Here is a 57,671-nt window from a genome sequence, read left to right as displayed (position 1 = left end):
GCCGGTAGCTTTATCGATCATCTCTTCCCTTGACGGTGCCAGCGCACCAAAGCAATGCGTAAAGATATCCCCTTTACGCAGGTGCGTCATTAAAAGTTCCTCCAGTGGCAGTGCAGGCTCGGCACCTCCAAAATCTACCATCACCGGAATATTGGCTTTCTTACCTGCTGCTACAGCATGATCTACAGGCGTCCACTCATGTCCTTCATAGTGCGCCACCTTGATGCCTACAATTATCTTTTTGTTGTTATTAGCCACCATTGCCAGCATTTTTGAGTTCATATCAGTAGTATCCTGCTCATATGCTCCCCCGCGCATGCCTTCGCCAACGATATTCAGCATGGCCAGTACGCGTGTTTTCGACTGGTCGATCACGTTTTGTTTAAACTTGGGGAAGCTTTTCCAGCCAGAGCTGCCTGCATCAACTACCGTGGTTACGCCCACACGAAAAGTAAATCCGTCGGGATTCAGCGCGTGAAAGCCATCGCTCAGATAATGGTCTGGAGTAGTGCCCTGGAAGTTATGCGAGTGCATATCGATTAGCCCCGGTGAAACATACAGTCCTTTTGCGTCTACTACCTGCGCTGCATCAGCTGTGCTGATATTTGCAGCCACTTTAGCGATTCTGCCATTCAGTATGGCTACATCCATCACCTTGTCGATATTGCTTTTGGGATCAATCACGTGGCCGCCTTTGATCACGATACTGTAATGCTGCGCCTGCACCGAAAAACCAAACATGCAAGCGGCTGTACAAAAAAGGAAAAACTTGTTCATTGTGTATAGTATTTATTTTTGTGTTTTATAGTTTATCCCACCACATCCTGGTTAGGAAATCATCGGGACCCTGGCGCGCAACTGCCGCCCGGTAATTCTCGCCATTCAGGTTCTGCTCAGTAATCGGATATTCCATCCTTCTGAAGATCTTGCCCCCCGTGGCGTTGCCTACATAATTATTTGGTACCAGCGCCGGATATCCGGTACGGCGGTAAGTAGCGAAAACCTCCTGCGAGTTGGGATAAACCCCTATCCAGAATTCGTTATAGATTTGCTCCAGCTGCGCGGCCATGGTACCGGAAACCGGCAGTTTGTGGTATCTGATATATGTATTGGCCTGGTCAGCACTGATGATGCCTGCCGGGCCGAATAATGCCCATTGCTGCATGGATGCCGTAATACCATTTTCATAGAGCGTACTGGCAGAGTTTGCGGTATACCAGCCCCTCAATGCAGCTTCGGCCAGCAGAAAGTTTGTTTCTGCATTGGTAAGCAGGAGATACGGGCTGTTTAACTGGAGGATCGTGCGCTGGTTAGGTTCAGAATAAGTGACAAAATCAGATGGCTTGGAGCCCAGCATCGCAGACATTCCCTTTTGAACGGCAGCAGAAGTATCTGCCCGTCCGTTTACATAAACTACCGACAGCACGGCGAGGCGCGGGTCTCGGTTGGCCTTCAGTGAATTGATAAACACATCCTGAAACTTGCCGCCTTCAGTATTGCTTGTTCCGTTGGCCTGGATATAATCCGAGTTGAGCATATTGAGTGCCAGCGGGTTCTTATTGATATCCTGACCGGTAACCACATATCCGTTTACTTTTGCTATGTCTGCATTGTCAAGAATTACACCGCCGGCGATTGCCTTTCTAGCCCATAGTTCGGCATTTGCCGGATCAACTTTAGTCATTCTCATCGCCAGGCGCAGCATCAGCGAATAGGCGAACTTTTTCCATGGGGCGATATTGCCACCATAGATCAGGTCAGCCTGTCCGAATGTAGTTTTTGACGCATCAAAAGCCGCGGCAGCTTCATCCAGTTCTTTAAGCAAGTCAAAGTAGATGCTCTGCTGGGTGTCGTAAACGGGTTTATAGATCGCATCCGTGTAGCCTTTGCCCGCTTCTGAATAGGGAATATCTCCGTACAGATCCGTCAGCCGGCTAAATATATAGGCTTTCCAGATCCTGGAGGCCGATAGCAGATTGCTCTGTGCCGGGTTATCTTTTACGGTGTTGATCACAGAAATGATCTCGTTGATTTCTTTGGGATAGGCATTGGTAAAGGCCAGATAACTTGCGCTGCGCTGGCTGAGCACATATTTTGCCCCAAAACCGGCAACATCATTAAAACTGGTGGTATACTGCATTGTTCCCTGTAACAGGATGAGTGTGTTTGCAGCACCGTCAAGCTGCGCTTTTGTAAAGGTAAATTCGGGATTAACTACCGGCGAGGCATTGGGATTGGTGTTCATCTCTTCAAATCCCTTATCGCAGGATGAGAACAGCAGGCAGAAAATGAGTGCAAGAATGAGTTGTGATTTAAGTCTGTTCATACCTCTTTCATTAAAATTTAACCATCAGATTTAAGCCCACAGTTCTTGTTCTTGGCAGGCCAATAGATTCAAATCCCTGACTTGAAGAATTGGTATAACTCTGCTCGGGATCAAAATTATCCGTTTGCTTGAAGAGCGTAAGCAGGTTACGTGCTACCAGCGATATGGAGGCCGACTGCAGTGCAGCGATCTTTTTTACCGGCAGCGCATAGGACAGGATCACCTGCCGCAGCTTTACAAACCCCGCATCGTATACAAACAGGTCTGTATATGATTTGTAGTTGTCATAGTAGGATTGTAGCCCGCTTACCGGGATAAACCTGCTGTACGCTGCACCGCTTTGAGTTACCCCGGTAACGGTAAGCCCCCCGTCCCTGCCGGGAAGTGTCATTTTGTTTAATCCCAGCCTGGTGGCGTAAACATCCATCAGGGAGAAGATCTTGTTGCCAAATTTGCCGTCGATCAGAATGCTCAGCGTAAATTCTTTATAATGAAAATCATTGGTAATACCCATCGTCCAGGGAGCTACCCCTTTGCCCAGCACCTCCAGCCCCGTAGCCACAGGCAAACCGGTGGTTGCGTTAAAAATTGTGTTGCCACTGGCATCTTTCGCCATTTTTGTGCCCACGATGGAACCGTACGATTGGCCTACGATATTATTCACATAAGCGTAGGTGTTTACTGATGAGGCCACCTGGATCTGGTTGAGCCCCTCGCTCAGTTTCTGCACCGTATTCTTGTTGTAGGATACATTGTAGCTCAGGTTCCAGGAGAAATCCCTGCTTTTGATGGGATTGCCGGTAAACATGGCTTCGATGCCCCTGTTATCCAGTTCGCCCACGTTGAGGATCACGTTGTTAAATCCCGTGGTTCCGCTAATGGCCGTATAAACGATATCGTTTGTAGTTTTGCGGTTGTACAGGGTAAGGTCTATTCCCAGCCTGTTGTTCAGCAATTTAACATCTACGCCGGCCTCGGTAGTGGTTGAGGTATAGGGCTGCAGGTTTTTATTGCTGATGGTGGTGCTGGTCACGTTTTGTATGGGCTGGCCCGAAGAGGGCTGACTGGTATATCCCAGATTGATCTGGTAGGGATCGGGAGCACCTCCCCCAACCTGTGCCCATGAGGCCCTCAATTTAGCAAAGCTGATCAGCCGGGGCAATTTGAAAGCATCAGACAATACCAAACTTCCGCCTACCGAAGGATAGAAAAGACTGTTATGCAGCGGGCTGAGGGTGGAGAACCAGTCCTGCCTGCCGGTTACGGTTAAAAAAGCATAGCCTCTGAAGCCAGCATCTGCCGAAGCAAATAAGGAATTAATGGCCGTGCGATTATTGGTTGGCACTGAAGCTATGGTAGAAAGATTTGTGGTACTGTAAAAATAGGGGATCGTAAAATTCCTTCCTGTGGTAGTAAGCAGGTTATATACAGACCTTTGCTGGTTGCCGCCCGCAAGTGCATTCAATGAAAAATCACTGCTGAGCTTACCACTGTAATTGACCGTAAGCAATCCGTTGGTTTCAGAGTTATCGGCCTTTAATGCCGCATACTGGCCATTTGGCGTGTATAATGTGCCGCTGGGCAGGATATACTCATAATCGTAGTTGTAAAAATCACGGCTTACGCTGGCTTTTGCAGACAGGTTCCTGATGATTTGAAACGTAAGGCCAGCCTGTCCGATAAAGCGGTTCTTGGTATCCTTTTGTTTGAATTTATTCACTACAAAATAGCCATTGGTGGCAATGGCGGCATCATTCCATGCCGTTTCATTCCCGTTGGCATCATAACCTGGTTTGAGCCAGTCAATATCAGTAGTGTTGGCCACTAACAGCGGGGTCCAGTTTGGATTGCCAAGCGCATCACCTGCCGTAGGCCTGTTATGCGCATTCTCTATATTATATTGGGCCAGTGCTTCGAAACTTATTCTTTTGCCCAGTTTGCCGTTTACGCTAAGATTGGCTGTTTTGCGGTTATAGGTGGTGTTGGGCAAAATACTTTTACTGTTGAGGTCGCTGCCCGAAAAACGGTAAGTGAGGTTGTCATTGCCACCCGTAAAGGCAAGCGTATTGGTAAATGATGTTCCTGTCTGGTAAAAATCCTGCACATTATCTTTCACTGCTGAATAAGGATGGGATAATCCGTCAGCAGCGATAAAGGCCGAGCCATCAATCCTTGCACCAAAAGAGCGGCGGCCACTGGCCAGTGCCTGGGCCTGGCTTGTGGGTTTTGTACCATCGGTGCCCTGACCGTATTCATACTGCCAGTTGGGCGTAACGATTACCCTGTCAACATTGAAAGTACTGTTATAATCTATTCCCACGCCCTTTTGCGCATGTCCTTTTTTTGTGGTAATCAGAATAACACCGTTTGCAGCCCTGGCGCCATAGAGGGCGGCGGCCGTTCCACCTTTTAAGACACTGATGGACTCGATATCATCAGGGTTAATACCACCGATGCCGTCTCCCCTGTCTACATTGCCAGTCCCGTCAGAACCACCATTTGAAGTGGCGCTTCCGCCGGGGGTACTGTTGTCCATCGGCATGCCGTTGATCACATAAAGCGGCTGATTACTGCCGTTGAGCGAGCCGTTCCCGCGGATGATCACCCGGCTTGATCCGCCGGGACCGGTAGATAAACCGGAAGCATTTACACCGGCAATTTTACCTGTAAGCGCGTTGGCTACATTATTTTCACGGGCCTGTGTAAGCTCATCTCCCTCTACTTCGCTCACGGCATAAGCCAGGGATTTCTTTTCTCTTCTGATGCCCAGGGCGGTAACCACAACTTCTGTCAGTTCCTGCGACTGCTCCTGGAGCACCACATCTGCGGCAGTCCTTCCGGCTACGGCAATTTCCTGCACCAGGTAGCCCATAAATGTAAAAATGAGTGTGCCGCTGCCATCTGGAATGGCAATGGTATATTTGCCCTCGGCATTGGTGCTGGATGCGGCAGGCCCTCCTTTAAGCCTTACACTTACCCCGGGAAGCGGCAATCCTTTGTGATCTGTTACCGTACCTTTAACCTGGGTTTGCTGCGCGGCCGGGATCACTGTTTTTACTGCCACAGGCTTATTTCGGTTTTTTACTGACTCGATGAGTATCAGGTTGTCGGTAAAAGTAAATTGCATATTTAATGGCTCAAGAATCGTCTTAAGCACCACTGAGAGTTTTTCGTCCTTAACATTGAGAGTCACTATATCAGACGATCTGAAAATATCAGAACCATAGGCAAAGTCTACCTTCGCCAGTTTATTAATCCTTTTTAAGACATCGGTCACAGGCATTTTGCTCACATTGAGCGAAATTTTGATATCAGGATCCTGTAACGGGGCACTTTCAGCCTTAGAATATAAATTCAAAAGAAGCAAAACAAGAGTAAATATAATACTAACCAGATTTTTACATGAATATCGGCGCGACAATATGTTATTTGTCATATATTTGAAGAAATTTGTTAATACTTCTCCGGTGAGTGGAGAAAATGAATTTTTTGAGCGAAAGCTTAATTAGTTGGATGTGGTGGGACACATCCAACTTTTTTTTTGTAAGGTTCCTTACTGCATAGGCATTCTTGGTAGTTAATCAATAGTTCCGGTTCAATCGAGTGGAGATCTATTATGTCTTGGCTTAGTATATAATATAGTCGTCTTTGGTTTGTTTATATGTGGTTTCTGTTAAGTGGGTAACTGCATTGAGGATCTCGATAAACGATTGTTTATTAAATGTGCCCGTAATCCTGCGCTGTTTTTTCTCTTTGTTCAGCACGCTTACGCTGATGCCAAACTTATTGCCAACCTTCAAAGCAATTTCTTCCAGTGTAGCATTATCAAAGGTTAGCTCTCCTTTGCTCCAGGCAATCATTTCGGCAGCATCTTTTAATGAATCTACGTCAAAATCGTCCTTATCGATGTTCATACTGGCACGTTGTTTAGGTAACAAAGTAACAAGTTTTTGCGAACTGGTATTTTTAACTGCTACTTTACCGCTAAGGACCGTTACAGACATTTTGGACATTTCCGGATAAGCCATCACATTAAATGAGGTACCCAAAACGCTGGTGACCACTTTGCCTGAATGTACCAGAAAAGATTTTGAGGGATTGTGCGCTACTTCAAAATATGCTTCTCCGTTCAGATAGACCTCGCGTTTGTTTGCGTCAAATGTTTCGGGATACAGCAATTCAGAGCCTGAGTTGAGCGTAACCTTAGTGCCATCGCTCAGATGTACAACCAGCATTTTCCCTGCTCCCGCTTTACCTGAAACATATTCTGTGTTCTGATCTTTTAAGTTCTTATTTGGGTTGAACCAAAATGCCAGGGCGCATACTCCGATGAGCATTGCTGCAACACTAAGCCAGATTCTTCTGTTGCTTCGTAATGGCGTTACTTCAGGATCTGAAGCAACCGATAAATCATAAATCCTTTGCCAGTCTACGTCGTGTTCTACAGTGGTATCCTGACGGTTCCAGAGATGCTCCATCTCAGTATCCAGATCAGCATCTTCCCGTTTGATCAGTTCAAGAAATTCTGCCACTTCAGCTTTATTAGCTTCGCCCGCTACATATTTACTAAAAAGTACAGAAATCCTATTTTTTACTTCCATTTTCTGGCTGATTTAAAGGAAAGACACACAAGGTGTCTGATCAGACTAATGGAAACAGAAAAAAAATAAAATTATTTAAAGAATGCCTGATAGGGGTAATAATAAGCGGTTAGGCACCGCAGATTTATAAATTTTTTAAAAGCAGAGCAGAAAGAAAACGGTCACGGCAGAGCTGATTCCATTTTTAATCAGAAAAGAACGCACAATGCCCATTGCAGTAAGATGATGATTTTTAACTGTGTTTTTTGAAAGTTTGAGCTGCGCAGCAATTTCGTCATAACTAAGCTCATCTTCCTTGCTCAACTTAAATACCAGCTTCCGTTGTGGTGAAAGTCCGTCTACAGCCTGGTTGATCAGTTTATTATAATCAAAAAGGTTAAGCTTAGTTTCTGCGCTATCGCCATCCTTTGCGGCAACCCTGATGAGCTCGCCAGACATCTTTTCATTATAAGCTACCTTGCGCAGGTGGTTTAATGAAAGATTTCTGGCAATTTTGAAAACGTAGCCGTCCAGGTTCTTGATTTCATGCAGATTTTCTCTTGCTACCCACAATTTAATAAAAATTTCCTGTGTAATCTCTTCAGCAACGTACTCCGACTTTGTTATGGCAAGTATATAGGCATAGATCCTACACTTGTAGTTAGTAAACATTTGGTTGAAGTCCTCTTTCATGGAATTTGTAAAAATTAATCTATAGCCGTAGGTTAAGTGTTTATAAAAATCGTTTAAGCATGCTCAAATTACAACTTATTGACAATATTTTCAATTAAATATGAGGAAATGTATAAATATTTTGAAAACGGCCTTCCAAGAAAAGAGCAAAAAGCTATATCATAGTATGATATTGTCCATTTATACACCTATTAATGGGCAATATCCGACAATCGTAACAATATCGTACAATGTGTATTTTTTTTATGATCTGGCTTTTTTATACGATTTAGATTGCGTTTTAGACAGTCTGAAGAATCAAAACAAAGAAATGCGATCTCTTTACAGGAGGATATTCTGCAGGTTTACTCATCCCTGAGACATTGTATTGGGTTCATCTTCGCAGGTTTTAACGCCTGAAGCCCTACGGTCAACCATGAAATGAACAAAGCAAGCAATCCGGCGCCTGCAAAATACCAAAGATGAAGATCAATCCTGTAAGCAAAGCTATTCAGCCAATACCTGGCCTGTACATAGCTTAAGGGAAGCGCGATCAGTACCGACAGTGCAACAGGCTTGATAAATTCGCCCGATAGTATATATATAATGCTCCATTCACTTGCGCCCAATACTTTCCTGATCCCTATTTCTTTGACCGACAGCGCGTTTTTTGAAATAACTCTGTAAGATTTCGAACAGTGCCTGTCCGGCTTTAAACATCAACATCTGTATATTATGGCTTGGCTTACAAGTGCGTTATTCTGTCCTCATATTTCTGGTACAGTTCTTCATTGGAATACCCATCAATATTCTGGCTGTGGTAAATAGGTAATTTAGCTCCTTTTGCAGAGGCTATTTTCATGGCTTCTGTGGTAATGGTATTTACCAGTAACATACCAGCGATTGAAGATGCAGGCCCAACCAGCTTGCCCTGTGCTTCCATCAAACCATCACCCGAGGGCACGTGGTTATCGATGACCAGATCTGCAACATCGCAAAGGCGTTTGCCGCTGGCATGGCGCGAGGGATAACTCTGCGATTGGGTAAGGGAGGTGATGGCAATCACTTTAAGCCCTTCTTTTTTTGCTCTCATAGCCATCTCAATAGGCATGGCATTTCTGCCGCCATTAGAGATGATGATCATGATGTCAGAAGAACTGATTTTATATTTGTCCCACAGGATATCGGCTAGCCCGCTTACCCGTTCTATCGCAGCACCTCTCCGCGCACCACTTGTAGCGAGTACTAAATCATCAAGGATCGTATTTACATTGGCAAGTCCACCGGCGCGGGTAAAAAGCTCCATTCCAATAATATGGGAGTGCCCTGAACCAAACGCGTGAATGATCTGATCGGCAATGATCACTTCAGAAACCCATTCAGCAGCTTTTTCGATATTTTTAGTTTCGGCTGCAGCTATAGTGTTGATAAGCTGGGTGACTTTTTCGAAGTATTCAAACATGAGATCTTTTTGATGCTAATATAGAAATTTATTGCTTCCTGCAAAAAGCATTATTCCGCACAAATTGCTCATTGAAGAAAGCAGTTTTTACAAATTTTGCTGTTTGTAAACAGCAATTTTAAGGATTATACTTTTGATTAAGCAGGAAAAACAAAACCCATAAACAGATCGAACACCTGGAAAAATCTTTCGTAGCAGCCGATGAAACTCAAACAGGCCACAAACACAAAATCCTGCTTTCGTTGTTTGGGTTTTTGTGCTGATAATATCACCGCATTAGGTTATTCCTTACACATTCTTATTATTTAAACTTTGATTGTGAAACAGCTGGCCCGGTAAAAACCAGATTCAGCAGATCATAAATTTAAAGTTTGAAAGATAAAAAATAAACTAGCTGGTAAGAAAATATTATTTTCAAATGTCCCTGCCGACGGGCATTTTAATCCCTTAACAGGACTGGCAAAGTACCTGCAGAATGAGGGTTGTGATGTACGCTGGTTTAGCTCATCCCTGTACGCTGATAAAATTAAAAAGCTGTCTATCCCGTATTATCCCCTGGTTAAGATGCCGGAAATCAACACTGCAAATATTGCGGAGATTGTGCCTGAAATCATGACCAATGATCCCGAAAAAAGGCTGGCGGCCTACAGGCTTTTATATGCCAAAGGATCTGTATTATACTTTGAAGATATCAAAGATATATACGATTCCTTTGCCTTCGATCTGATCATAGTTGATGGCCTTTATCCATCCATTCCCTTTATTAAGCATAAACTGAATATCCCGGTTGTATCAATAGGCGTTGTCCCGCTTGCAGAAGATTCAGTAGATACAGCGCCATATGGATATGCGTTGCCACCTGCCGAAAATGAGGAAACACGCGAGACCTATACTGCACTCTATCAAAAAGCCCCGGACAGATATAAAGCTGCCACAGCATACTTTGAGACGCTCTTTATTCAATATGATATTCCGTTTACAAGAACTACAATGGAAAATAGGCTGGTTAAAGAGTCAGATCTGTTTCTGCAGATTGACGCTCCGGAATTTGAATACAGCAGAAGCGACATTGGTAAAAATGTACATTTTGTAGGTGCATTGCTGCCATATGCTGTTGACCAGCATCAACAACCATGGTTTGACGAGCGTTTAAAAAAGTACGATAAAATTATACTTGTTACGCAGGTACGGTTGAAAGAGATTTAAGCAAGCTGATTGAACCAACACTCATTGCATTTGCAGACAGCGATGTGCTGGTTATTGTAACCACGGGAGGAAATGGGACACAGCAGCTCCGGGAGAAATATAATGCCGCAAACATAATTATTGAAGATTTTATTTCTTTTAAAGAGGTGATGAAGTACGCCAGCGTTTATGTGACAAATGGTGGCTACGGCGGCACAATGCTGAGCATAACCCAGCAACTGCCAATGCTTGCCGCAGGTTTGCATGAAGGTAAAAACGAGATTTGTGCCCGTATCGGATATTTTAAAATCGGTATTGACCTGAAGACGGAAACCCCTGCACCACATGCAATTTATCAGGGTGTAAGGGAGATCCTTAAAAATAAAGAATACAAAGAAAATGTAACCAGGCTTGCTGAAAAAATCAATAGCTATGATTCAAACAAGCTCTGTGCGGATTATATCGAAGAATTAATTGACTAAGGCATTGCGCAGGCCAATTTTAATCAAAATGCCAACCTGATATTATTTCAGTTTGATAAATCCCCGGGAATCTTTGGATAACTCCCGGGGATTTTTTTTTACAACATATATAAGCACTTATATAATTACTTATATATATTTGTTTTATGAATTATTACCAGTCCTTAGGATACTTAGTATTAGGCAGCAGGCTGAAACGCCTCAGTGAAATGTTTTTGTCTGAAGTGAACAAAGCGTACCGCGCTGAGGGCATCATATTTGAAACCACCTGGTTCCCGGTATTTTACCTGCTTTCAGAAAACAAATCCTTGTCGATACAGGAGCTCTGCGAGCAAATCGAAGTAAGTCACCCCGCTGCCAGTCAGCTGGTCACAAATTTAAAAAGCAAAGGACTGGTGCTCACCACAACAAGCCCTGACGATGCGCGCAAGCAACTCGTAAAGCTTAGCCCTGAGGGTAAAAAGCTTTTAAAGAAAATCATTCCGATGTGGGAGGCCATCCGCGAAACGATGGAAGACGTGGCTGGTGGCAAAGCTGCCGGAGATGCCTTTCTGGAAGAGCTGACAATCATCGAAAGCGCATTTAAGTCGGTGAATATCGCCGCAAAAATTAAAGAAAAACTTCAGGAACCAATTAAAAACACAAGTAATGTCTGATAAACGAGCAATGCCTGATACATTTAATTATGGAACCGGTCGCCTCAGCAGCGGTATCTGCCTGGCTATTGCCGCAGGCAAAATCAAAGCAAAGATTGATCCCGCAGCCGCAGCAAGAATACAATCCTCGTGGGAAGAAGTTCAGAAAATTGTGCACAGCCAGCAGCCCGTATACGGTATCAACACTGGTTTTGGCCCCTTGTGCGATACCCATATTTCGGAACATGACACTTCACAACTGCAGGTGAATATTCTGAAAAGCCACAGCGTAGGCGTAGGCAACCCGATCCCGCAGGAAATTGCGAAGATCATGATGATCACCAAGGTCCATGCCCTGGCACAGGGTTATTCAGGCATTGCAGCGCAAACACTGGAAAGGATCATATGGCATATCGATCACGATATCATTCCTGTGGTGCCTGAAAAGGGATCTGTAGGTGCATCGGGAGACCTTGCGCCCTTATCCCATTTGTTCCTCCCGCTGATTGGATTTGGAGAAGTTTATCAGCAGGGCGTTAAAGTGCCTGCCGCGGAAGTACTGGCTCAATATCATCTTAAACCTATCGTCTTAGGGCCAAAGGAAGGGCTGGCGCTGATCAATGGCACGCAGTTTATCCTGGCCTTTGCTGTAAAAGCAATTCAAAGGTTGAGTCATGCGCTGGACACGGCCGACCTGATCGGGGCCATGTCGCTCGAAGGCTTAACCGGATCTAAAAAACCATTTGACGTAAGGCTCCATGAACTGAGGCCTTTTAAAGGAAACCAGATTGTGGCACAGCGCCTGTCTGCATTGCTTGAAGGATCGGCTATCGGGGCATCCCACATTGGCTGCAACCGTGTGCAGGATCCCTACTCTATCCGCTGTATGCCACAAGTGCACGGCGCTTCAAGGAATGCCTGGCAGCACCTGAAAGAACTGACGGAGATTGAACTGAACTCGGTGACCGACAATCCGATTATCTTTAGCGCCGAAGACTCTATCAGCGGGGGGAATTTTCACGGCCAGCCGCTTGCTATGGCGCTGGATTATGTGACCGTTGCCGCAGCAGAACTGGGAAATATATCCGACAGGCGCTGTTACCTGATGAACGAAGGTAAATTCGGACTGCCGAAACTGCTCACCGCCAACGCAGGGCTCAACTCGGGGCTGATGATTCCGCAATATACTACCGCAGCACTGGTAACTGAAAACAAGACGCTTTGCTTTCCGGCAAGTGCCGACAGTGTGCCTACTTCTATGGGACAGGAAGACCATGTTTCTATGGGTTCTATCAGCGGAAGAAAACTGCACCAGGTTATTGATAACCTTGAATACATCCAGGCTATAGAACTTTTGTATGCCGCACAGGCGATCGAGTTCCGACGGCCGCTGGCTTCTGCTCCGGTAATTGAAGCCTGCCATCAGCTGGTACGTGAGCATGTGCCCATCATCAATGAAGACCGGATCTTTGCAGAAGACATCAATCAGCTCCACCGGCTCATCACCAGCGGTAAGTTCCTGGCTACCGCAGAGCAGACCGCTATACAGAACCAAATTAACCTGCATAAAAATGAAGAATTCAGCATTTTTTAATACATACGCTACACATCCTTTTTATAAGGCCCCAAGGGGGATGCAGCTCCACGCCAAAAGCTGGCAGACAGAAGCCGTTCTGCGGATGCTGCTAAACAACCTTGACGGACAGGTAGCAGAAAACCCGGAAGAACTGGTAGTTTACGGTGGAATCGGACAGGCCGCCCGCAATCCTGAGGCACTGAGGAAGATTATTGAGGTCCTGCTGGAGCTCGACGAACACCATTCTTTACTGGTACAGTCGGGAAAACCCGTAGGCATCATCAGAAGCCACCCCGAAGCGCCCCCCGTACTGATTGCCAATAGTAACCTGGTACCAGCATGGGCAAACTGGGAACATTTTAACGAGCTGCGCAGCAAAGGGCTGATGATGTACGGGCAGATGACCGCGGGCAGCTGGATCTATATCGGTACACAGGGAATCCTGCAGGGCACTTATGAGACCTTTGCAGAATGCGGCCGGCAGCATTTTGGCAATAACCTAAGGGGCAAACTGATTGTAAGCGCCGGTATTGGCGGCATGGGCGGCGCACAGCCATTGGCAGCAACCATGGCAGGGGCAATTTTCCTTGCTGCGGATGTGGACGCTTCGAGGATTCAAAAGAGAGTGGACACACACTATATTGACCGGATGGCTGAGTCGTATGAGGAAGCGATCAGCTGGATCACTGCAGCAAAAGAAAAGGGCGAAACGCTTTCGGTGGGGCTGGTAAGCGACGCTGGCGACCTTCTGAAACGCTTGATTAAAGATCAGCTGGTTCCGGATATACTGACAGACCAGACTTCTGCACACGATCCGCTGAACGGTTATATCCCTAACGGGCTCTCGCTTGCAGAAGCCGCAGCATTGCGGACAAGCAATCCTGAACTTTATAAGAGCAAATCGCTGGCCAGCATGGCGCGTCATGTGGGCTTTATGCTCGATCTTCAGCGAAAAGGTGCGGTAACGTTTGATTATGGAAATAACTTAAGGGAATTTGCCAGACAGGGAGGAGAAGCCAATGCTTTTGATTTCCCGGGCTTTACCCCTGCCTATATCCGTCCCTTATTTTGCGAGGGCAAAGGCCCTTTCAGATGGGTTGCCCTGTCCGGAGATCCTGAAGATATTTACACAACCGACCGCGCTTTGATAGAGGCCTTCCCCGAAAACACACACCTGATCAACTGGCTGCAAAAGGCTCAAGAGAAAATCAGTTTCCAGGGGCTTCCTGCACGCATTTGCTGGCTGGGCATGGGCGAACGCGAAAAAGCCGGCCTGTTGTTTAATGAACTGGTGGCCAGCGGAAAGGTAAAAGGGCCAATCGTGATTGGCCGCGATCATCTCGACTGTGGCTCTGTGGCTTCTCCCAACAGGGAAACCGAAGCCATGAAAGATGGCTCTGATGCCGTGTCAGACTGGCCGCTGCTGAACCTGATGGCCAATACCTCTGGCGGAGCCACCTGGGTATCTTTCCATCATGGAGGGGGCGTAGGAATGGGCTATTCACAGCATGCAGGTATGGTAGTACTGGCAGACGGAACGGAGAGGGCCGCCTCATGTATCCGCCGCGTATTGTACAACGACCCGGCAATGGGGATTTTCAGGCATACGGATGCCGGATATGAAAAGGCGGGAGAATGGGCAGAGAAATTTGGACTGTCCCTGCAATAGCATTTATGAAAACATGAGCTATTGTATATGAAATCGCCTGATCAATGTGAATGCAGCAAATTGGCTGACCTGAATAAACCAATGCTATGAAAAAATTAACCGGCCCCTTCAGCCAGATCCTTCCCCATGATGGTTTAGCCATGCATGGGGCAATTGAAGATTCTGCGCTGCGCATTATTGAAAATGGCGGCATCGTCATCGAAAATGGAATAATCCTGGAAACGGGCATTTTCAATGAGCTTTACGCAAAGTATCCGGGTATAACTGTAGAAGAAACCACTACTCAAAATGTACTTATTCCCGGGTTTATAGATTGCCATACCCATATCTGCTTCGCAGGACACAGAGCTAAAGATTATAGTCTGCGCATTCAGGGAAAATCCTATCTGGAAATCGCCAAAAGTGGCGGAGGCATCTGGGATTCCGTTACACAAACGCGTTTGGCGGATGAAGAATGCCTGACTGCACTCCTGCAAGGCAGGGTTGAACGCCATTTATCAGAAGGTGTTACCACGATTGAAGTAAAAAGCGGCTACGGACTGGACATCGCGAATGAACTGAAACAGCTCAGGGCTATTAAAAAGGTTTCAACATCCTCTGCGACCGACCTGGTTCCTACCTGTCTGGCTGCACATTTACCGCCAAAGGATTTCGATGGGCATGCAGTGGCCTATCTGGATCATCTTATCAGGGAACTGCTTCCGTTGATCAAAAAAGAGAACCTCACAAACCGTATAGATATCTTTATAGAAGAAGGTGCATTCAGCAGTAACGATGCCCGGAAATATCTGCAGGCTGCAAAAGTCATGGGTTTTGAGCTTACCGTACATGCCGACCAGTTCAGTACAGGCGGACTGGAAGTTGCCCTTGCATCAGGTGCTCTTTCTGCAGATCATCTGGAAGCTACTTCAGATAAGGAGATCCCTTTGCTTAAAAATGCGCCAACTGTTGCCGTGGTATTACCTGGCGCATCGCTGGGATTGGGAATGTCTTATGCTCCGGCACGCAGGTTTTTGGATAGTGGTGCCTGTTTAGCAATAGCGAGCGACTGGAACCCCGGATCCGCACCAATGGGCGATTTACTGATGCAGGCTGCCGTGATGAGCGCATCAGAAAAGCTGAGCACGGCAGAAGTATTTGCCGGACTGACTTTCAGGGCTGCAAAGGCGCTCGGATTAAATGACAGAGGAGTACTCAAGTCAGGGATGCTGGCGGATTTACAGGCTTACTCCTGTAATGATTACCGCGAGATCCTGTATCATCAGGGAAAGATGAAACCAGTGCATGTCTGGAAAAAAGGTATTCAGATTGCAGAGGTATAAACTGTGCATTTGATGATAAAAAGAAATTACACTCATGACGCTTTTACTAAATAGATAAATTTTGTAACTTATCCCTTGTTAACACCAGATGTATGACAGACGTTAACCCGGCTTTTTATAGCAACACCTTACATGGTACCTGGAAAGGCCGTAACGACGGCGGGGACCCTGCAGTACAACGCTGGCACCAGCGTATCAGCACAGTCAATCTGATGGAAGAACTGATACCTGTTGCACCTGCGGGAAGAAAAAGTGTAGCATTAATAGGCTTTGCCTGTGATGAAGGCGTAATGCGCAATGGCGGCCGCATAGGCGCTAAAGACGGGCCACTGTGTTTTCGTCAGGCCTGCGGAAACCTGCCCGTCCATTTTGATGATGATATGCTGCTGATAGATCTGGGGGATATCATCTGCGAAACAGAAGCAATGGAAGAAGCGCAGGCCGAGCTGGCCAACCTGGTGGAACTTGCATTGTATTACGGCTATCAGCCCCTGGTGATTGGCGGAGGCCACGAGGTTACTTACGGACATTACACCGGAATCAGCAAACATGTCGAAGAGAAGGACACTATAGGCATCATCAATTTTGATGCGCATTTTGACCTGCGCAACCCTGGCGACGGCTTAGCCAACTCAGGTACCGGCTTCTTCGAAATTGCTAAAGACTGTCGCGCAGATCACAAAGTATTTAAATATCTCGCCATTGGCATACAACAGAACAGCAATACAAGGCTGCTTTACAAAACTGCTGAAGAACTGGGCGCGGTATACATTCCGGCCGGTCATTTTTCCGTAACACATGCCCCGGAAGTACTTTCAATAATTGAGAACTTTATCCGGGAAAGTACATACGTTTATCTCACGATTGACCTCGATGTATTTGCATCTTCGGCAGCGCCAGGTGTGAGTGCTCCTGCATACTCCGGGCTTTTTCCCGATCCTTTCTTTTTCAAATGCCTGCAGTTGATTACCTCCAGTAAGAAGGTCATCAGTATGGATATCGCAGAGTATAATCCGTTATATGATCCTGAACATGTTACAGCCAAACTCGCGGCAGCCCTGGCATTTCACATGATCAGCGATCAGATCTAATTTGAGATCAGCTGTAATTTTTGATTTGATGCATCCTCTGACCTGTTCGGGTTTGGCAACAGTTGGCGAGGGAGATCAGATACAGGCCTGGATCAATGCAGGATTGATATCAGGTTGTTAACATTAATGTTCAGCAACCGGCAGCAGAAAACAGAAACGGCTTCCTTCGCCTGTTTCACTTTCTACCCAGATCTTTCCATTTTCAGCTTCTATAAAATCTTTGGAAATCGCCAGTCCAAGGCCTGAGCCGGATTTATTGTTACCATCTGCTGGCACCTGAAAATAGCGGTCGAACAATCGCTTCTGATACTGCTCATCAATTCCTTTTCCAAAATCGCGCACCGAAAATTCGATCCCGTTATCTTTTTCGATAATACTGATCTGCACTTTGGACTTTTCCGAACTGTATCTCAGTGCATTGGATAGAAAATTGATCAGTACCCATGCGGTTTTCTCCACATCTGCATTTACCGGCGAAAGTATACCCGTGCTGATCAGCTCCAACTCAATATCACGTTGTTCTGCCTGAAAACGCACTGCATTGAGCGCGTAATTTACGATCTCATGAGGCTGGGCATTTACAAAATTCAGCTGTATGTTGCCTGTTTCCACCTGCGCAAGGTCCAGCAATTCGCTGGTGATCTTTAACAGGCGACTGCAATCGTCCTTGATATGTGCCACCAGCTGCTTTTGCTCCGGGTTCATCGAGCCGATCCGCTCATCGTCCATTAACTTCAGGCTCATTTTGATCGATGATATGGGAGTTTTAAGTTCATGTGATACCGTGGCTATAAAGTTGGTTTTGGCTTCGTCCCGCTCCTTGAACTCGGTGATGTTGTTTAATATAAAAACTGTTCCTGCAGTCCTTCGCGTCTTTCTCAGTACTGATTCATCCTGCTCGTCCTCTACGTCTACAACAATCTCCCTTTTTTGCAATTGGAAGTAAGATTCCCTGTTATCTGCATAGATTTTTATCGGCTGGAGATTGCCTTCACTTTCAATTATACGTGTCAACAGATCGTTTTTCTGCATCAGGTCCTGTACATTCAACCCAAGCACCTGACCTTCGTTCAGGTTCAGGATTTGTGCAGCCACCCTGTTCATAAAGAGGATTTCCTGTTTTTCGTTCAATCCAATAATTGCATCCTGCATCTGTTCAATAATCGCTTCAATGCGCAACTTCTCTGACTGTATTTTTGCCAGGTTGCTGTTTTCCCATTTATTGAGTTCTGCTACCATTTCATTGAAAGACTTTGCCAAATCAGCAAACTCGTCAGATCCGTCAAAATGAAGGCGTTGTTTGTAGTTCTTCCGCCCGATTTCTTTGATGGCATCCGAAAACTCCTTTAGCGGATTGGCTACAAAACCCGGGAAGTTTACAATAAATGTGAACAATACCAGGAAACAAAAGGAAGCAGCAGTAACCAGATACAAACTGGCTTTATCAACAGCGCTCTGGGCCGCAGCATTTTTTCTAACGATCGCAGCCATATTTAAACGGTCGATCTGCATCAACTGGTTCCTCAGACTGCTCAGCGCAAGCTTATGCTGATCCTCATCGACCATCGGATCATTCATCACCCCAAATGCTGTTTTCAACGCATTTACAGCCTGTTCTTCTCCCTGCTCCGTTACATTCTTCTGTTCAAAGTGAAGGTTTTTTCTGAATTGGGCAACCACTGCCAGACTCAAAGGCAAATCGTTCTGATCCAGAATTGAACGCATATTTCTGGTATAACTTAAAGTTTCATAGTTGTCTTTGAGGATCACTTTGGCACTGTCGGAAATCTGGTTCATATAATATAACGAGATCGATCCAAACAGCATTACCACCACAAACAGGAATCCAAACCCGATACGGATTTTAGTTTTTATTTTCATTTGATTGTATTCGTTCTTTTCAATGGCTGACTAACATCATATCTGTATTGTCGTTACTGAGCTATCAGAAGATGTCCATCTCCGCTAAGATACGACTTCTGCCAGAGCTCCTATACAGCAATGAACCCTTTCATAATGGTAACAAACCACCCCAAAATGGAAGGGTTAAATTTGCAATCAGAAACACAAGAACCATAAATAACTGACACAAAGATTATTAGAAAGTATTATTTTTTATGGCACCACAATAGATGTGTGCAGAAAACACTACCATCCTCACAACATGCATACAAATCTAAAAAAGTTATCCGCTGCCGGGATGCTGGTCACGCTTGGCATCATCTTCGGCGACATAGGAACTTCGCCGCTCTACACATTTCAGGTCTTATTAAAAGAGGGCGGCCAGGTGAACCAGGCGCTGGTCCTTGGCGCAATATCATGTGTATTCTGGACATTAACATTGCAAACTACCTTTAAGTATATATTTATCACACTCCAAGCCGATAACAATGGTGAGGGAGGTATATTTTCGCTCTACGCTTTGGTGAGGCGTTATGGGAAGTGGCTCGCTATTCCCGCTATCATCGGCGCGGGAACCCTGCTGGCAGATGGGATCATTACGCCTCCTATTTCGGTAACATCCGCAATTGAAGGTTTAAGTTTGGTTCCCGCGCTTTCGCATATAATTGTACCTGGTAATCACCTCATTCTGGGAATTGTCATATCGATCCTCTTACTGTTATTCTTTTTCCAGCAGTTCGGAACTAAAGTCATCGGGGCTTCTTTTGGTCCGATTATGCTGTGCTGGTTTGTGATGATCGCTGCGCTGGGACTGTTCCAGGTGAGCCAGTATCCTGAAATCTTCCGGGCGCTAAACCCTTATTATGGTGCAAGGCTGCTTATTGACCATCCCAATGGGTTCTGGTTGCTGGGCGCCGTATTTTTGTGTACAACAGGAGCCGAAGCACTTTATTCCGATCTTGGCCACTGCGGACGAAAAAACATCCAGGTCAGCTGGATATTTGTAAAAACTGCTTTGGTCTTGAATTATCTGGGCCAGGGTGCCCGGGTGCTGATGCAAAGTCCGGGTAAGAGTTTTAGCGGTATCAATCCTTTCTTTGAGATTGTACCACATACACTGCTGATTCCCGTGGTGATCATTGCCACTATGGCAACCATCATTGCAAGTCAGGCATTAATTTCCGGTTCCTTCACCTTAATCAGTGAAGCGGTGAGCATGAATTTCTGGCCAAAAATCACGATCAAGTATCCTACAAATGTCCGCGGGCAAATCTATATTCCAAGTATCAACTGGCTGCTTTGTATCGGCTGTATACTGGTTTCGGTGTATTTCAAAACATCTGAAAGCATGACTGCAGCCTATGGATTTTCCATTACAATTGCCATGCTGATGACCACCATTCTGATGTACTATTTTATGCGCTATGTGAAACACTGGCCGCTGTGGCTTGTGGTGATCATTGTGGCTGTTTTTGGTATCGTGGAACTTTCATTTTTCACGGCCAATTCCGTTAAAATTGTGAAGCGGCTGTTTTTCCTTGTATTTGAAGTGGGACTGATCTTCACCATGTTTGTGTGGTTTAAAGCCAGAAAGATCACAAACAGGTTTTTAACTTTTATCGACCTGAAGGAGCAGATCCCGATGCTCAACGCGCTGAGCAAAGATCAGTCTATCGCTAAATACTGTACGCATTTAATCTATCTTACAAAAGCCAATAACAGTAAGCAGATTGAGCAGAAGGTCCTTTATTCAATCTTCAGCAGAAATCCTAAGCGGGCGGATGTATACTGGTTTATACACATTGAACGTACTGATGAGCCATACACCATGGAATATATGGTAGAGGAGCTGGAAAATGATAAGATCATCCGTGTGGAATTCAGGCTAGGCTTCCGCATCAATCCGAGGATCAACGTCCTGTTCAGAAAGGTGGTGCAGGAAATGGTAGCCAACAAAGAAATTGATATCACCAGTAAATATGATTCACTGAACAAGTACAATCTGGCTGCCGACTTCCGCTTTGTGATCATGGAGAAATTTCTTTCGTACGAAAATGAGTTTAGTCTCAGGGACGGCTTTATCCTGAGAAGCTATTTTGCAATCAAGAAACTGGCACAGTCGGATACCAAGGCTTTTGGTCTGGATACCAGTGAAACCGTAATTGAGAAGATACCACTGGTTGTGTATCCTGTAGCAAATATCCAGTTAAAAAGAATCCCTAAACCCGTTCTTTAATAACGACCCATTATTGAAATCAGCTTATCATTTTGGAAGTAGTGATGGATGAGGGTTTGCCTGATAATAAATTAAAAACTGCTTTATCATTATTTAAAAGCTGATTTTGTAAATTGTGGCATGTGAGGCATCCGGTTTGTTCATGCTATTGAAAACAGAACAATGGACACTCAGGAAAGCTCACATCAGTTCTCTAAGCTAGATCAGATTATTGGCGCATATGCCGATATCACTGCAGACATGATCCTCAACAAAAATTTGGATAAGCATTTAAAGGAAATTGAAGAAGACCTTCTGTTTTTAAATCACTGCATAGAAAAACGAGGTAAGGAAGGTGGCAGTACCATGATGTTGAGCCAGATTGCCCAGGAGCTGGGCAATCTGCGAAACTTGCTTCATTTAAAACTGCAGGTTAATTCCTCTGACTGTTAAACTTGCTTCATTTGATAAGACAGGTTAATTCCTCTGAATATTGAACTTGCTTCATCTGGAATAGCAGGTTAATTCTCCTTTTTATTGAAATATAAACTCATATACATCATCTGATACTTAACCGCATTCTCCCAGTAAGGCCATGTGTGTCCACCCGGACGAATGATAAAATCATGTGGAATATTCCGTTCCACTAATTTATCATGAAGGTTTACATTTACTTTATAAAAAAAATCTTCCGTTCCGCAGTCGATGATCAGTGACAGAGCGTTTGGTGTAAGCAGGTGGAGCATGTTGATTACTGTGTTTTTTTCCCAGTTTTCCGGATATTCAGCATAGCTGCCCAGCTTTTGCTCGATTTTCCAGCTTTTCGGAAAAGGACGGATATCTACGCCCCCGCTCATACTTCCGGCAGCACCGAACAGATCCTGATGCTTAAAAGCAAGGTAAAGTGCGCCATGGCCGCCCATGCTTAGTCCGGTAATTGCCCTGCCTTTACGGTCTCTGATTGTTTGGTAATGTCCGTCAATAAAAGGGATTAATTCTTTCGTCACATAGGTCTCGTATTTCCAGTCTTTGTTAACCGGGCTGTCGAAATACCAGCTGGTTGAATTTCCATCGGGACAAACAATAATCTGCTGATACAAATCTGCGGTGATGGCTACAGTCGGGGCTTTTTTTATCCAACCGGAGTAATAGTCGCCAGCCCCGTGTAAAAGATAGACTACTGGGTATATTTTGTCTTTTGAATAATTGTCAGGAACAACGACTACGGCTTTGATATTTTTTTTCATCGCGGCGCTGTAGGTAGTTACGGTATCTACTCTAGCAGCATGGGCTTGATTGAAAGATAGCAGTACTGATATAAATACTGAGAATACGATATGTTTTATCATAATTAAGGCTGATTTATCCCGATAAAAGTAATTAATAAACGGTTGAAATATCTTTCTATTACGAATAATTGGTGTGTATAAAAATTTTTCTCCTTGAAAAGCAAGGCCTTAACATTTTTCTGCCTTTTTAATACTTGCCGACCGTAAAATTGTCATCAATTTATTTACCTTTGTGCCACACCAAATCAGAAAGATCGTTTCGGTCATAAAGAAGAGGTTAAAGGTGATACCATTTTTTCGGGGTGTAGCGTAGCCCGGTATCGCGCCTGCTTTGGGAGCAGGAGGTCGTAGGTTCGAATCCTGCCACCCCGACTTAAATCATAAAAACCCCTCTAAATTTCGAATTTTGAGGGGTTTTTTATTTATTTTGAGTGCCCCATCCGGTGCCCTACCGTATTAAGGGCAGCTCGGATCAAGTCATAAACTTGTGGAGCATGTTTTTTAATCATGCGGAATTTCTGAGAAAGATTATATTTTTAGATCACCTCAATAGGAAGAATTGTCTCGATCCGAATGATGCAGGCTTATGATTCGGGACCAGCTACCCTGGATAAAATATGACTGCGCCTCCGGTATTCAGTCGGCTTTAAGCCTGTTTTATCTTTGAACAATTTTGAAAAATAAAAACTGGACTGAAAGTTAAGCTCCATCGATATTACTTTTACCGGCATATTACTATTCCCCAATAAATCCCTCGCTTTATCAATTTTTAGCTGAAGGTAATATTGCCCGGGAGACATTCCGGAATAATCTTTGAATAATTTCCTGAACCAGGAATAGCCTACATTCAGATCTATAGCAGCTTGTTCGGCAGAATAAGCATTACTGATATTGGAGCGGAATAATAATTTCGATTTGTTAATAATCTGCTCTTCCTCCTTAGTACCGGTTGAATGTTGCTTTGTAATTGCATGGCAAATTCCTAACAGATGCATAACCGCCCCTGAAATCAGTGGCTGATAACCAGGTTTTTCCTCTTTTGTGTTCTCTATAATATGAGTTAAGATGTCAAAAATCCTGTCATCAAATCCAACATAGATGCAGGGCTTATCAAGCCTCAGATAACCAAACTTCAACAGACTATCAATTGCCGGGCCTTTTAAACCAACCCAGTATTCATCCCAGCCAGTATTGTTGTCGGGCTTATATCGGTGTTTTTCATTTGGAAAAAGAATAATGATGGTTCCGGCTCTTACCACTGTTTCTTTGCAGCTTTCTGATTCGAAGACCCCCTGGCCATCGGTAATATAGATAATCTGATATTCCTGAAGACTGCGCCAGGTTTTCCAGTCAAAATTATGATGGGCAGGATGAGTTTTTAAAGGATAGGCTGCTGTAGCCTTTATAGAAGTACAGCCAGCGTTTAAAACACTGGCGCCCCAGCTTTCATCTTCTTTACTTAAGGGAAGATATTTGAAATAGTTTACCATAAGAATATACTCTGCTTAAGTCATACTTACATCAGTATTTATTGGAAGCCCCTCTGATAGTATCGTTGACAAAAACCACATTTAATTTATAAATCGGATCCGGTACCCGGTTAACAATATTAAAAAAATATATGCTAAATATGATACAGTTAATTTTACACATAAAAGGATGTTTAGAAGACCAGGGGTTAACATGTTTAGTTTCATGCTTAACCATGAACTGATAAAATCAAAATCCGTAGTTTTTTTATCAGATCTTCCATTTCTGTCAACCTGCATTCAGATACATTTGAAAAAGTCATATGATCCTGTTTCCTCAAGCAATTACCCGTTGAATAATTACATAACCAAATATTTAAGCAAGGGATGATAAAAGCAGGAATCTACTCAGCAGTGCAGCACAACAAATAACCTTATGAGAATAAAATTTCTATCTGTCTTGTTTTCCCTATTTTGTCTGGTATCCTATGTTTCCATAGCGCAGATCAATGATTTGAAATCTGGATTTCTTCATCCTGCCAACAAATATACGCCAGGAGTTTACTGGTATTTTATGGATGGGAACATGACCGCGGAATCCATCACCAAAGACCTGGAGTCCATGAAAAAAGCAGGAATTGGGAATCTTATTTTTCTGGAGGTAAATGTGGGTGTTCCAAGAGGCAATGTGGATTTTTTGAGTGATAAATGGACATCGCTTTTTGCCCACGCAGAAAAAGAAGCCAGAAGATTAGGTATAGAAATCACTTTGGGCATTGGCCCTGGCTGGACCGGCAGCGGAGGACCCTGGGTTAAAGGAAGTCAGTCTATGCAGCATCTCGTATCCAGCGAAACGCTGGTTTCAGCTGGCGACAGGAAAAAAATCGTTCTGCCGGTGCCCCCGCCAAAAACACCTTTTTTTGGTGAAGACAGTTTTACGCCGGAATTTAAAGAAAACTGGTTAAAGTACTACCAGGATGTTGCAGTCCTGGCTTTTCCCCTCCCTAAAGCAAATGGAAAAATCACAGATATTGATGAGAAGGCACTCTACCAACGGGCACCATACAGTTCCGGCCTGGTAAAGGATCACCTGGCAGCACCGGACAATTCAAAAGGAAATCCGGCATCTGCAATCCCGAAGAACAAAATCATAGATTTAACCGCGAGGATGTTGCCCGACGGCACGTTAAACTGGAGTCCTCCGGCCGGGAAATGGAAAATAATGAGATTCGGCAGCAGAAATAATGGTGCGATTACACGTCCTGCACCTGCTCCGGGGATCGGTTTTGAGGCCGACAAATTTGATACTACTGCATTAAACGCGCATCTGGATGTTTACCTCGGCAAAATTTTCAGAAAGATCGGCAAGATCGATAAAAATAATACGGGCGGTCTGAAACGTCTGCATATGGACAGCTGGGAAATGGGCGCCCAAAACTGGACAGCCAACTTCAGACGGGAATTTATCAAAAGACGCGGGTACGATCCCCTGAAATACTTCCCCGTGTACTCCGGTAATATTGTAGGCAGTTTAAAGGAAAGTGAACGTTTCCTATGGGACCTCAGACAGACATCTCAGGAGCTGGTCATCGCAAATCATGCCGGCTTTGTAAAGCAATATGCTAAAAGACATCACCTTTCTTTGTCCATTGAACCCTATGACATGAACCCTGCTTCCGATCTGGAACTGGGCAGTATCGCCGATGTACCAATGGCGGAATTCTGGAGCAAGGGTTATGGTTTTAATTCTTCGTACAGCGTCATAGAAGGCACTTCTATAGCCCATGTAATGGGCCGTTCCCTGGTACCTGCCGAAGCTTTCACTGCACAGGATAATGAGGGCTGGAAACAACATCCCGGATCGATGAAAAACCAGGGCGACTGGGCATTCGCAGCGGGGGTTAACCGCTTCGTTTATCATACTTTTCAAAATCAGTTTTTACCCGATTCCTTAAAACCGGGTGCAACAATGGGACCTTATGGGGTCCACTGGGACCGCAGCCAGACCTGGTGGCCTATGGTGGGCAGCTATCATGACTATGTAAGCAGATGCCAATACATCCTGCAACAGGGAAGAACAGTGGCTGATGTGTTATATGTTACACCTGAAGGTGCGCCACACGTATTTGTACCACCGTCATCAGCCATTTTAGGTGATACCATTGGAGACAGAAAATCTTTCAACTTTGATGGCATCGCTCCTGCCCAGCTCATGCTTGCATCTGTTAAGGGGAACAAAATTCAGTTTCCGGGCGGAGCATCCTATGAAATTATGGTTTTGCCAATATTTGAAACCATGACGCCTGAACTGCTGGAAAAAATTGGCAGTTTAATTCAGCAGGGGGCGACGGTAATTGGAAATCCGCCTCTCCGCGCTCCGGGCCTTACGAATTATCCACAGGCTGATGTGAAGATCATATCCATGGTAACCAGGATCTGGGGCTCAACAGCTGTACCGGCAACGCTGGAATACCGAAAATATGGATCAGGGACATTGATCTGGGGCCGGCCAGTCCTGGAGGCGAAGGACAAACTTTATCCGGACTATGACTTAACCGCAAAAATTTTAAAACGAAAAGGGATAGAGGAGGATTTTGTCGCCGACAAAAAACTCAGGTACACTCACCGCACTTCTCCGGACTGGGATATCTATTTCGTTTCAAACACGACTCCAAATGAGATGGTTGCAAACGCCAGGTTCAGAACTGCCAAAGGTGCACCGGAACTCTGGAATGCCATCAATGGTAAAATGAGTCAGATCACAAACTTTAAGACAACGGGCGCGATGACAAGCATTCCAATACAGTTAGCTGCTTTTGAAAGTGCATTCATCGTTTTTGCAAAAGAAGATATCCGGAAGCCAGAGCCGGCAGCGATTCCTGTTGAACAAACTTTGCAGGTACTTGGGGGGCACTGGAAGATCAATTTTGATAAACACTGGGGCGGTCCTGAGGAAATCATTGTTGATTCACTCAGTGACTGGAGTAAAAATAGCAATGAAGGTATCAAATTTTATTCGGGTGCAGCCACTTATCATCAAAGCTTTGAATTCAAAGGAAATAAGACAAAGCCGGTTTATATTGATTTAGGCCTGGTAAAAAACATGGCCCGTATCCATTTAAACGGGAAAGAAATTGGCACATTATGGACTGCTCCTTGGAAACTGGAGATCACTGATGATATCAAACAAGGAACAAATACTATCTCCATTGAGGTAATCAACTTATGGGCAAACAGGCTGATTGGTGACGAGCAGAAACCTTATGATGGTATAGTGGGAAATAAATGGCCCGACTGGCTGGTAAAGGGCCAGAAAAGAACCAGTGGCAGGTTTACTTTCAGCACGACAAGGCAGTACAGGGCAACGAGTCCCCTATTGCCATCAGGATTGCTCGGCCCTGTTAAAATTATTCAATAATCGATAACTGATAAAATAATGCATACAAAAACAAAAGTGAAAGTTGGTTTATTTGGCGTTGGCCTTGAAGCCTATTGGGATCAGTTCGAAGGTTTAAAAAGCAGGTTGTCCGGCTATCTGGATGTAATTGCCAGCCGGCTGCAAAGTCTGGATGCTGAGATTATAAACCTGGGCTTAATTGATTCTCCCGAAATGGCTTTTGAATCCGGGAGTAGGTTTAAGACTGAAGATGTGGATATTCTCTTTCTGTATGTTTCTACTTATGCCTTATCCGCCACAGTATTGCCTGTTGTAAAAAAGGCGAATGTGCCAGTCATCGTACTTAATTTATCACCTGCTTCCAGTATCGATTATAAAACATTCAACCGGATGAGGGACAGGACAAGGATGACCGGAGAGTGGCTGGCTAACTGCTCCTCATGTGCTGTTCCCGAAATTGCAAACGTTTTTATCCGTGCCAAAATTCCATTTTACCAGATTACAGGTATCCTTCATGATGATCCGCTGGTATGGCAGGAAATTGAAGAATGGGTGGAAGCAGCCAGGGTTGCGAGAATAATGTATTACAACAGGCTGGGGATCATGGGCAATTACTATGGGGGCATGATGGACATCTATACTGATCTTACGCTGCAATGCGCCACATTTGGCGGCCACATGGAGATTGTGGAAATAGATGAATTGTCCCACATCCGTGAAACAGTAACGGAGAAAGAGACCTCACTTAAACTAGAGGAAATTCTTGGTTTATTTGAAGTTCAGCTGGACTGTGAGCCTGCTGAACTGAAAAGAGCCGCCGTGACTGCGGTTGCACTGGATAAACTCATCGAAAAGCATAAACTGGGCGCACTTGCTTATTATCATAAAGGAACGGGAAATGAGGCCAATGAAAATACCGCTGCATCTGTAATTCTGGGAAATTCTATTTTAACCGGTAAACATATCCCCGTTGCTGGAGAGTATGAGATCAAGAATGTTCAGGCCATGAAAATCATGGATAGTTTTGGTGCAGGTGGTTCTTTCACCGAATATTATGCAATGGATTTCTATGATGATGTCGTTCTCATGGGACATGACGGGCCCTGCCATCCTGCAATTGCAGAAGGAAAGATTAAGGTTAAACCATTGGAGGTTTACCATGGGAAAGTGGGTAGTGGTTTATCAGTTGAGATGTCGGTCAAACATGGTGCTGTAACTTTACTGTCCGTTGTGGAGTGCGGCGATGGTACAATCAAATTACTCGTTGCTGAAGGTGAATCTGTTGCAGGAGAGATCCTAGAAATTGGTAACACCAACAGCAGGTATAAATTTGCTGTTGGTGCCAGAAAGTTTGTGGAAAGCTGGAACAGTCATGGCCCGGCACACCACTGTGCGGTTGGTAAAGGAAACATTGCCTCAAAAATTAAAAAATTAGGAAACATCTTAAAAATTGAGACGATCCAGGTCTGTTAATCCTTGTTATTTCCGTCCAACCAGAGGGAACTGCGTAATTCGTAAAGTAGTACACCCGTAGGGAATCAGGGTGATATCTTCATCCTGCTGACTACTCTCCAGTCCATAAATATGGCTGTAAGGTAGCGGTCCTGCCATATCGTTATAAATCTTCCAGGAAGGTATACGTTTACCCTTGATTTTGATCATCATTGGCGCATTCTCCTGATTCCATGGATACAGGGTTTGCTTGCCTGTATTGACAACTTTGAAATACTCATTCAGTTTTTCGTTGCTCACATCATACAGCCCGTAATTCCATGGGGTTGAAGGAAGAACTTCTGTGTAAGATGTTCCATAGGTAGCCGGATCTTTGGTGTTTTCAACCTTCCGGGATTCTTCACCGATTTTTAGTGCATAGGTAATTGGACCGCGTTCAATAGCCATAGAGTTTTCGTACCATTTGCTTGTTGCCACATGCATAGGGAGTACCAGCTCTACCACATCACCAGATTTCCACAACCGCTCTACATGTACCACCTGGTTGCCTGCCGGTTCTGAAAAAGCCTGGCCATTCACCTTGATGATTGCTTTGGTACACCATTTGGGGATGCGGAGATGCAGCGGAAACTTTACCTGTTTTTTGCTGCTAAGAGTAAATCTTACACTTTCATCAAAAGGATAATTGGTTTCCTCGATAATCGTAACAGGGACATCTCCTACTTTAGCAGTTACCTCACTTGGGGAATAAACCAGCGCTGCAATCCCTTTGTCAGGTGTCAGATACCACAGGTTTTGTGTGAATTTTGGCCAGCCCTGGTGCATATTGGACGTGCAGCAGGGATAGCCTGTCAGCAAGCCGTAGCAGATATCTGTGCCACCATGGTTATCACCAAAATTATGCATCTGCCGTGTTAACATCACCTGATTGGCCTGCTGGAAATACTGATGGGTAGTAAAATCATCAGAAATCTGCGTAGGCAATGCGTTAAATGCTATTTTTTCCAGCTGGTCCGCGTAGTCAACATCTCCGGTGACCTGCAGTGAACTTTCCATTGTAAACATCATTTCTACAGCCGAACAAAGTTCTGAGCCCTGGGTAGGGTTATTGCCATGTAAGGCTTCATCTCCACCATACATTCCGTTTGCAAAACCGTCATACGTACGGATGTCATTTAATCCCTTTTTTATGGCATCAAGGTATTGCTTTTCCGGATGCGCCTGATAATAGATCAGCGGTTCCTTCATCCCCTCGGCCAGGTTAACGGTATGGATGCTGCCTTTTTGCTGCAGCATCGTAGTATTTGCAAAAGCATTGGTAAAATCAAAGGACTGCTTGTGGATCAGGTCTCCAAGCTCCAGCAGGAATTTATCACCAGTGATGTTATACAGCCAGTACACCACCATCAGGTTATCCCCGCTCCGGTATTTTGCCCAATAGGTCCAGTGATCCAGGGGTTTTGCCGGAAGTTCCTTCAGCTGGTATTTAAAGTAATTGGTCATCAGTGTGATCACCCTTTTATCGCCTGTGGCAGAATAGTACTGCTTTAAGATTTTCAGCATCACCATTTTAGGCCACCAGTCGCGGCTGTTGTCGCGCTGCAGGCCCTCTTCCTCGGGATAGTCTTTCACGGGTCCAAAGTATCCATCGGCAGTCTGGCTTTTTAACGACCATTCTACCCATGGCTTAACCTTGGCGATAAGCTCCTTGTCGTTCAAAATATAAGCAAGCGGCAGCAGGCCATCGATCCAGTAGGGACCACGCTCCCACTGATCGCCGTCCCCGCCCAGCCAGCCGTTCCTCTGGTTCATGAGTGGATAAAGTTGGTCAAGGTTGCCGGTAGCCCCATTTTTCTGGCGGACCAGCATCTCCTGAAGCCAGCCTTTAGCCCTGATCGCGCCCAAAGGCAATTCCTGATAAGGAGCGGCGATCAGCCCGGCCTTAGGCGGAGTATATTGTGCAAATGAGCCCGTGGCAGCAAAAAGTAGTAGAAGTAAATAGCAAACTTTCATTATATCATCTATTTGGTAACGTTCAGATCATGTGTTTTAAGCAGATCCGGGAATATCGCAAGATTAATTGGGAAAGCCTATTCTAAAAGCTTTATCGGACAAAAACATAAAGTCTTGCGGGAATCGTATCATCTTACGTCTTAAAACTTGTTTTAACACCTGCGCTCTACGCCGTAGAATTTTAACAAGAACTCTGTCCTGCATAACTTTTTGATCAGGGAACAGACAGATCTTATTTATCGCTATTTCATCAGATGTAATGATCTTTTTAATGAATCCATATCGCAAATGTATTTAGATGGTGCATTTAGTAGTTATTTTACTTGCTGATATTTTTATCATAATGAAAATGCGACTTTCATTTTGGAAGGTTCTGCCATAGAATGAATAAGAAAACTTAAATTTAATCATTGCAATTTTCAACTGAAAAGCCCGGCCAGTGGCATCAGGAGCCAATTATAAGGATAAATTCGAATTTCTGTCGGGGGCTGCCCTGAGCTGGTCTGTGTATTGTATTGCCGCTCATATGTTAACAGTAGAAAAAATTGGCGGCACCTCTATGAGTGCGCTCCAGAAAGTCATTCAAAATATCATCCTGTATGAACGTGATGATACTGACCGTTATAACCACGTATACGTAGTTTCTGCATTTTCAGGCGTGACGGATATGTTGCTTGAAAACAAGAAAACCGGCAAGCCCGGTGTTTATCATCGCATTGCAAAACATCTCGACTTCCATGATGCACTGGATCATGCAGCAGAATCATTAAAGAAAATCAACAAGGGCCAGGCAGAACTTGGGCTGGACCTGGAACTTGCCGACTGGTTCATTACCATGCGTATCCAGCGCGCCAGTGTGTACCTGGACAACCTGGTCAATATCCTTGCTTCGGGCTATGTCAGCAAAGAAGGAATATTGCTTGCTGCAAGGGAAATCCTGGCTTCCATAGGTGAAACCCATGCGGCCTTCAACCTGTGCAATATCCTGCAGCATATGGGTGTAACTACTTCACTTATTGACCTCAGCGGGGCCGAAGACCACCATCCCTGGACGATAGACCAGCGGATCAGGCAAACGTTTAAGGGTGTTGACCTGAAAGACCGCATCTGCATCGTCACTGGTTATACCAAAGGCAAGGACGGCATCATGCGCGAATTTGACAGGGGATATTCAGAGGTTACCTTCAGCAAGATTGCAGCATTGCTGAAACCCAAAGAAGCAATCATCCATAAAGAATACCACCTATCTACTGCTGATCCTGCAATAGTTGGTGTATCAAACTGCAGTCCTGTAGGCTTTACCAGTTACGATATTGCAGACCAGCTGGCAGATGTAGGAATGGAGGCCATCCATCCCAAGGCCGCCAAACCACTGGAAATTAACGGGATTAACCTGAGGATCAAAAACACCTTTGAACCTTCACATCCGGGAACACTGATCACTAAAGATTTTGTATGCGCCAACAAACGCGTGGAGATCATTACCGGGACAGACAAACTGATGATCATCGACGTTTATGATCCGCTGATGGTAGGATCGGTGGGCAGTGATTTCAGGATCATGGAAATCTTCCTGAAACATAATATCAGCTACACCTTTAAAAGCACCAGTGCCAACAGCATTTCCCTGGTGATCTGGGAGCGCCACTACAATCCACGTCTGGTAAAAGATCTTCAGAATGAATTTGAAAAGGTTACTGTTGAAAAGGTTGCCCTGGTATGTGTGCTGGGTTCCAACATGGATCAGCCGGGATTGCTGGCCAGAAGTGCCTCTGCGCTGACTGAACAGGGCATCAATATCAAAAGCGCAGGATTTGCGCTCAGAAAAGTAAATATCCAGTTCCTGGTGGCCAGAGAGGATTTTAAAACAGCAGTCATTGCGCTGAACAACGCAATGACATGCTAGTATTTGTTATTCCATTACCGGAAGAAGGAAGCAAAACCTGCTTCCTTCACCAATGGCACTTTCCACCCATATTTTACCACCTTCTGCGGTGATAAAATCCTTTGAAATCGCAAGCCCGAGCCCGGAACCCGATTTATTATTCCCGTCTGTAGGAACCTGAAAATAGCGATCGAACAACCGTTTCTGATATTGCTCATCGATGCCTTTGCCAAAGTCCCTCACAGAAAATTCGATGTTCCTGCCTACCTGTACAACCTGAATGATGACCTGGGATTTGGCAGGACTGTAACGCAGTGCATTGGACAGGAAGTTGACCATCACCCATGCCGTCTTTTCCGTATCCACATTCACTTTTGGCAGGTCATTTCTGCTGATCAGTTCCAGCGTAATAGATTTCTGCTCTGCCTGAAACCTTACCGCATCCATCGCGTATATCGCAATTTTCCGTGGATCAGACTTCACAAAATTCAGCTGCAGGTTGCCCGTTTCTACCTGAGACAGGTCCAGCAGTTCGCTGGTGATTTTGAGCAGGCGCCCGCAATCTTCCTTGATATGCTGTACCAGCTCCCTTTGTTCCGGATTCATCTCGCCTACCCGCTCGTCGTCCAATAGTTTCAAACTCATTTTAATTGACGAAATCGGTGTCTTCAGCTCGTGTGAAACTGTGGCGATAAAGTTGGTTTTGGCTTCATCCAGTTCCTTGTACTGGGTGATATTCTTTAGGATATAAACCTCGCCTGCGGTTTTCATGGAGGTTTGGATCAGCTGGTCCTGGGGCTCATCATACGGAGGAACCATAATTTCGCGGCGCTCCAGCTGGAAGTATGACTCTTTGCCGTCTGCAAAGATCTTCAGTGGTTTATCATTGCCCTTTTCTGAAAGTATCTGATGCAGGAGGTCATTCTTTCTGGCCAGCTCCAGTGCATTTGCGCCAATGGTATCCTGTTCATTCATATTCAGTAGCTGACCGGCCACCTGGTTCAGGAAAAGAACCTCCTTCTTTTCGTTTAAGCCTATAATAGCATCCTGCATTTGCCCGATGATCGCTTCAATCCTTAATTTTTCGGACTGCAGTTTGGCCAGGTTGCTATTTTCCCACTTATTTAACTGGGATGTCATCGCATTGAATTCCCTGGCCAGTTCAGCAAATTCATCGGTGCCATCAAAAACCAGATGTTGCTTGTAGTTCTTTCTGCTGATCTCTTTTATGGCCTCGGAGAATTCCCTTAGCGGATTAGCCACAAAGCCGGGGAAGTTCACACTAAACGAGAACAGGATGATGAAGCAAAATGAAGCTGCAGTAATCAGATATGTTGCGGCCCGTTCTACTCCCTGCTGCGCCTGATCATTCTTTCTTACGATCGCATTCATGTTCAGCTCGTCAATGGTCCTCAGTTGTGACTGCGCATTTTTCAGGGCCTGCTTTTGTTCCGCAGGGCTGGCCGACTGGTCTGTTATCTCCCTGAAGGACTCCGCAAGCAGGGCAACTGCTTTGCCCTCCCCTTTTTCGGTAACGTTCTTCTGCTCGTTGTTCAGCTGTTCTGTAAACTTCCTGCCTGCGGCTGCCGGCAAGGGCAACTCATTTTCATCAATGATTGTCCGCATGGAACGTGAAAAGCGGAGGCTCTCGTAATTGTCTTTCAGGATCACTTTTGAGCTGACTGAGATCTTGTTCATATAATAAAGGGACATGGCCCCGAAGAAGATCACCACCACGAATAAGAATCCGAATCCGAGGCGTAATTTTGTTTTTATCTTCATGATGTATTGGTATTAATTTATGCTTATGAAAGGATCACCAGGTCAGTTTCAGTTTCGGAAATACTTTTCAGCAGTTTGTTGAAAATGGCGGTCCGCAGGATCACCTGAAAAAGACTTAAATGCGGCTTGCCTATGCAGATCGTGGTAATTTCTTTTTCTGCGGCAATTCCTGTTATCGTGCCGGTCACGTCTTCCGACTTCACCTTGAGTACTTCCGCACCAAGTTCTGTGGCCAGTTTAAAGTTGTTGATCAGATGACGCTGCAGATCAAGCCTGATCCTGTCGCCACCCTCATGACTGCGCTGGACATACAAAACAATCCAGGGCGAGCGGTAATAGGAAGCCAGCCGGGCCGTTTTGCGGATAATAATCTTCGCTGTTTCATGATTGGTAGAGATACAGGCCAGGAATTTCTCCGGACGCAGTTTAATCTGCTTGGGCACTTCCACATTGATCTTTCGTTCAAGATGATGCGCCACTTCTTTCAAGGCAAGTTCACGCAGCTGCAGGATACGCTCTGGCTGGAAGAAGTTGTTGAGGGCAAGTTGTATCTTGCTCTGGTCGTAGATCTTTCCCGCTTTGAGCCGCTCTATCAGGTCGTCTGCAGTCAGGTCAATGTTTACAATCTCATCCGCCACATCCAGGATCTTGTCGGGTATTCTTTCTGTGATCGGCACTCCGGTAATCTTCTCGATCTCTTCGTTCATGCTCTCCAGGTGCTGGATATTGACCGCCGAAATCACTGAGATTCCCGCATCAAGCAAATCTGCCACGTCCTGCCAGCGCTTGCTGTTCTTGCTGCCCTCTATATTGGTATGTGCAAGTTCGTCTACAATAACCACTTCAGGATGCAGCGAAATAATCGCCTGTACATCCATCTCCTCCAGCTCCTTTCCCTTATAAAAGATTTTTCTGCGCCTGATCAGGGGAATGCCGTTCAGCAGCGCATGCGTTTCCTCACGGTTATGGGTTTCGATATAGCCGATCTGCACATCAATTCCGTTTTTCAAAAGCGCATGTGCCTCCTGCAGCATCCGGTAGGTTTTACCCACGCCGGCGCTCATACCGATATACACTTTAAACTTTCCACGTCTGGATTTCTTCACCAGATCGAGAAACTTTTTTACAGATGCTGTTTTATCCTCTTCCATCACCTTAATTTACCATTTTAAAATCACGTATCCCTCTCTGACCAGATAACAGATGACGCCGAAAATTAATCCCATGCAAATGCACAGGATTAATTTTATTGCTGGTGTTTTCAAACCTCCGGGTATCATCTGACAGGATTAAAATGATACTGCTATACTGGCCGTCAGCGTTGCACTGTTTTTTACAGGGTTCATGTCCCTGGTAAACACTTTGTCTTTGCTGTCGTACACCTTGCCTTCCAGTCTTACCACTGCATTGCTAACCGGCGCATAATCTATATTCATGGAATATCCGGTAGTTTGAAAACCGTTGGGTGTTTCGGTGGCAATAATTACCCCGTTCTTATCCTTATAATATTCTACCCTGCCAGCCAAAGCCCACTTGCTGTTGAATTTATACTGTGCGATAGCTACAGGTGACAGAACTTCATTTTTTCCATCAGTTCCTTTTGCTTTCTGCTGTGTTCCATAATCAAATCCGGCAGTGAGGCCAAAGTGGTCAGTCAGCTGAAAAATCCCGTAAATGTTATGATAGAAACGTCTCACACGGATAGAATCTGCTCCTTCGGTCCCCAGGTAATTGCTATAGTTCACTGTGATTTTTCCTGTTGGCTTCCAGGTCAGCTGCAAACCACCCGCAGGCTGACTGTTCCCATCCTGACGGTTAATCCGCTGCCAGCCGTTCAGATAAAGCGCAGTGGCTGTGAATTTGCCATCCTCAGTGATGTAAGTGATCTTCGCTCCTGATTCATAATAAGGTGTATTGTCAGACGCTATATTCCTGGTCAGCACCCAGCAGTCCTTGGAAATTGCACTTTCAAAACCGATATGTGAAGCAAAAATACCTGCATCTACCCAGAGGTTGGCCGTTTTGGATAATTTGACTCCGGCATTGGCTTCAAAAATGTTCTTCAGCACTCCTGGTTCAGCGGCAAGGTTTGCATTGGCATAGGTTCCGGCCATCACCGCGATGTTAGCCCTGATGATGTCACTTTCGTAACTGCCTTTGATGAACCCAAGGTTCAGGTTAACTTCATTGTGACGGTTATGTGAATATACAAATCCTGGCCTGTTGTTATCAGCCGGTTTGTTAAAATCGTATCCGTAATATGCTTCAAGATAGCCCGTTACTTTTATTTTTGGGGCATCCTGTGCATAGGCACAAGAACCAATGGCTAATCCTAATCCGAGTATAAGTAGTTTTTTCATTAGTATTGAATTGTTATTAATGGTGATGAACTGGCATCAGATTTTTTCATGGCGATGAAACCCGCATCTGGTTCTTTGTTAGATCTTTTGTTGATATTACCTCCGGCGGGCTTCATGTTTCTTACTGATGCTTTTAAATTGTTCCTGCGAAAGCAGGAGTTCCCTTAAACTGCCTGTCCCTGTGTTGGCAAACGCATCTGGATCAGGCAGTGTGGAGGAAATGGTATGATTGATTATTTCTTTAATTCGTCAAGTGCGAGATTCAGTTTCAAAACATTCACTGAGGATGGGCCAAACAGTCCAAATAAAGGTCCCTGAGTGTTTTCAACAACCAGTTCGGCTACCTTTTTTTCATCCAGTTTACGGTAAGCGGCTATCCTTTTGATCTGGATAATCGCGCCCTGTTCAGATATATTGGGGTCAAGCCCGCTGCCTGAGGCAGTAACCATATCCGCAGGGATATCAGATTTCCGGATACCAGGATTGTATTTTAAGAGTGTATCTACCCTGTCCGACACCTGTTTCAGGTAGTCCGGGTTTGAAGGTCCTTTATTGGAACCAGCTGATCCGGCGGCATTATAACCGACAGCAGATGGCCTTCCCCAGAAATATTCCGGTTTGGTAAAGGACTGGCCTAACAAAACATAGCCTACAACTTTACCATTTTTTGTGATTTTCTCGCCCCCGCCTTCTCCTTTGGAAAATTTCCCTGCAAAAGCTACCAGAAAGGGGTAAACAATGCAAAGCAGTACCATTAAGACTAAGGTTAAGCGGATAGATTGTATGATGTATTTTTTCATGATATGATTATGTTATGGGTGATGAAGCTTGCATGAGCGGATACAATTTGTTAAGCTGGAAGCTCATGCAGGATTCATGATATTGATAACTTTAAACAAATAGACCTACCAGTAAATCGATGATCTTGATCCCTATGAAAGGGGCAATCACTCCGCCCAAACCATAAATCAGCAGGTTCCTGCGCAACAGCGCACTGGCCCCTATCGGTTTGTATTCCACACCTTTCAGTGCGAGAGGGATCAGGATCGGGATGATAATCGCATTAAAGATCACCGCGGAGAGAATAGCACTTTCAGGACTGTGCAAGCCCATAATGTTGAGGCTTTGCAAGGCAGGAATAGATGCAATAAACAATGCCGGAACAATAGCAAAGTATTTGGCCACGTCATTGGCAATGGAGAAGGTAGTCAGCGTTCCCCTGGTAATTAATAACTGTTTACCAATTTCAACTATCTCTATCAGCTTGGTCGGATCATTGTCGAGGTCTACCATATTACCAGCTTCTTTCGCTGCCTGCGTTCCGCTGTTCATGGCCACACCCACATCTGCCTGTGCAAGTGCCGGCGCGTCATTGGTTCCGTCACCCATCATCGCCACCAGTTTACCCAAGGCCTGTTCATCCTTGATGTAATTCATTTTATCCTCCGGCTTGGCTTCGGCAATGAAATCATCCACACCAGCTTTTTCGGCAATGAATTTGGCTGTTAAAGGATTATCACCTGTAACCATCACTGTTTTTACACCCATTTTACGCAGGCGCTCAAAACGTTCACTGATACCAGGTTTGATAATATCCTGCAACTCGATCACACCCATGTTTTTCTCGTTCACGGCCACTACCAGTGGTGTTCCGCCATTGCTTGAGATCGCTTTAACCTGCTCTTCCGTTGCTGAAGGAAAAGGATTGCCTGCTGTAAGGACAATATTTCTGATGGAATCAAATGCTCCCTTACGTGTTCTCTTACCATCCAAAGTATCCAGTCCGCTGGAACGTGTTTCAGCCGTAAACTTGATAAAGGTAGAACCTTCAGGAGCTGGCATTACTTTAAAACCCTGCACCACCGCCAGCTCAAGGATAGATTTTCCTTCGGGGGTCTCATCTGCCAGGGAGCTCATCACACAGGCTTCAATGAAAGCGTTACTATCGATTCCCGGGGCAGGATAAAAGTTGGTTGCCTTACGGTTACCGATAGTAATCGTACCAGTTTTATCCAGCAACAAAACATCGATATCACCTGCAGTTTCCACTGCCTTACCAGATTTGGTGATTACATTAGCCCTTAAGGCCCTGTCCATCCCTGCGATACCGATGGCTGATAACAATCCTCCGATTGTGGTAGGAATCAGGCACACAAAAAGCGAGATCAGTGCTGCAATGGTAATCGGTGTATTGGAGTAATCTGCAAAGGGTTTTAAGGTAACGCACACAATGATAAAGACCAGTGTAAAACTTGCCAAAAGGATAGTCAGAGCAATCTCATTCGGTGTTTTCTGACGGGATGCACCTTCTACCAAAGCGATCATCTTGTCCAGGAAGCTTTCTCCAGGCTGCGTATTCACTTGTACTTTGATCTGGTCTGACAGCACTTTTGTACCGCCGGTCACGGAGGATTTATCACCCCCGGATTCCCTGATTACCGGTGCGGATTCTCCGGTGATAGCAGATTCATCAATGGTAGCAATACCTTCAATGATCTCGCCATCGGTTGGAATGGTGTCACCTGCCTCACAGATGAAAACATCTCCTTTTTTTAGCAAACTGGAGGACCGAACTTCAACATTCCCGCTGGGCATCACCACTTTTGCAGGTGTTTCCTCGCGTGTTTTTCTTAGCGAGTCGGCTTGTGCCTTTCCTCTTGCCTCGGCAATAGCTTCGGCGAAGTTTGCAAACAGTACCGTCAGGAATAAAACCAGGAAGATCACGAAGTTATAGGCGGGCGAACCTTGTCCGCTATGGCTCATCGAGTATACTGTAACATAAGCCATCACAGCTGTTCCTACCTCTACGGTAAACATCACCGGATTTTTGATCATCACCCGGGGATCAAGCTTGATGAAGGACTCTTTCAGTGCTGTTTGCACCAAAGCAGGTTCAAATAATTTATTTGATGAAGATTTCATTATAATCTATTTAAGCATGGTAAAATATTCTGCCAGAGGGCCTAAAGCCAGTGCAGGGAAGTAAGAAAGTGCGTTGAGTACAACGATTACAGCAAAGGTCATCAAACCGAAAGTCAGCGTATCAGGTTTCAGTGTACCGGCAGATTCAGGGATGAACTTTTTCGCTCCCAGTAAACCTGCAATGGCCACCGGGCCGATAATCGGTAAGAAACGGCCTACAAGTATTACAAAACCGGTGAGCACATTCCAGAGGATGTTATTGTCACCCAGTCCCTCAAAACCAGATCCGTTATTTGCATTGGACGAGGTAACTTCGTACAGCATTTCAGAGAAACCATGGAATCCCGGGTTATTGAGCCAGTTTTTTGGCTGTACTGCCCATGCGGCATCTCCGTGGCTGGTAAAAATAAAACTAGCAAGAGCCGTTCCTGCCAGGATCAGAAAAGGGCTAAGCAAAGTAATCAGCGCAGCAATTTTCACTTCCCTGGCCTCAACCTTATGTCCCAGAAACTCGGGCGTCCTGCCCACCATCAGTCCTGAGATAAAAACTGCAATGATCAGGTAGATAAAGTAGTTGAGTACTCCTACCCCGCAACCTCCATAAAAGGAGTTGACCATCATGCCCAGTAATTGCCATACACCTGTCAAAGGCATGGAACTGTCGTGCATATTATTTACCGATCCGGTAGAAATAATGGTTGTCACCGTGCTCCAGTAGGCAGATATTGCAGGTCCGAAGCGGACTTCCTTACCTTCCATTGCCCCGGTAGCCTGCGAGATACCCATCTTTGAGAGTGCTGGATTACCACCCAGCTCTGAACTGATTGTTGGAATCAGCAGCAGGAACATCCCGATAGTCATTACCCCAAAGATGATCCAGCCCAGTTTTCTGCGCCTGATAAAGATTCCAAAAGCAATAACCATAGCAATTGGGATAATCATTTGTGCAACCAGCTCTACCGTATTGGTGATGTAATTAGGATTCTCCAGCGGATGCGCCGAGTTGGCACCAAACCATCCGCCCCCGTTTGTTCCCAGATGTTTGATGGCAATCATACCCGCTGCAGGTCCTCTGGATACATTTACCGTATCCCCCTGTAAAGAAATAAACTGGTCTTTGGCTTCGTAACTTGTAGGGCTGCCATTAAAGGCAAGTATCATTGCAATCAGAAATGATAAAGGCAAAAGCAAACGCGTGATCGATTTCACAAAGAATTCCCAGAAATTACCAAGCCTGGCGCTGGTCTTATCCCTGAAAGCCTTAAAGAATACAACTGCTGAAGCCATACCTGTAGCACAACTTGTAAACATTAAAAACATCATCACCACATGCTGGGTGAGATAGGTTACACCGCTTTCACCGGAGTAATGCTGCAAATCGCAGTTCGCTACGAAACTGATGACCGTGTTAAAAGAAAGGTCGGCAGTCATGCCCGGGTTTCCATCCGGGTTCATTGGCAGTTTATCCTGGAAAATCAGGACAAAAAATCCATAAACTAACCAAACCAGGTTGATGGTAAGCATGGCTTTCAAGTGCTGCTTCCAGTTCATTTCTTCTTTAGGATTAATTCCGGAAAGTTTATAGATTCCGGATTCAATAGGTTTTAAAAAGTCTGTCCAGACTTTTTCTCCGGCAAATACCTTCGCGAGGTATTTGCCCAGCGGAATAGCGATCACCAGCGTCAGCAGGAAGGTAGCTATGATTCCAAATAATTCTGTGTTCATGGCGTTTAATTAAAATTTTTCGGGTTTAATCAGCACGTAGATCATGTAGATGAAGACGGCGATTGCGATGATAAATAGTGCGATCATAAGATTAGATTTTTTCGAACCAGTCGATTGATTTGTAAAGCACCCAGCAGAGGATCAGCAGGGCCAGAAATAAGACAATTGTTAGCATGATTTTTTATTTTGTAACCAGCCTGTTCCAATACAAATGCCACAAGGCAAATTATTTATTCATTACATTGATTATCAATACTATAACTTGTTAATTCAATAGATCTCATACTATTTAATGATAAAGACCCTTCCATAATGAAAGGGTCTTTATCAAATCGGAATCATTTCAACGGGGGGAAGGTTTCTATTGGAACAGTGTACCATTCCGAAGTCTGTCCAGGTAATCGCCGGTATCAGAAGGTTGGGAACATTCTTTGATTCTAAATGTACAGAAGGTCTTTCTCCTGATCGTATTCAGGATATCTTCCAGATTATAATTCTCTTCGTAGTCGACCTCAACAGTAAAATTACATCCATCTGCAGCAGGATCTCTGGGGGTATCTGCAGACACTACTTTCATATTTACCGGAGCTGTGCTTTCCGGCAGAGCAGGAAATATGTATTCTGAGAACCATAAAATATCTTTTAGGCCACTGCAGATCGCTTTGGTGCCTTCTGCTCCTTCAGCTAAAGCCAGTCTTGGCCGGGCTGTACATTCAAGAATCATATGTATTTGCTTTGATGCAGGCATAGTTTGTTGATCTTTCATTGTTAGAAATATTTAATTTTTGTCAGTAATCAGATGACCAGTTGATGCCAATATTGACGGATAGTTAAATCTGGTTCGGAACATTGGCCTTGGAATCTGACCGTTTATTTTTAGCTTATTGCCGCAAAATCCAATTGTGGTGCCAGCTCTGCTGCTGGTTTCTGAAATACGGCTTCGCGTGCAATAGACCCCAAAAAAAAATATTCATCGCGCAACCGGGCAAAAAAAAACCTTTCTAAAATGAAAGGCTTTTATCAAAAAGAGAGGATAGGGTTCAGCTATCAATTTTGTATTCATCGATCTTACCGTGCAGCGTAGTAAGCACAATCTGAGGAAAGAGATCAGCTATCTGTTTTGTATTCATCGGGCTTACGGTACAGCGTATTAAGCACAATCTGAGGAAAGAGATCAGCAATTTGTTTTGTATTCATCGGGCTTACGGTACAGCGTACTAAGCCCAACCTGAGGATAGGGATCAGCTATCAATTTTGTATTCATCGATCTTACGGTACAGCGTAGTAAGCCCAATCTGAAGTAACCGGGAGGTTTCAGTTTTATTCCCTCGGGTATATTTTAACACTTTGATGATGTGTTGTTTTTCCATTTCCTGCATGTTCAGCGGGTCGTTGCCCTTCACTTCATTGTGAAATTCGAAAGGCAGCAGATGTTCAGTGATCTCTGTATCATCCGCAAGGATCACCACCCTTTCCATTACATTTTTCAGTTCCCTGATGTTACCTTTCCAGTGATGTTCAGCAAGCAGCCGGGCGAATTCTTTGCTCACAGTAAATTCCGGTTTGTTCACCTTGGCAGTAAACTCCGCCAGATAATGCATGGCTATTGCCATGATATCTTCGCGCCTGCGTGACAACGGGGGCAGGTCAATAGAAAACACCGACAGCCTGTAAAAGAGGTCGAGCCTGAACCTCCCCTGCTCTGCTTCTTCTTTCAGGTCCCTGTTGGTAGCAGCAATTACCCGTACGTTCACCTTACTTGTTTGGGTATCTCCAACTTTAATATAGGTCTGGCTTTCAAGTACTCTAAGCAGCTTAGCTTGCAGATCAAGGCTCATCTCTCCAATCTCATCCAGAAAGATAGTCCCTTCATGCGCTTCTTCCAGCAGGCCTCTTTTATCTTTCACAGCTCCGGTAAACGCTCCGGCCTTATAGCCAAAAAGCTCGCTCTCCAGGAGGTTGGGATTAAAACCGCTGCAGTTTACGGCAACAAACGGTTTTAATTTCCTGGCACCTTCATAATGTATCGCCTGTGCAAAGACCTCCTTTCCGGTGCCTGTTTCCCCCAATAGCAACACTGTTGTACTGGTACCGGCAACTTTTTTAGCAAGGGATACCGCTTCCCTGATGGCCCGGGATTTGCCCAGAATAAAGTCGAAGTTGTATTTTCTGCTGATTTTATTTTCAAGCTCATACAATCTGCCGGAAAGCTTCGCCTTTTCTATTGCACGATAGACCAGCGGGATGATCTTATCATTATCATCGCCCTTTGTAATATAGTCAAAGGCACCATTCCTCATAGCCATTACCCCATCGGCGATCGTACCAAAGGCAGTCAGGTTAATCACTTCGGCCGCGGGCCGGATTTTCTTAATCTCCTTCACCAGCTCTACGCCATTGAAATCCGGGAGCTTCACATCGCTTAAGACGACCAATATATTTTCTGCTTTAAGTATTCTTAAGCCCTCCTTACCATTGGCCGCCTGGAAAACCCTGAAACCTTCCAGTTCAATTATCCTGGCCAGCAGGCTGCATATCTTTTTCTCGTCGTCGATGATCAGTATATTATCTTGCATGCTTAGCTTTTTTGATGATTTAAATTAATGGCGTTCTGATACTGAATGCTCTAAGTTGAGCTGCTGGTTATTAACGAGATAAGGAAATATCGATTCCAGCAGCTGCACATAAATACGTATACCCTCTCGAATTTCTGACAGGTAGATGTATTCATCAGCTGTATGTGAACGGGCCGAATCCCCGGGACCAATCTTTACCGAAGGCATCTGCAGCCAGCCCTGATCAGAACTTGTGGGCGACAGATAAGTTTGCAGGCCAATGGCGATACCGGTTTTTATAACTGGGTGCAGAGCATCAATGGATGAGGGAAACAAGACGTTGTGTCTCATATTTGTATCACAAAAAGTATGGTTTTGTATCGTATTGATGATTTCCTTGATATTATAATTGTGGTCAAACCTGATGTCTACTGTAAAAGTGCATTCTGCCGGCACGATGTTATGCTGTATTCCCGCGTTGATTTGTGTAACGGTCATTTTCACGGGATTAGGCATACCTGGTTCACCCGGAAAAATGTAGGTTGAGAACCAGTGGATGTCCCGCATCGCTTTATAGATTGCGTTGTCACCTTCTTCCCTCGCCGCATGCCCCGAACGGCCAGTGGAAATACAGTCGAGCACCATGCTTCCTTTTTCGGCAATTGCCAGCTGCATACCGGTAGGTTCTCCAACTATGGCAAAAGCAATTGGCATCAAATCGTTCAGGACACATTTGATACCCAGGCGTCCGGAATTTTCTTCTTCGGCTGTTACAGCAAGGCAGATGTTAAAAGGCAAATCCTTTCGCTCGTAAAAATAGAGGAAGGTCGAGATCAGCGATACCACTGCGCCTCCGGCATCATTGCTGCCCAAACCAAATAGTTTTCCATCTTTGGTAATGGGCGCAAAAGGATCATTCACATACTGTGTATTGGGCTTTACTGTATCCAGATGTGAATTCAGCATGATCGTAGGTTTATGCTGATCAAAGAACTTATTGTAACACCAAAGGTTATTGAACTTGCGGATTGAGGAGACCGACTGTTCATGCAGGAATTTTTCCACTTCATCTGCAGCAGCATTTTCTTCTCCGCTGAATGAGCGGATACCAATCAATTTTTCGAGCAGTAAAACCGCCCGTTCATATAATTCTTCCATTTCCATAGTGCTGGGGATTGTAATGATTACTCCGTTTAAATTACAACGCGTAATCCAAAACTGATGCCCGCAGTAACAGATTAAGGAAAAAGCCACTTTCAGTAAGGTTAAGACTGGTAATTTATTTTTTTCTTCCTGAAAGCATTGATCTTACCCTTCCAATTTGGTAGGCTGACTTCCATAATTGAAGGGTTTATATTTGATAAGCGCTATCCAAAAACAGGCGAAAGCCTTGGACTTTCAAATCCGGCACATCGCAGATGCAACAGGTTACGCTTAACAGATCAGTAACAACCGCTGCTCTCCGGATTTTTCCTTGGGTGCACGGTGAAGACAGGGAGGCACCTGACTTCCGGGATGATCAACCGCCAGTCTCCATAGCTGACCGATGCCACAACTTACCGGGTGTGCATCGGGCTGAGCCTGATAGTGCAGATCAAAAAAATTTTCAGCTAAAAAGGCTTTGAAATCTTCCTCTTCTCCATCAAACAGTTTCTTGAGTTCCGCGCGTATCTCCGGGATCAGTATTTTCTGTGCGCCTTGTGAATTTGGCAATACGTCGCTCGCCTCACCATAGTACGTGCATAAAAAGGTATCAGTTGGTATGGGGGAACGATCTACATGAAAAGAATAAACATCAGTTGGAAAAAACGGGTAGCTATCATCCCGGTCATAGTAGCTGATTATGTTAAGCATGGGTGATGCGCCATGCGCTTCCAGTAACTGCATGTCATTCAGGAGAATTTTTCGGGCAAGCTCCCCTTGTTCAGTCAGCCGGAGCTCAAGCAGCTCTTCTTCATCCACTACCGTTATATTTCCACTCAGCTCAATATTTTTAACAATCTCACAAAAATCACCTTTTAATTCACGTGTCCAGCAAATCGCATTCATCTTTCCTTTAAATGGCGTAGCAACAAGGTCCTCAAAGTTCGTAACGCAATGAATCTGGTTCTCGGCGTAAGATAAGTCTATCATAATGAAAATATAGGGTCCGTGAACATCAAAACTGCTAATTACAAGCTTTTCAGCCAGTCCAAATATTGATGAACGCAATTGGATAAAGATATGAAGAAAGCTAAATGAAAGAGATATGGCTGGTTTAAATTTTCTTTATCCAGCCACATCTACTTATTTTTAATAGATGTGGCTGGTTTAATTATTCTTTATCCAGCCACATCTCTATATTTTTGACAGATGTGGCTGGTTTAATTTTCTTTATCCAGGCATTAGGCCGATGTATTTAAAAAGGAAACCAAAACCCGGAAAACGGTAATGCTGGTGATGATCACAACATTCGGGACACAAAATAATGCTTATAAAATTGGCCTGATACAAAACGAAATTACAATGCAACAACTGTTTACTGAATAGGAAAACGATCTTGCCCGGTTTCTGAATCGAAACACAATGTGGCCCGCTTCCCCTTGAAAGCCAGAATTATTAGCTGCAATGCAGCATTCAGCAGCGAAATATTATATTTTATTATTACCAAAACGTTTCCTACCTTTCGGCATTAATTCAACCTGCCAGGTTTGAACCATATGGCTTAAATATTAACCTGTATTTTTCCTGCATGTCAATAACAACATCTCAATTGCTACAAAAAAAGAAAAAAAACATCCTGGAATTATGGATGAAAAACCAGCTTGCCGATGAAGGCCTGCGGGAAGACCTGATCAGTAATGATGACCTTAGGGCCCAATCAGAAGAACTGATCGATTCATTGGTGACCAATCTGTCATCAGGAAATTTTACAGACCTCAATTCTGATGAATGGAGTCCGGTTATAGAAATTTTAGGCGGCATTGCAATCACCAGGGCAAGACAAGGGTTCAGTCCGCGTGAAACGGGTGCTTTTGTGTTTTCGCTTAAAGAAGCATTACTGGAAACACTGCAGAAAGAGATTGGTGATGATACCAAGGCCCTGTTTACGGAGAGCATGAAAATTAACCGTTTGATGGACAACCTCAGCGTGATTACTTTCGAGACTTTTATCAAAGGGCGTGAAGAGGTTATACTTCGTCAAACTGACGAGATCGCAGAAATCTCAACCCCGGTAATCCGTGTCTGGGATGGTATTCTGGCCCTGCCAATAATTGGCACACTGGACAGTGCCCGTACACAGGTAGTGATGGAAAGCCTGCTTCAGGAAATCGTTGACACAGGTTCAAGCATCGCCATCCTCGATATTTCGGGTGTCCCTGCTGTGGATTCACTGGTAGCTCAGCACCTGATCAAAACCGTAAGTGCTACCCGCCTGATGGGTGCAGAGTGTATCATTAGCGGCATCCGTCCCGAAATTGCACAAACAGTAGTGCATTTAGGCATTGACCTTTCTAATATTGTCACCAAGTCGACCCTGGCAAGCGCACTGCAACATGCTTTTAAAGTAATGCGACTGGAAGTGAAAAAGATTACACCTAGAACAAACTAAAAGGCATGGATAAAATTCCTATTCTTAGGATGGGACCCTTTCTGCTGGTCACCATTCAGGTAGACTTATACGACCGTCTGGCGCTTACCCTGGAAGCAGACCTGGTTCAAATGGTACAAAAAACCAGCGCGAGAGGCGTTCTTATTGACATTTCAGCTGTGTCCATTGTCGACTCCTTTATGGGACGTATCATAGGAAACATTGCCAGTATGTCTAAAATATTAGATGCTGAAACCGTAGTCGTGGGTATGCAACCTGCGGTAGCGATTACGCTGATTGAGTTGGGCTTACCATTGAAAGGTGTCTATACAGCATTGAATATGGAAAAAGGAATGAATTTACTTAAGTCCATGATCGATACCTCCGGTGACGATGAGGATACCGACCTGTCAGACGATGATATTAGCACTGAGTAAGGATACGATCAAAGTTACCCAGGAACAGGATGTGGTTTTCTTAAAAAACCGCGTCAAAGAAGTTGCTGTCAAGATAAAGATGGGCCTTGTGAATCAAACCCGCCTGCTTACGGCCGCAAGTGAACTTGTACGCAATATGATGCGCTACGGTGGCGGTGGAAGCTGCCTCATCGAGGTCGTATCGAGTGGCCGGAGCAATGGTGTGCGGTTAACTTTTACAGATAAAGGTCAGGGCATTCCCGATATCGAAGCGGCTATGCGGGATGGATTCTCTACCGGCAAAAGTCTTGGCTTGGGTTTACCCGGCACAAAACGACTCGTCAATGAATTTAGTATCAAAAGTAAAGTTGGGGAAGGCACTACGGTGACCATAGTGAAATGGGCAAATGGTTGATGCTACGCACATAAGTTTCGCGGCAAATGACCGCAGTTACTTTTCTTTGATCAAGAAAGAGATCCACAAACTTGCCATTGATGGCGGGATCAGTGAAACACGTACGAACAAGCTCGATCTGATTCTTGCGGAGATGACATCAAACTTATTTAAATACAGCGATGACGGAGAGATACTGGCTGGTGTTTTTTCCAATCATGGATCACCGTACATAGAACTGATCAGTATTGATAATGGTCCGGGGATGATTAATCCTGCAAAGATGTTGCAGGATGGTATATCAACCACAAATACACTTGGACACGGACTGGGAAGCATGAAGCGGATGTCGGACGACTTTGACCTCTATTCACAGCCTGGCTGGGGTACCATTGTCCTGAGCAGAGTGTATAATCACCCGGAGGACAAAAAATCCGCTAACACAAAACTACTGATCCGGCCGTTGGTTGTGGCTAAGCCAGGCGAAAAAGTAAGCGGGGACGGTTTTGTTTACAAACAGACGGATAAGTATGTAAAATTAATGCTTGCTGATGGCTTAGGACATGGACCAGAAGCAAATAAAGCAGTAAACGAAGCCGGAAAAGCATTTAAGGTGTTTCCGGACTACAGTCCTACAGAAACGATCAAATTTATCCATCACGATATCAAGAAAACCCGGGGGGCCGTAGTCAACATCATCGGTTATGATTTTATGACAAAGACCTGGTCCTCTACAGGTGTGGGCAATATTTTTCTGAGGATGGTGGGACCTGTCAATTTTAAAAACCATATGTCTTATAATGGTATAGTTGGGCATAATATCCCAAACACAATGACCGAACAACAATACCCTGCAGATCTGTTTAACCAGGTGATTTTATGTTCTGACGGCATTAAAACAAGGATAGAGATGAGCAGATATCCGATGATGTATAAACACGACCTCACAATTCTGGCTGCAGCCATTTATAAAGATCACGCCCGCAGGACTGACGACATGTCTGTGGTGATTGCAAAAATAAGGTAAGATGATAGCAATATTAAGCATTACACTTGAAAATGAAATGGACCTGGTGCTGGCCCACAGATGGTCGATGAAAGTTGCCGAGAAACTGGGATTGACCAATGCTACCCAAACTACATTTGCTACAGCAGTGTCCGAGATTGCAAGAGCCGTGATTGACCATACCGATGCTGGTGTGCTTCATATCGGGCTGGAACAAAACAAGGTGCGGTATACGCTCATTGCGTCAATCAAATATGATAAGGATATTCATTTCACCAATGGCGATGCCGGCTATTTCTACGCGCAGAAACTAGTACCTGAATTTATACAAACCGAAGAAGCAGACCACAATAAAATTGATATGAAAATCGGGCTGCCCCGTTCCATCAAACTTGATCCTACGGCTATCGATTACATAAAACGTTTTTTTAAAGAGGAAGGGCCAGTAAACGCTTATGACGAGATCAAACAGCGCAATGCAACATTAAGTAAACTTGCAGAAGTAAAAGATGAAGAACTGCGCCATTCGCGGGTTATTGATGAGAAAAAAACTGAATTCATCTCTATTGCCAGTCATGAGATTAAAACTCCAATTACCGTCATCAAAGCCTACACTCAGATTGCCAGAAAACTAGGTATACAGCGTGGAGATGAGCAGATGAATGTGATTCTCGATAAAGTAGATAAACAGGCATCCAAACTTCTTGTGCTGGTTCAGCAGTTGCTTGATTTCGCAAAAATAGAAAACGGAAGCCTGCATTTTGTGAAAGAAGAGGTGGAACTGAACAGCTATATTACTGAGGTAGTAAGTATGATCCAGCAGATCTATCCGAATCATGAGATTATTACAAACTTGTGCGATCCCCTGCCTATCCACATAGACAGGCTCAGAATGGAGCAGGTTTTTTCCAACCTGATCGGTAATGCAGCTAAATATAGTAACGATCATACACAGATTCGTATTGAATGCAGTTTAGATGATGAAGGGAATGCAAAAATCACTGTCAGAGACTACGGAATAGGCATGTCTGAAAATTCTATGACTTCAATATTCGAGAAATTTTACAGGGACAAAGATGTGGTGATGACACATTCCGGCCTGGGTATGGGATTGTTTGTAGCTTCCAAGATTGTGGCCGATCATGGCGGACGGATCTGGGTAGAAAGTACTGAAAAGGTTGGATCAATGTTCTCATTTACTATTCCAATAACACCCGCCACAAGTAAGCTGGTTTAACATCCTGCCAACCTAATACAACAAAGAAAACCCTCAAAACTTATTATTCTGAGAGTTTTCTTTCACCGAACTGCCGCGAGCGCTAGTTTAGTATAGGAATTATTTAGCAAAAACTTCCGCCATTTTTTTATCCAGATCTTCGCCGCGCAAATCAGTAGCTATTATTTTGCCCTGAGGATCTATTAGAAAGTTGCGTGGAATGGATTTGATATCGTATAGTTTTGCAACGTTATTTCCCCAGAACTGCAGGTCTGAAACCTGAGCCCAGGTTAATCCGTCCTTGTGGATCGCAGTAATCCAGTTTTGTTTGTCTCCGGCCTTATCCAGTGAAACTCCAAGAATCTCCAAACCCTTATCACGATAGAGCTTGTAATTTTTTACGTAATTGGGGTTCTCTGCGCGGCAGGGAGCGCACCAGGAAGCCCAGAAATCCAGCAGCACATATTTCCCACGAAAGTCTTTCAGATTTATTGCTTTGCCTGCAGTATCATTCTGGCTGAACAGCGGTGCCATCTCCCCTATTCTGGTATTTTGTGCCGCAGCAAGCCGGTCTTTCAGCGCTGTGCCCTCAGGGCTTGCTTTCAGGGCAGCCGATAAGCGATCGAAAATTGGTTTGATCACCGCCACATCAGGATGCGCCCCTGAAATATTTGAAAGCGCCTGTATGCTCGAATATGAATTGGGATTCTTTTGCGCATATTCGGCATTTCGCCTTTTCCAGGCCTCTACAGCAAGTTTGAAGCGGCCGCGCAGTTCCTGTATTTTTTCTTCAGGCATTTTGTTTTGCGTGCTGATAATGATCTGCCCATTCAAAAGCTCTGCCAGATTATTGGCTTGCAACATAAAGTCCTTGTAATGCTGATAGTCTTTGTTGTATGTACCGCCGGTGATCAGGCCATGCTTTGCTGAATCAACAACCGATATATTGATATTGCCCTGTTCCAGGCAAAGGCTCAGTTTGTCAGGAAAGCCATCCGTATAGCCAAAACCCTTGTTATCCATAAAAAATGAAGCATACATTGGATATGGAGCAGTTCCTTTGAAACTGTACATCCCGTTTTCCAGCTTTGCATTCAGGAACACCGGATCAGTTCCCTGATAATATAACAAATGTGCAACATTAGCTTCAGTTACTTTCGCAACTTTTGCGGTCACTGTAAATTCGACACGCTGTGCCATTCCCAAATATGGTAAAACAGCCAGGGCCATTCCTATAATTTTTTTCATTATTTATTTTATTTTAGTGCCGATCACTTCTTCTAATTTTGTTACGAGCTCATCGCCCCGGAGATTCTTGGCGATGATCACACCGTCAGGATTAACCAGAAAACTTTGCGGGATAGCTGCAATACCATAGGCTGCAGCCACCTCATTTTGCCTGCCTTTCAGATCACATACCTCAACCCATTCAAAATGATTGTTCTTTATAGCCTTAACCCAGAGGTCCTTGTTATCATCCAGGGAAACTCCTATCACTTCAAAGTTTTTGTCTTTAAATAGTTTGTAGGCCTTCTGGATGTGCGGGTATTCCATCCGGCAGGGTCCACACCAGCTGGCCCAAAAGTCTATCAGTACATATTTCCCTTTGAGTGAAGAAAGCGATACCGGCTTACCGTTGATATCATTCTGTGTAAAATCCATGATCTGTGCACCTATTGCGAATTTTTTCGCCATTGCAAGATCATGCTCCATTTTCCGTCCTTCGGCTGTGTTTTTAAACCCTTGCGATAAGGCTGTGAACATGGATTCAAAAGAATCAGGATCTTCGATGACAAAAGCATTGTTTTTCACGACATCATAAGCAACATATGAATCCGGATATTTTTTTACAAAATCGATGCAGACCTTTTTCATCTGTGATACAAACCCATTATGTTTCTGCTTTAGGATCAGGATAGAATCGGGATTTTTTGAATAGTACAAAGCAAGGTTTATAGGCCCGGCTGCTTTCTGCACAGGCAATAAAGCTTTTTGTAATTCTGCATACTGCTCCTGAACAGGATTGCTCACGATAGCAGCAGCCACACTATTCCCTGTCAGCGTTGTTGTCCCACCTGATAAATAAAACGATTGTCCATCTACCGGAGGAACAACCTGGCCGATCGCGATTTTTTGTACAGGCGCATGGCCAACCGGACGGAGATAAAGATGGACCAGATAGGGACGGCTCAGCTTGCCTTCCATGTGAAAAACTCCGTTATTGACAATCGCCGAGTCCTTCACAACTACAGTTTTCGACGGATAGTAAGTCATTACCACCTTCATCGTTTTGGTTAATCCTAAAATCTTTCCGTTGATCACATATTTCTGTGGTGTACCGGTATCACTGATTGCTTCAGCACTTTGTTGCTTAAGACTGGCATTCTTTTGCACTGTGCCGGTGATTCCCAATACGCCGTTTGTGTGTAAGTTACCTGCGTTTATTTTGCTGGCATTAGTGATGTTTTGAACTGACCTGGCACTTGTTTGTCCAGCGGTCGCATCGGGCTGAAAGACCAGTATATTAGCAATAAACAAAGTGAAGCCACAAATTTTCACAGCAGCCGATAAATACTTGAGATCCTTGTTATTTTTATGTTTCATGATATTTTTTTTTAATAAAATTGACAGGCTGAACTGTTACATTTTCAAACATCTGTGTTTAGTTGTAACCTGGGTTTTGAGTTAAGTTAACATCGCGCGTAATCTCTCCAGCCGGGATAGGGTACAAAGCTGCCGAAGGTTTCCAAAATCCGGGTTTCAGCGTACCGATTACCGCATCCACCATTCCTGTACGTTTAAGATCCAGCCAGCGGTGTCCCCATTCACAATTGAATTCTACTCTGCGCTCTTGCATAATAGCAGCCATCAGGTCTGTCGCAGTGCCGGCTGTGCCTGCTGGCAGACCTGCCCTTCGCCTGATGATATTTACATCCGCCAGCGCAGCTGCAAAGTTGCTTTGTTTAACTCTGGCTTCTGCCCTGATCAGGTATTGTTCAGCAAGCCTCAGCATGGTATAATACTCGGTATTTGCTCCTGAAGTCAGGCTCTTGTACTTATACGGATAGTTATAGGTTGTACCATTGTAAACCAATGTATTGGTCCAGTTACTTTTACGGGCATCACCTGTTTCAAAAGCACTGGTCAGTGCGGGATTTAAAACATGCGTAGGTATCTTTGTCACAGCGTTTGGCAGCACTGTACTGGCATACCAGGTAAAACCATTCGTATCGTTATACAATTGCCATATTGCTTCTGTGCTGGTCGGTGTAAAGACCCTGGACAGGTCGGCAGGCAGACTAAACAATGCTGTATTGCTGATCACGGCAGTAGCCTGTGCTTCAGCATCGGCCCAGTTTCCTGTATACAGATTAACCCTCGCCAGCATTGCCGTTGCTATCCATTTGTTGATCCTGGTACGGCTGCCGGCAGAAATCGAATAATCTGAGGGCAAATTGCTTTGTGCAAACTTAAGGTCGTCAAGAATTTGCGCATAAACAGCTGCCGACGGACTTCTTGCCAGTGCCGAATTTTGTTTAACATCCGTAGATAAAACAAGTGGCACTTCCCCATACAGATTAACAAGATAGAAGTAGCAGAAGGCACGGATAAACCTTGCTTCTGCCAGCGCCTGGTTACGGAATCTTGTAGATATGGCCGTTGAAGTGTTAACCCCCTCAATAATACTGTTGCTATTATAAATAGCCGTATATGAATTGCTCCAGATATAGGCTGCATAACCATCGCTGGAGAGGAGAGCGTTATTGATGAAAGGATCATATGTATTACCGACATAGTGCATTTCGTCGGCGCTGAAAGCAGGCAAAGTAGACAGGCTGCAGCGGTATGCAGCAGCCTGAGGCGCAAAATTCACATACATGCCCGCCAATGCTGATTGCAGCGTTACAGAGTCTGTGAATACGTTGGTAGTTAGCAGGGATGAGCCTGAAGGATCTACTTCAATCAATTTTTTGCAACTGTGAAGCGAGCAGATCACCATTACGCCGGCAAAGAGGATGAATATTCTATTTATATATCTTTTCATAGATCAAATTATAAAGTTGTTTTTATTCCCGCTACCATCATTCTCAGCGTTGGCAATTGGGTGGTTAGGGTTTCCGGGTCCAGCCCTTTATATTTGGTAAAAGTGGCTAGGTTTTGCCCGTGGATGTAAAATTGCAGCGCAGACATTTTTAACTTTTTAACAATAGCCGCAGGGAAATTATATGCCAGGGATACATTTTTTAAACGAATATAGGAGGCGTCCTCCACTGCAGCGTCAGAGCCCTGATAGTAATTAAATGCCCTGGATGCAGCTGATCCGGATGTAGCAGAATATTTAAAAGGGACATCAAGATAAGATACAGGTATATTGTAACTCATGCCGGGATAGGCAGCAAAGTTCTGATCTCCCCGCGTTGCCGTTCTTTTCACAAACTGGAACAAAAAATTCAGCTGGAATCCCCTATAGGTAAAAGTGTTATCCAGCCCTCCATAAAATTTAGGATCATTGCTGCCGTCAATGATAAAATCTCCCTTGCCATTGGCAGCTATGCCAGCCGTAATTACCCCATCTCCATTTACGTCCTGTGCAGTAGCTATACCGTCTGCAATTCCGGTAGAATGATATACTGTACGCAGATTTAATGGTTGCCCAACTACATAGGTGCCTGCATAGTTCGATGCCAGCAGATCGGGGAAGGACAGTAATTTGTTTTTGGGCGCGGTAAAGTTGAACGAGGTGTTCCAGCCGAATTTCTTATTTTTGACATTGACGGTAGACAGCTCAAGCTCAATACCCTGATTTTGTACCACAGCCCCATCCGGAAGATTTCCTGCATAACTACCAAATCCAGTTTGTATAGGAAGTGGTATGGTTGCCAATAAACTGCTGGTGCGGTTACGGTAAAAATCGGCTGAGAAAAAGATTCTGTCGTGCATAAACCCTAAATCAAGTGCAGCATCCAGTTTGGTGGTCTGCTCCCATTTCAGGTAAGAATTTTGTATACGTGAGGGCGACAGACTTGAGGTCGGGCCATAAGTATTTCCTGCAAAGTAGGTGCTCAGATAAGAATAATCCTGCAGCGATTTGTCATTTCCTACAGAGCCATAACTTGCTTTAAACTTACCAAAGCTTAGCCATGGCAGGTGTGCTGTAACAAAATTCTCTTTGGAAAAAATCCAGGCAACGGCACCGCTTCCAAAATTGCCAAAGGGGTTACCGGAACCAAAACGGGAGGAACCGTCACGGCGGATATTACCGCTGAATAGATATTTGCCATCCCATTCATATTCTATGCGGGCAAATCCTGAATCATACTTGTAATCTGATGAGTTTGAAGATTTTGCCAGTATATTTAGGGCAGATAAACTCGTTGCCAGCTGTATATTGGTAAAGGTTCCTAAGATAAAGTACGGCTGAACGTATTGTGTTTCCTGCCAGGTACCGCCTAAAAGTGCAGTAAATTTCCCCTTTCCCCAGGTATGCGTATAATTGATCTGCGGCTCTGCAATATAAGTTTTAATGTAATTATTGCTCATTGTAGTTTGGGGCGAAGAATTATTTGCCGGGTTACTTGCAGAGGCAGGCGTAATCGTACTTGCAAAAACGTTGTCATAATTATATCCTGCATTGACCTTTAGATCGAGTCCGGGCATGACCATATAATGCATCATTATATTTGATACGAGGTTAGTTGATTTCAGATTATAATTGGCATTAAATGCCGCAAGGGGATTGGTATATCCCGGACCAAAATATAAGCTGCCATTACTATTGTACAAGGGATAATTTGAGGGCAAGCCGTAATTAGTAATGAAGAGAGAATAGTTGGGAATTGTATTATTGTCCACATTATAACTTACGGAAGTAGAAACACCAAATTTATTGTTATGGCTATGATGCTGGGCGCTGAGATGAAACTGCGCGGCGTTATCAGCTGTACTTGCATCAAGCACCGTAGACTCATGCCTCAGGTTACCGCCAAAGAGGAATTGAGTGTACTGATCCCCGCCCGAAAGATTTACTGTGGCTTTGGTTTGATACTGGGTGTTGCCAATCAGCAGGTTCGGAAAGTTAGTGCCGGCATGCTGGTCCCACAGGATGAGGTCTGGTGCATTGGCAGCGGTAGGGATGACATTGTCATTTGCAAACGCCTGGCGCCTGATCGCTAAAAACTGTTCTGTACCCAGCATCTTTAACTGATTGGTGACTTCCCCGAAGCCAGTGCTGAAATCAATATCCACTTTTGTATCACCGGCTTTTCCTTTTTTAGTGGTAATCAGAACCACGCCGTTGGCCCCTCTTGAGCCGTATATTGCGGTAGCATCAGCATCTTTCAAGACATCGATACTCTGGATTTGTGTAGGATCCAGGGTATTCAAAGGGCTAAATGCAGTGGTGCCAAATCCGCCGATGGTCTGTTCTACGGGTGTACTGCCAAATGGAACACCATCGATAATATACAGGGGAGCAGTAGAATTATTTGTAGTTCCGGTTAAACTGTTCTGGCCCCGGATGAGCACATTTACCGGTGCTCCGGCATAACCTGCAGATTGCGTAATAAACATTCCGGGCACGCGGCCTTCCATCCCTATAATGGGATTGGAAACAGGCTGCTGATCCAGCTCCGCGCCTGTTACCTGACTAACTGAGCCGGTACTCAGGCGCTTTGTTGTGGTCCCGTAGCCGATTACCAGAATCTCATCAAGTTTGGCATTGCTTATCTCCAGCGTGATTGTTCCCATATCCGGCTGAACATTCAGCTCCTTGGTCAGATACCCCACACAACTGATCACCGCTACGGCATGATCGTTTACACGTCCCATGAAAAATAAACCCTCTCCATCTGTATTGGTAGCCTGCGTTCTGTCTTTCAATACGATTGTAGCACCATGTATCGGCACTCCATGCTCGTCAATCACTTTACCACGGACTGTAATCGGTATAGAGAGCAAAGTGAAAATATGATCGATCAATCCTGCGGGCTTTTCTTTGATCACTATCGTACGATCGATAATGGTATAAGTAAAAGGTTTACCTCTCAATACCTCAGTCAAAGCCAGGTCGATACTTGCATCTTGAAGGTCAATATGCGAGGAA

Annotated in this window: 43 protein-coding genes and 1 tRNA gene (2 of these 44 cut by a window edge); 18 read left to right on the top strand and 26 right to left on the bottom strand. The window is 44.7% G+C overall.

The genetic code is table 11. From position 1 onward, the window contains the following. From FN831_RS03480 to FN831_RS03450, 7 genes are all read right to left on the bottom strand, one after another. Positions 1–777: the 5' portion of an amidohydrolase/deacetylase family metallohydrolase gene (locus FN831_RS03480; RefSeq protein ID WP_142526828.1), read on the bottom strand. 480 nt of this gene lie to the left of the window's left edge; the window shows 777 of its 1,257 coding nt (coding positions 1–777); it begins with the start codon at positions 775–777; its stop codon lies beyond the left edge, outside the window. A 25-nt stretch (positions 778–802) separates the two neighbouring features. Further along, the gene (locus tag FN831_RS03475; RefSeq protein ID WP_142526827.1) at positions 803–2,326 is read right to left on the bottom strand and encodes a SusD/RagB family nutrient-binding outer membrane lipoprotein; all 1,524 of its coding nucleotides are present in this window, start codon (positions 2,324–2,326) and stop codon (positions 803–805) included. A gap of 10 nt (positions 2,327–2,336) precedes the next feature. Beyond that, positions 2,337–5,684 carry a SusC/RagA family TonB-linked outer membrane protein gene (locus FN831_RS03470; RefSeq protein WP_246101326.1) on the bottom strand — a complete coding sequence of 1,116 codons (3,348 nt, stop codon included), beginning with the start codon at positions 5,682–5,684 and terminating at the stop codon, positions 2,337–2,339. Between the two features lie 268 nt (positions 5,685–5,952). Next, entirely contained in the window at positions 5,953–6,927 is a 975-nt protein-coding gene (locus FN831_RS03465; protein WP_142526826.1) for a FecR family protein, read from the bottom strand. Positions 6,928–7,062: 135 nt separating this feature from the next. Beyond that, entirely contained in the window at positions 7,063–7,599 is a 537-nt protein-coding gene (locus FN831_RS03460) for an RNA polymerase sigma-70 factor (protein WP_142526825.1), read from the bottom strand. Positions 7,600–7,943: 344 nt separating this feature from the next. Beyond that, a complete protein-coding gene (locus FN831_RS03455) occupies positions 7,944–8,219 on the bottom strand; it encodes an ABC transporter permease (protein WP_262711872.1) in 276 nt (91 codons plus the stop codon). A 104-nt stretch (positions 8,220–8,323) separates the two neighbouring features. After that, entirely contained in the window at positions 8,324–9,040 is a 717-nt protein-coding gene (locus FN831_RS03450; RefSeq protein WP_142526823.1) for a sugar isomerase domain-containing protein, read from the bottom strand. 564 nt (positions 9,041–9,604) lie between these two features. Here FN831_RS03450 and FN831_RS27880 point away from each other — a divergent pair. The 7 genes from FN831_RS27880 (at position 9,605) to hutG (ending at position 17,000) form a co-directional block, all read left to right on the top strand. Then, positions 9,605–10,246 (top strand): hypothetical protein, encoded by a 642-nt coding sequence (locus FN831_RS27880; RefSeq protein WP_221931257.1) that lies wholly within the window; start codon positions 9,605–9,607, stop codon positions 10,244–10,246. A gap of 44 nt (positions 10,247–10,290) precedes the next feature. Next, complete coding sequence (locus FN831_RS27875; protein WP_221931256.1) at positions 10,291–10,707, top strand: glycosyltransferase; 417 nt, start codon at positions 10,291–10,293, stop codon at positions 10,705–10,707. 146 nt (positions 10,708–10,853) lie between these two features. Then, positions 10,854–11,363 (top strand): MarR family winged helix-turn-helix transcriptional regulator, encoded by a 510-nt coding sequence (locus FN831_RS03440; RefSeq protein ID WP_142526822.1) that lies wholly within the window; start codon positions 10,854–10,856, stop codon positions 11,361–11,363. Then, positions 11,356–12,936, top strand: coding sequence for a histidine ammonia-lyase (hutH, locus tag FN831_RS03435; protein WP_246101324.1), 1,581 nt, complete (start codon positions 11,356–11,358; stop codon positions 12,934–12,936). Before FN831_RS03440 ends, hutH begins: the two co-directional genes overlap by 8 nt. Next, positions 12,914–14,587: a urocanate hydratase gene (gene hutU / locus FN831_RS03430; RefSeq protein ID WP_142526821.1), complete on the top strand. Its 1,674-nt coding sequence runs from the start codon at positions 12,914–12,916 to the stop codon at positions 14,585–14,587. Before hutH ends, hutU begins: the two co-directional genes overlap by 23 nt. A gap of 86 nt (positions 14,588–14,673) precedes the next feature. Next, a complete protein-coding gene (hutI, locus tag FN831_RS03425; RefSeq protein ID WP_142526820.1) occupies positions 14,674–15,909 on the top strand; it encodes an imidazolonepropionase in 1,236 nt (411 codons plus the stop codon). A gap of 92 nt (positions 15,910–16,001) precedes the next feature. After that, entirely contained in the window at positions 16,002–17,000 is a 999-nt protein-coding gene (gene hutG / locus FN831_RS03420; protein WP_142526819.1) for a formimidoylglutamase, read from the top strand. Between the two features lie 123 nt (positions 17,001–17,123). On the opposite strand, the gene FN831_RS03415 is transcribed toward hutG, so the two are convergent. Then, positions 17,124–18,881: a HAMP domain-containing sensor histidine kinase gene (locus FN831_RS03415; RefSeq protein ID WP_142526818.1), complete on the bottom strand. Its 1,758-nt coding sequence runs from the start codon at positions 18,879–18,881 to the stop codon at positions 17,124–17,126. A gap of 283 nt (positions 18,882–19,164) precedes the next feature. Between FN831_RS03415 and FN831_RS03410 the strand changes: the two genes are divergently transcribed. Next, entirely contained in the window at positions 19,165–21,138 is a 1,974-nt protein-coding gene (locus FN831_RS03410; RefSeq protein ID WP_142526817.1) for a KUP/HAK/KT family potassium transporter, read from the top strand. Between the two features lie 162 nt (positions 21,139–21,300). Then, positions 21,301–21,570 (top strand): hypothetical protein, encoded by a 270-nt coding sequence (locus tag FN831_RS03405; protein ID WP_142526816.1) that lies wholly within the window; start codon positions 21,301–21,303, stop codon positions 21,568–21,570. 68 nt (positions 21,571–21,638) lie between these two features. Here the strand turns inward: FN831_RS03405 and FN831_RS03400 are convergent, their stop codons facing one another. Then, positions 21,639–22,466, bottom strand: coding sequence for an alpha/beta hydrolase (locus FN831_RS03400; RefSeq protein ID WP_142526815.1), 828 nt, complete (start codon positions 22,464–22,466; stop codon positions 21,639–21,641). 238 nt (positions 22,467–22,704) lie between these two features. Between FN831_RS03400 and FN831_RS03395 the strand changes: the two genes are divergently transcribed. Further along, positions 22,705–22,778, top strand: a tRNA-Pro gene (locus FN831_RS03395). Between the two features lie 212 nt (positions 22,779–22,990). On the opposite strand, the gene FN831_RS03390 is transcribed toward FN831_RS03395, so the two are convergent. Beyond that, positions 22,991–23,896: an AraC family transcriptional regulator gene (locus FN831_RS03390; RefSeq protein ID WP_142526814.1), complete on the bottom strand. Its 906-nt coding sequence runs from the start codon at positions 23,894–23,896 to the stop codon at positions 22,991–22,993. Between the two features lie 415 nt (positions 23,897–24,311). On the opposite strand from FN831_RS03390, the gene FN831_RS03385 reads away from it, so the two are divergent. Further along, the gene (locus FN831_RS03385) at positions 24,312–27,293 is read left to right on the top strand and encodes a glycosyl hydrolase (RefSeq protein ID WP_142526813.1); all 2,982 of its coding nucleotides are present in this window, start codon (positions 24,312–24,314) and stop codon (positions 27,291–27,293) included. A gap of 18 nt (positions 27,294–27,311) precedes the next feature. Next, on the top strand, positions 27,312–28,745 hold the full coding sequence (locus FN831_RS03380) for an arabinose isomerase (RefSeq protein WP_142526812.1): 1,434 nt from the start codon (positions 27,312–27,314) through the stop codon (positions 28,743–28,745). 6 nt (positions 28,746–28,751) lie between these two features. Here FN831_RS03380 and FN831_RS03375 read toward each other — a convergent pair whose 3' ends face one another. Beyond that, complete coding sequence (locus FN831_RS03375; RefSeq protein WP_142526811.1) at positions 28,752–30,737, bottom strand: beta-L-arabinofuranosidase domain-containing protein; 1,986 nt, start codon at positions 30,735–30,737, stop codon at positions 28,752–28,754. A gap of 526 nt (positions 30,738–31,263) precedes the next feature. Here FN831_RS03375 and FN831_RS03370 point away from each other — a divergent pair. Further along, positions 31,264–32,643, top strand: a complete 1,380-nt coding sequence (locus FN831_RS03370; RefSeq protein WP_142526810.1) for an aspartate kinase — start codon at positions 31,264–31,266, stop codon at positions 32,641–32,643. A gap of 6 nt (positions 32,644–32,649) precedes the next feature. Here FN831_RS03370 and FN831_RS03365 read toward each other — a convergent pair whose 3' ends face one another. From FN831_RS03365 to FN831_RS03315, 11 genes are all read right to left on the bottom strand, one after another. Further along, positions 32,650–34,404: an ATP-binding protein gene (locus tag FN831_RS03365; protein ID WP_142526809.1), complete on the bottom strand. Its 1,755-nt coding sequence runs from the start codon at positions 34,402–34,404 to the stop codon at positions 32,650–32,652. A 23-nt stretch (positions 34,405–34,427) separates the two neighbouring features. Continuing rightward, positions 34,428–35,555, bottom strand: a complete 1,128-nt coding sequence (locus FN831_RS03360) for a sensor protein KdpD (protein WP_185960371.1) — start codon at positions 35,553–35,555, stop codon at positions 34,428–34,430. 138 nt (positions 35,556–35,693) lie between these two features. Next, positions 35,694–36,764, bottom strand: coding sequence for a porin (locus tag FN831_RS03355; protein ID WP_142526807.1), 1,071 nt, complete (start codon positions 36,762–36,764; stop codon positions 35,694–35,696). Between the two features lie 233 nt (positions 36,765–36,997). Next, entirely contained in the window at positions 36,998–37,564 is a 567-nt protein-coding gene (locus FN831_RS03350) for a K(+)-transporting ATPase subunit C (RefSeq protein ID WP_142526806.1), read from the bottom strand. Between the two features lie 91 nt (positions 37,565–37,655). Continuing rightward, positions 37,656–39,686, bottom strand: a complete 2,031-nt coding sequence (gene kdpB, locus FN831_RS03345) for a potassium-transporting ATPase subunit KdpB (protein ID WP_142526805.1) — start codon at positions 39,684–39,686, stop codon at positions 37,656–37,658. Positions 39,687–39,692: 6 nt separating this feature from the next. After that, positions 39,693–41,411 (bottom strand): potassium-transporting ATPase subunit KdpA, encoded by a 1,719-nt coding sequence (gene kdpA, locus FN831_RS03340; RefSeq protein WP_142526804.1) that lies wholly within the window; start codon positions 41,409–41,411, stop codon positions 39,693–39,695. 9 nt (positions 41,412–41,420) lie between these two features. Further along, positions 41,421–41,498 (bottom strand): potassium-transporting ATPase subunit F, encoded by a 78-nt coding sequence (locus tag FN831_RS03335; protein WP_082035969.1) that lies wholly within the window; start codon positions 41,496–41,498, stop codon positions 41,421–41,423. 274 nt (positions 41,499–41,772) lie between these two features. Next, entirely contained in the window at positions 41,773–42,177 is a 405-nt protein-coding gene (locus FN831_RS03330) for a zinc-binding metallopeptidase family protein (RefSeq protein WP_142526803.1), read from the bottom strand. 475 nt (positions 42,178–42,652) lie between these two features. Then, the gene (locus FN831_RS03325; protein WP_142526802.1) at positions 42,653–43,987 is read right to left on the bottom strand and encodes a sigma-54-dependent transcriptional regulator; all 1,335 of its coding nucleotides are present in this window, start codon (positions 43,985–43,987) and stop codon (positions 42,653–42,655) included. A gap of 24 nt (positions 43,988–44,011) precedes the next feature. Continuing rightward, a complete protein-coding gene (locus FN831_RS03320) occupies positions 44,012–45,130 on the bottom strand; it encodes a M20/M25/M40 family metallo-hydrolase (protein ID WP_142526801.1) in 1,119 nt (372 codons plus the stop codon). 270 nt (positions 45,131–45,400) lie between these two features. Further along, on the bottom strand, positions 45,401–46,099 hold the full coding sequence (locus FN831_RS03315; protein ID WP_142526800.1) for a hypothetical protein: 699 nt from the start codon (positions 46,097–46,099) through the stop codon (positions 45,401–45,403). Positions 46,100–46,697: 598 nt separating this feature from the next. Between FN831_RS03315 and FN831_RS03310 the strand changes: the two genes are divergently transcribed. Genes FN831_RS03310 through FN831_RS03290 form a run of 5 tightly spaced genes read left to right on the top strand, consistent with a single transcriptional unit; the run spans position 46,698 to position 50,590 of the window. Further along, positions 46,698–47,558 carry an STAS domain-containing protein gene (locus FN831_RS03310; RefSeq protein ID WP_142526799.1) on the top strand — a complete coding sequence of 287 codons (861 nt, stop codon included), beginning with the start codon at positions 46,698–46,700 and terminating at the stop codon, positions 47,556–47,558. A 29-nt stretch (positions 47,559–47,587) separates the two neighbouring features. Continuing rightward, positions 47,588–47,974: an STAS domain-containing protein gene (locus FN831_RS03305; RefSeq protein ID WP_246101323.1), complete on the top strand. Its 387-nt coding sequence runs from the start codon at positions 47,588–47,590 to the stop codon at positions 47,972–47,974. Continuing rightward, complete coding sequence (locus FN831_RS03300; RefSeq protein ID WP_142526797.1) at positions 47,955–48,368, top strand: anti-sigma regulatory factor; 414 nt, start codon at positions 47,955–47,957, stop codon at positions 48,366–48,368. The genes FN831_RS03305 and FN831_RS03300 overlap by 20 nt, the downstream gene beginning before the upstream one ends. Then, a complete protein-coding gene (locus FN831_RS03295; protein WP_142526796.1) occupies positions 48,361–49,374 on the top strand; it encodes an ATP-binding protein in 1,014 nt (337 codons plus the stop codon). The genes FN831_RS03300 and FN831_RS03295 overlap by 8 nt, the downstream gene beginning before the upstream one ends. Before the next feature lies 1 nt (position 49,375). Next, positions 49,376–50,590: an ATP-binding protein gene (locus FN831_RS03290; protein ID WP_142526795.1), complete on the top strand. Its 1,215-nt coding sequence runs from the start codon at positions 49,376–49,378 to the stop codon at positions 50,588–50,590. Between the two features lie 99 nt (positions 50,591–50,689). On the opposite strand, the gene FN831_RS03285 is transcribed toward FN831_RS03290, so the two are convergent. The 4 genes in view from FN831_RS03285 to FN831_RS03270 are tightly spaced (at most 58 nt apart) and all read right to left on the bottom strand, a layout consistent with a single transcriptional unit that may run on beyond the window. Further along, the gene (locus FN831_RS03285) at positions 50,690–51,817 is read right to left on the bottom strand and encodes a TlpA disulfide reductase family protein (protein ID WP_142526794.1); all 1,128 of its coding nucleotides are present in this window, start codon (positions 51,815–51,817) and stop codon (positions 50,690–50,692) included. A gap of 3 nt (positions 51,818–51,820) precedes the next feature. After that, positions 51,821–53,173, bottom strand: a complete 1,353-nt coding sequence (locus tag FN831_RS03280; RefSeq protein WP_142526793.1) for a TlpA disulfide reductase family protein — start codon at positions 53,171–53,173, stop codon at positions 51,821–51,823. A gap of 58 nt (positions 53,174–53,231) precedes the next feature. Then, a complete protein-coding gene (locus FN831_RS03275; RefSeq protein WP_142526792.1) occupies positions 53,232–54,614 on the bottom strand; it encodes a RagB/SusD family nutrient uptake outer membrane protein in 1,383 nt (460 codons plus the stop codon). An 8-nt stretch (positions 54,615–54,622) separates the two neighbouring features. Continuing rightward, positions 54,623–57,671: the 3' portion of a SusC/RagA family TonB-linked outer membrane protein gene (locus tag FN831_RS03270; RefSeq protein WP_246101322.1), read on the bottom strand. It continues 176 nt past the right edge of the window; only the last 3,049 of its 3,225 coding nucleotides appear in the window; its start codon lies beyond the right edge, outside the window — the gene reads right to left on this strand; its stop codon occupies positions 54,623–54,625.

Source organism: Pedobacter westerhofensis, from assembly GCF_900182595.1.
GTDB classification, from domain to species: domain Bacteria; phylum Bacteroidota; class Bacteroidia; order Sphingobacteriales; family Sphingobacteriaceae; genus Pedobacter; species Pedobacter westerhofensis.
The sequence above is the reverse complement of the archived record's forward strand: the minus strand, read 5'-3'. Positions and strand labels throughout refer to the sequence as shown.

Coding starts and splice junctions, on each gene's coding strand:
- FN831_RS03475 (WP_142526827.1), bottom strand. CDS start 2,326: ATGAACAGACTTAAATCACAACTCATTCTTGCACTCATTTTCTGCCTG.
- FN831_RS03465 (WP_142526826.1), bottom strand. CDS start 6,927: ATGGAAGTAAAAAATAGGATTTCTGTACTTTTTAGTAAATATGTAGCG.
- FN831_RS03460 (WP_142526825.1), bottom strand. CDS start 7,599: ATGAAAGAGGACTTCAACCAAATGTTTACTAACTACAAGTGTAGGATC.
- FN831_RS03450 (WP_142526823.1), bottom strand. CDS start 9,040: ATGTTTGAATACTTCGAAAAAGTCACCCAGCTTATCAACACTATAGCT.
- FN831_RS27880 (WP_221931257.1), top strand. CDS start 9,605: ATGCCGGAAATCAACACTGCAAATATTGCGGAGATTGTGCCTGAAATC.
- FN831_RS03440 (WP_142526822.1), top strand. CDS start 10,854: ATGAATTATTACCAGTCCTTAGGATACTTAGTATTAGGCAGCAGGCTG.
- hutH (WP_246101324.1), top strand. CDS start 11,356: ATGTCTGATAAACGAGCAATGCCTGATACATTTAATTATGGAACCGGT.
- hutU (WP_142526821.1), top strand. CDS start 12,914: ATGAAGAATTCAGCATTTTTTAATACATACGCTACACATCCTTTTTAT.
- hutI (WP_142526820.1), top strand. CDS start 14,674: ATGAAAAAATTAACCGGCCCCTTCAGCCAGATCCTTCCCCATGATGGT.
- hutG (WP_142526819.1), top strand. CDS start 16,002: ATGACAGACGTTAACCCGGCTTTTTATAGCAACACCTTACATGGTACC.
- FN831_RS03415 (WP_142526818.1), bottom strand. CDS start 18,881: ATGAAAATAAAAACTAAAATCCGTATCGGGTTTGGATTCCTGTTTGTG.
- FN831_RS03410 (WP_142526817.1), top strand. CDS start 19,165: ATGCATACAAATCTAAAAAAGTTATCCGCTGCCGGGATGCTGGTCACG.
- FN831_RS03405 (WP_142526816.1), top strand. CDS start 21,301: ATGGACACTCAGGAAAGCTCACATCAGTTCTCTAAGCTAGATCAGATT.
- FN831_RS03400 (WP_142526815.1), bottom strand. CDS start 22,466: ATGATAAAACATATCGTATTCTCAGTATTTATATCAGTACTGCTATCT.
- FN831_RS03390 (WP_142526814.1), bottom strand. CDS start 23,896: ATGGTAAACTATTTCAAATATCTTCCCTTAAGTAAAGAAGATGAAAGC.
- FN831_RS03385 (WP_142526813.1), top strand. CDS start 24,312: ATGAGAATAAAATTTCTATCTGTCTTGTTTTCCCTATTTTGTCTGGTA.
- FN831_RS03380 (WP_142526812.1), top strand. CDS start 27,312: ATGCATACAAAAACAAAAGTGAAAGTTGGTTTATTTGGCGTTGGCCTT.
- FN831_RS03375 (WP_142526811.1), bottom strand. CDS start 30,737: ATGAAAGTTTGCTATTTACTTCTACTACTTTTTGCTGCCACGGGCTCA.
- FN831_RS03370 (WP_142526810.1), top strand. CDS start 31,264: ATGTTAACAGTAGAAAAAATTGGCGGCACCTCTATGAGTGCGCTCCAG.
- FN831_RS03365 (WP_142526809.1), bottom strand. CDS start 34,404: ATGAAGATAAAAACAAAATTACGCCTCGGATTCGGATTCTTATTCGTG.
- FN831_RS03360 (WP_185960371.1), bottom strand. CDS start 35,555: ATGGAAGAGGATAAAACAGCATCTGTAAAAAAGTTTCTCGATCTGGTG.
- FN831_RS03355 (WP_142526807.1), bottom strand. CDS start 36,764: ATGAAAAAACTACTTATACTCGGATTAGGATTAGCCATTGGTTCTTGT.
- FN831_RS03350 (WP_142526806.1), bottom strand. CDS start 37,564: ATGAAAAAATACATCATACAATCTATCCGCTTAACCTTAGTCTTAATG.
- kdpB (WP_142526805.1), bottom strand. CDS start 39,686: ATGAAATCTTCATCAAATAAATTATTTGAACCTGCTTTGGTGCAAACA.
- kdpA (WP_142526804.1), bottom strand. CDS start 41,411: ATGAACACAGAATTATTTGGAATCATAGCTACCTTCCTGCTGACGCTG.
- FN831_RS03335 (WP_082035969.1), bottom strand. CDS start 41,498: ATGATCGCACTATTTATCATCGCAATCGCCGTCTTCATCTACATGATC.
- FN831_RS03330 (WP_142526803.1), bottom strand. CDS start 42,177: ATGAAAGATCAACAAACTATGCCTGCATCAAAGCAAATACATATGATT.
- FN831_RS03325 (WP_142526802.1), bottom strand. CDS start 43,987: ATGCAAGATAATATACTGATCATCGACGACGAGAAAAAGATATGCAGC.
- FN831_RS03320 (WP_142526801.1), bottom strand. CDS start 45,130: ATGGAAATGGAAGAATTATATGAACGGGCGGTTTTACTGCTCGAAAAA.
- FN831_RS03315 (WP_142526800.1), bottom strand. CDS start 46,099: ATGATAGACTTATCTTACGCCGAGAACCAGATTCATTGCGTTACGAAC.
- FN831_RS03310 (WP_142526799.1), top strand. CDS start 46,698: ATGTCAATAACAACATCTCAATTGCTACAAAAAAAGAAAAAAAACATC.
- FN831_RS03305 (WP_246101323.1), top strand. CDS start 47,588: ATGGGACCCTTTCTGCTGGTCACCATTCAGGTAGACTTATACGACCGT.
- FN831_RS03300 (WP_142526797.1), top strand. CDS start 47,955: ATGATATTAGCACTGAGTAAGGATACGATCAAAGTTACCCAGGAACAG.
- FN831_RS03295 (WP_142526796.1), top strand. CDS start 48,361: ATGGTTGATGCTACGCACATAAGTTTCGCGGCAAATGACCGCAGTTAC.
- FN831_RS03290 (WP_142526795.1), top strand. CDS start 49,376: ATGATAGCAATATTAAGCATTACACTTGAAAATGAAATGGACCTGGTG.
- FN831_RS03285 (WP_142526794.1), bottom strand. CDS start 51,817: ATGAAAAAAATTATAGGAATGGCCCTGGCTGTTTTACCATATTTGGGA.
- FN831_RS03280 (WP_142526793.1), bottom strand. CDS start 53,173: ATGAAACATAAAAATAACAAGGATCTCAAGTATTTATCGGCTGCTGTG.
- FN831_RS03275 (WP_142526792.1), bottom strand. CDS start 54,614: ATGAAAAGATATATAAATAGAATATTCATCCTCTTTGCCGGCGTAATG.